Source organism: Bifidobacterium felsineum (genome assembly GCF_002802915.1).
In the GTDB taxonomy this organism is placed as follows: domain Bacteria; phylum Actinomycetota; class Actinomycetes; order Actinomycetales; family Bifidobacteriaceae; genus Bifidobacterium; species Bifidobacterium felsineum.
In genome coordinates this window covers 57,672-115,342 of sequence record NZ_PEBJ01000003.1, presented here as the reverse complement: position 1 = coordinate 115,342, position 57,671 = coordinate 57,672, and the positions used below count along the sequence as shown (strand labels likewise).

At 56.6% G+C, this 57,671-nt stretch carries 53 protein-coding genes (2 of these 53 cut by a window edge); 37 read left to right on the top strand and 16 right to left on the bottom strand.

The window, feature by feature from the left end:
- The 4 genes from CSQ86_RS06875 to CSQ86_RS06860 form a co-directional block, all read left to right on the top strand.
- Positions 1-916, top strand: partial view of a 6-phospho-beta-glucosidase gene (locus CSQ86_RS06875; protein ID WP_100494380.1) — the 3' portion only. Its footprint begins 521 nt before the window's first position; the window shows 916 of its 1,437 coding nt (coding positions 522-1,437); its start codon lies off the left edge, out of view; its stop codon occupies positions 914-916.
- Positions 917-977: 61 nt separating this feature from the next.
- A complete protein-coding gene (locus CSQ86_RS06870) occupies positions 978-1,238 on the top strand; it encodes an HPr family phosphocarrier protein (RefSeq protein WP_100494379.1) in 261 nt (86 codons plus the stop codon).
- On the top strand, positions 1,238-2,866 hold the full coding sequence (gene ptsP, locus CSQ86_RS06865) for a phosphoenolpyruvate--protein phosphotransferase (protein WP_100494378.1): 1,629 nt from the start codon (positions 1,238-1,240) through the stop codon (positions 2,864-2,866). The genes CSQ86_RS06870 and ptsP overlap by 1 nt, the downstream gene beginning before the upstream one ends.
- A gap of 516 nt (positions 2,867-3,382) precedes the next feature.
- A complete protein-coding gene (locus CSQ86_RS06860; protein WP_423734810.1) occupies positions 3,383-4,735 on the top strand; it encodes an MFS transporter in 1,353 nt (450 codons plus the stop codon).
- 284 nt (positions 4,736-5,019) lie between these two features.
- On the opposite strand, the gene CSQ86_RS06855 is transcribed toward CSQ86_RS06860, so the two are convergent.
- Positions 5,020-6,423, bottom strand: a complete 1,404-nt coding sequence (locus CSQ86_RS06855) for a DHA2 family efflux MFS transporter permease subunit (RefSeq protein ID WP_100494376.1) — start codon at positions 6,421-6,423, stop codon at positions 5,020-5,022.
- A 42-nt stretch (positions 6,424-6,465) separates the two neighbouring features.
- A complete protein-coding gene (locus tag CSQ86_RS06850) occupies positions 6,466-6,984 on the bottom strand; it encodes a GNAT family N-acetyltransferase (RefSeq protein ID WP_100494544.1) in 519 nt (172 codons plus the stop codon).
- Positions 6,985-7,276: 292 nt separating this feature from the next.
- Between CSQ86_RS06850 and CSQ86_RS06845 the strand changes: the two genes are divergently transcribed.
- Both CSQ86_RS06845 and CSQ86_RS06840 read left to right on the top strand, forming a co-directional pair.
- Positions 7,277-8,110, top strand: a complete 834-nt coding sequence (locus CSQ86_RS06845; protein WP_100494375.1) for a class I SAM-dependent methyltransferase — start codon at positions 7,277-7,279, stop codon at positions 8,108-8,110.
- Positions 8,111-8,225: 115 nt separating this feature from the next.
- Complete coding sequence (locus CSQ86_RS06840; RefSeq protein ID WP_479855847.1) at positions 8,226-8,576, top strand: cupin domain-containing protein; 351 nt, start codon at positions 8,226-8,228, stop codon at positions 8,574-8,576.
- Positions 8,577-8,647: 71 nt separating this feature from the next.
- Here CSQ86_RS06840 and CSQ86_RS06835 read toward each other — a convergent pair whose 3' ends face one another.
- The 3 genes from CSQ86_RS06835 to CSQ86_RS06825 all read right to left on the bottom strand — a co-directional run bounded on the left by CSQ86_RS06835 (position 8,648) and on the right by CSQ86_RS06825 (position 11,079).
- The gene (locus CSQ86_RS06835; protein ID WP_100494374.1) at positions 8,648-9,217 is read right to left on the bottom strand and encodes a sugar O-acetyltransferase; all 570 of its coding nucleotides are present in this window, start codon (positions 9,215-9,217) and stop codon (positions 8,648-8,650) included.
- Between the two features lie 246 nt (positions 9,218-9,463).
- Positions 9,464-10,327 carry a LysR family transcriptional regulator gene (locus tag CSQ86_RS06830; protein WP_100494373.1) on the bottom strand — a complete coding sequence of 288 codons (864 nt, stop codon included), beginning with the start codon at positions 10,325-10,327 and terminating at the stop codon, positions 9,464-9,466.
- Between the two features lie 122 nt (positions 10,328-10,449).
- The gene (locus CSQ86_RS06825) at positions 10,450-11,079 is read right to left on the bottom strand and encodes a TetR/AcrR family transcriptional regulator (RefSeq protein WP_100494372.1); all 630 of its coding nucleotides are present in this window, start codon (positions 11,077-11,079) and stop codon (positions 10,450-10,452) included.
- A gap of 188 nt (positions 11,080-11,267) precedes the next feature.
- On the opposite strand from CSQ86_RS06825, the gene CSQ86_RS06820 reads away from it, so the two are divergent.
- The 9 genes from CSQ86_RS06820 (at position 11,268) to CSQ86_RS06780 (ending at position 22,785) form a co-directional block, all read left to right on the top strand.
- On the top strand, positions 11,268-11,969 hold the full coding sequence (locus CSQ86_RS06820; protein WP_100494371.1) for an ABC transporter ATP-binding protein: 702 nt from the start codon (positions 11,268-11,270) through the stop codon (positions 11,967-11,969).
- 19 nt (positions 11,970-11,988) lie between these two features.
- Positions 11,989-14,652, top strand: a complete 2,664-nt coding sequence (locus CSQ86_RS06815; RefSeq protein ID WP_100494370.1) for an FtsX-like permease family protein — start codon at positions 11,989-11,991, stop codon at positions 14,650-14,652.
- A gap of 130 nt (positions 14,653-14,782) precedes the next feature.
- Positions 14,783-15,346, top strand: coding sequence for an elongation factor P (gene efp / locus CSQ86_RS06810; protein WP_033889801.1), 564 nt, complete (start codon positions 14,783-14,785; stop codon positions 15,344-15,346).
- A gap of 33 nt (positions 15,347-15,379) precedes the next feature.
- Entirely contained in the window at positions 15,380-15,883 is a 504-nt protein-coding gene (nusB, locus tag CSQ86_RS06805) for a transcription antitermination factor NusB (protein ID WP_100494369.1), read from the top strand.
- Between the two features lie 237 nt (positions 15,884-16,120).
- Positions 16,121-17,335 carry a glutamine-hydrolyzing carbamoyl-phosphate synthase small subunit gene (gene carA, locus CSQ86_RS06800; RefSeq protein WP_165773797.1) on the top strand — a complete coding sequence of 405 codons (1,215 nt, stop codon included), beginning with the start codon at positions 16,121-16,123 and terminating at the stop codon, positions 17,333-17,335.
- Position 17,336: 1 nt separating this feature from the next.
- Positions 17,337-20,720 (top strand): carbamoyl-phosphate synthase large subunit, encoded by a 3,384-nt coding sequence (gene carB / locus CSQ86_RS06795; protein WP_100494367.1) that lies wholly within the window; start codon positions 17,337-17,339, stop codon positions 20,718-20,720.
- Positions 20,720-21,640, top strand: a complete 921-nt coding sequence (gene pyrF, locus CSQ86_RS06790; protein ID WP_100494366.1) for an orotidine-5'-phosphate decarboxylase — start codon at positions 20,720-20,722, stop codon at positions 21,638-21,640. The genes carB and pyrF overlap by 1 nt, the downstream gene beginning before the upstream one ends.
- A 145-nt stretch (positions 21,641-21,785) precedes the next feature.
- Positions 21,786-22,376, top strand: coding sequence for a guanylate kinase (gene gmk, locus CSQ86_RS06785; protein ID WP_100494365.1), 591 nt, complete (start codon positions 21,786-21,788; stop codon positions 22,374-22,376).
- A gap of 85 nt (positions 22,377-22,461) precedes the next feature.
- Positions 22,462-22,785, top strand: coding sequence for a hypothetical protein (locus CSQ86_RS06780; RefSeq protein WP_100494364.1), 324 nt, complete (start codon positions 22,462-22,464; stop codon positions 22,783-22,785).
- Between the two features lie 91 nt (positions 22,786-22,876).
- Here CSQ86_RS06780 and CSQ86_RS06775 read toward each other — a convergent pair whose 3' ends face one another.
- Positions 22,877-23,581, bottom strand: coding sequence for a 3'-5' exonuclease (locus CSQ86_RS06775; protein WP_100494363.1), 705 nt, complete (start codon positions 23,579-23,581; stop codon positions 22,877-22,879).
- A 170-nt stretch (positions 23,582-23,751) separates the two neighbouring features.
- Positions 23,752-25,056, bottom strand: coding sequence for a hypothetical protein (locus CSQ86_RS09730; protein WP_133119272.1), 1,305 nt, complete (start codon positions 25,054-25,056; stop codon positions 23,752-23,754).
- 241 nt (positions 25,057-25,297) lie between these two features.
- Between CSQ86_RS09730 and CSQ86_RS06760 the strand changes: the two genes are divergently transcribed.
- The 4 genes from CSQ86_RS06760 to CSQ86_RS06745 all read left to right on the top strand — a co-directional run bounded on the left by CSQ86_RS06760 (position 25,298) and on the right by CSQ86_RS06745 (position 29,951).
- Positions 25,298-27,523: a GTP-binding protein gene (locus CSQ86_RS06760; RefSeq protein WP_100494360.1), complete on the top strand. Its 2,226-nt coding sequence runs from the start codon at positions 25,298-25,300 to the stop codon at positions 27,521-27,523.
- A 555-nt stretch (positions 27,524-28,078) separates the two neighbouring features.
- A complete protein-coding gene (locus CSQ86_RS06755; RefSeq protein WP_100494359.1) occupies positions 28,079-28,525 on the top strand; it encodes a DUF6978 family protein in 447 nt (148 codons plus the stop codon).
- Positions 28,522-29,292 carry a DUF1829 domain-containing protein gene (locus tag CSQ86_RS06750; RefSeq protein ID WP_100494358.1) on the top strand — a complete coding sequence of 257 codons (771 nt, stop codon included), beginning with the start codon at positions 28,522-28,524 and terminating at the stop codon, positions 29,290-29,292. Before CSQ86_RS06755 ends, CSQ86_RS06750 begins: the two co-directional genes overlap by 4 nt.
- Before the next feature lie 140 nt (positions 29,293-29,432).
- Positions 29,433-29,951, top strand: a complete 519-nt coding sequence (locus tag CSQ86_RS06745) for a hypothetical protein (protein WP_100494357.1) — start codon at positions 29,433-29,435, stop codon at positions 29,949-29,951.
- 491 nt (positions 29,952-30,442) lie between these two features.
- Here the strand turns inward: CSQ86_RS06745 and CSQ86_RS06740 are convergent, their stop codons facing one another.
- Entirely contained in the window at positions 30,443-31,093 is a 651-nt protein-coding gene (locus tag CSQ86_RS06740) for an alpha/beta hydrolase (protein WP_100494356.1), read from the bottom strand.
- A 208-nt stretch (positions 31,094-31,301) separates the two neighbouring features.
- On the opposite strand from CSQ86_RS06740, the gene CSQ86_RS06735 reads away from it, so the two are divergent.
- The 5 genes from CSQ86_RS06735 (at position 31,302) to CSQ86_RS06715 (ending at position 37,366) form a co-directional block, all read left to right on the top strand.
- The gene (locus CSQ86_RS06735; protein WP_100494355.1) at positions 31,302-32,534 is read left to right on the top strand and encodes a trans-sulfuration enzyme family protein; all 1,233 of its coding nucleotides are present in this window, start codon (positions 31,302-31,304) and stop codon (positions 32,532-32,534) included.
- Positions 32,535-32,590: 56 nt separating this feature from the next.
- On the top strand, positions 32,591-33,817 hold the full coding sequence (locus CSQ86_RS06730) for a trans-sulfuration enzyme family protein (RefSeq protein ID WP_100494354.1): 1,227 nt from the start codon (positions 32,591-32,593) through the stop codon (positions 33,815-33,817).
- Between the two features lie 370 nt (positions 33,818-34,187).
- Positions 34,188-35,222: an ABC transporter substrate-binding protein gene (locus tag CSQ86_RS06725; protein WP_240542321.1), complete on the top strand. Its 1,035-nt coding sequence runs from the start codon at positions 34,188-34,190 to the stop codon at positions 35,220-35,222.
- Positions 35,223-35,402: 180 nt separating this feature from the next.
- Positions 35,403-36,548, top strand: coding sequence for an ABC transporter permease (locus tag CSQ86_RS06720; RefSeq protein WP_100494352.1), 1,146 nt, complete (start codon positions 35,403-35,405; stop codon positions 36,546-36,548).
- Entirely contained in the window at positions 36,545-37,366 is an 822-nt protein-coding gene (locus tag CSQ86_RS06715) for an ABC transporter ATP-binding protein (RefSeq protein WP_100494351.1), read from the top strand. Before CSQ86_RS06720 ends, CSQ86_RS06715 begins: the two co-directional genes overlap by 4 nt.
- A 167-nt stretch (positions 37,367-37,533) precedes the next feature.
- On the opposite strand, the gene CSQ86_RS06710 is transcribed toward CSQ86_RS06715, so the two are convergent.
- Positions 37,534-38,856 (bottom strand): O-acetylhomoserine aminocarboxypropyltransferase/cysteine synthase family protein, encoded by a 1,323-nt coding sequence (locus CSQ86_RS06710; RefSeq protein ID WP_100494350.1) that lies wholly within the window; start codon positions 38,854-38,856, stop codon positions 37,534-37,536.
- A 436-nt stretch (positions 38,857-39,292) separates the two neighbouring features.
- Between CSQ86_RS06710 and CSQ86_RS06705 the strand changes: the two genes are divergently transcribed.
- From CSQ86_RS06705 to CSQ86_RS06685, 5 genes are all read left to right on the top strand, one after another.
- The gene (locus tag CSQ86_RS06705) at positions 39,293-40,678 is read left to right on the top strand and encodes a M20/M25/M40 family metallo-hydrolase (protein ID WP_165773784.1); all 1,386 of its coding nucleotides are present in this window, start codon (positions 39,293-39,295) and stop codon (positions 40,676-40,678) included.
- A 94-nt stretch (positions 40,679-40,772) separates the two neighbouring features.
- Positions 40,773-41,966 (top strand): methionine adenosyltransferase, encoded by a 1,194-nt coding sequence (metK, locus tag CSQ86_RS06700; protein ID WP_100494348.1) that lies wholly within the window; start codon positions 40,773-40,775, stop codon positions 41,964-41,966.
- A complete protein-coding gene (locus tag CSQ86_RS06695; protein ID WP_100494347.1) occupies positions 41,963-42,670 on the top strand; it encodes a class I SAM-dependent methyltransferase in 708 nt (235 codons plus the stop codon). The genes metK and CSQ86_RS06695 overlap by 4 nt, the downstream gene beginning before the upstream one ends.
- 46 nt (positions 42,671-42,716) lie before the next feature.
- Positions 42,717-43,040, top strand: a complete 324-nt coding sequence (locus CSQ86_RS06690; RefSeq protein ID WP_100494346.1) for a hypothetical protein — start codon at positions 42,717-42,719, stop codon at positions 43,038-43,040.
- 16 nt (positions 43,041-43,056) lie between these two features.
- Positions 43,057-43,785, top strand: coding sequence for a class I SAM-dependent methyltransferase (locus CSQ86_RS06685; RefSeq protein ID WP_165773783.1), 729 nt, complete (start codon positions 43,057-43,059; stop codon positions 43,783-43,785).
- 163 nt (positions 43,786-43,948) lie between these two features.
- On the opposite strand, the gene CSQ86_RS06680 is transcribed toward CSQ86_RS06685, so the two are convergent.
- From CSQ86_RS06680 to CSQ86_RS06665, 4 genes are all read right to left on the bottom strand, one after another.
- Positions 43,949-44,392, bottom strand: a complete 444-nt coding sequence (locus CSQ86_RS06680) for a GNAT family N-acetyltransferase (protein WP_100494344.1) — start codon at positions 44,390-44,392, stop codon at positions 43,949-43,951.
- Positions 44,393-44,483: 91 nt separating this feature from the next.
- Positions 44,484-45,509: an NAD(P)-dependent oxidoreductase gene (locus CSQ86_RS06675; RefSeq protein ID WP_100494343.1), complete on the bottom strand. Its 1,026-nt coding sequence runs from the start codon at positions 45,507-45,509 to the stop codon at positions 44,484-44,486.
- A complete protein-coding gene (locus CSQ86_RS06670) occupies positions 45,506-46,771 on the bottom strand; it encodes a pyridoxal phosphate-dependent aminotransferase (protein ID WP_165773782.1) in 1,266 nt (421 codons plus the stop codon). The genes CSQ86_RS06675 and CSQ86_RS06670 overlap by 4 nt, the downstream gene beginning before the upstream one ends.
- A gap of 17 nt (positions 46,772-46,788) precedes the next feature.
- Positions 46,789-47,868 carry an Ldh family oxidoreductase gene (locus CSQ86_RS06665; RefSeq protein WP_165773781.1) on the bottom strand — a complete coding sequence of 360 codons (1,080 nt, stop codon included), beginning with the start codon at positions 47,866-47,868 and terminating at the stop codon, positions 46,789-46,791.
- 335 nt (positions 47,869-48,203) lie between these two features.
- On the opposite strand from CSQ86_RS06665, the gene CSQ86_RS06660 reads away from it, so the two are divergent.
- The 6 genes from CSQ86_RS06660 to CSQ86_RS06635 all read left to right on the top strand — a co-directional run bounded on the left by CSQ86_RS06660 (position 48,204) and on the right by CSQ86_RS06635 (position 53,259).
- Positions 48,204-48,965: an amino acid ABC transporter ATP-binding protein gene (locus tag CSQ86_RS06660; protein WP_100494340.1), complete on the top strand. Its 762-nt coding sequence runs from the start codon at positions 48,204-48,206 to the stop codon at positions 48,963-48,965.
- A 73-nt stretch (positions 48,966-49,038) separates the two neighbouring features.
- Positions 49,039-49,857: a transporter substrate-binding domain-containing protein gene (locus CSQ86_RS06655; RefSeq protein ID WP_100494339.1), complete on the top strand. Its 819-nt coding sequence runs from the start codon at positions 49,039-49,041 to the stop codon at positions 49,855-49,857.
- Positions 49,858-49,949: 92 nt separating this feature from the next.
- A complete protein-coding gene (locus CSQ86_RS06650; RefSeq protein WP_100494338.1) occupies positions 49,950-50,612 on the top strand; it encodes an amino acid ABC transporter permease in 663 nt (220 codons plus the stop codon).
- Between the two features lie 28 nt (positions 50,613-50,640).
- A complete protein-coding gene (locus CSQ86_RS06645) occupies positions 50,641-50,889 on the top strand; it encodes a mycoredoxin (RefSeq protein WP_100494337.1) in 249 nt (82 codons plus the stop codon).
- A 141-nt stretch (positions 50,890-51,030) separates the two neighbouring features.
- Positions 51,031-52,233, top strand: a complete 1,203-nt coding sequence (locus CSQ86_RS06640; RefSeq protein WP_165773780.1) for an amidohydrolase — start codon at positions 51,031-51,033, stop codon at positions 52,231-52,233.
- A 138-nt stretch (positions 52,234-52,371) separates the two neighbouring features.
- A complete protein-coding gene (locus CSQ86_RS06635; RefSeq protein ID WP_100494542.1) occupies positions 52,372-53,259 on the top strand; it encodes an SPFH domain-containing protein in 888 nt (295 codons plus the stop codon).
- Between the two features lie 165 nt (positions 53,260-53,424).
- Here CSQ86_RS06635 and CSQ86_RS06630 read toward each other — a convergent pair whose 3' ends face one another.
- Complete coding sequence (locus tag CSQ86_RS06630; protein WP_165773778.1) at positions 53,425-54,273, bottom strand: patatin-like phospholipase family protein; 849 nt, start codon at positions 54,271-54,273, stop codon at positions 53,425-53,427.
- Positions 54,274-54,298: 25 nt separating this feature from the next.
- On the bottom strand, positions 54,299-55,093 hold the full coding sequence (murI, locus tag CSQ86_RS06625) for a glutamate racemase (RefSeq protein ID WP_100494335.1): 795 nt from the start codon (positions 55,091-55,093) through the stop codon (positions 54,299-54,301).
- A 51-nt stretch (positions 55,094-55,144) separates the two neighbouring features.
- On the opposite strand from murI, the gene dapF reads away from it, so the two are divergent.
- Positions 55,145-56,038 (top strand): diaminopimelate epimerase, encoded by an 894-nt coding sequence (gene dapF / locus CSQ86_RS06620; protein WP_100494334.1) that lies wholly within the window; start codon positions 55,145-55,147, stop codon positions 56,036-56,038.
- Positions 56,039-56,137: 99 nt separating this feature from the next.
- Here the strand turns inward: dapF and CSQ86_RS06615 are convergent, their stop codons facing one another.
- Positions 56,138-56,833, bottom strand: coding sequence for a vitamin K epoxide reductase family protein (locus tag CSQ86_RS06615; RefSeq protein ID WP_100494333.1), 696 nt, complete (start codon positions 56,831-56,833; stop codon positions 56,138-56,140).
- A gap of 136 nt (positions 56,834-56,969) precedes the next feature.
- Between CSQ86_RS06615 and CSQ86_RS06610 the strand changes: the two genes are divergently transcribed.
- Positions 56,970-57,671, top strand: the 5' portion of a protein-coding gene (locus CSQ86_RS06610; protein ID WP_100494332.1) for a PHP domain-containing protein. The gene runs 192 nt beyond the window's last position; 702 of the gene's 894 nt are visible here — the first part of the coding sequence; the start codon lies at positions 56,970-56,972; its stop codon lies beyond the right edge, outside the window.

Genomic DNA, 57,671 nt, shown 5'->3' with positions numbered 1-57,671 from the left:
CGAGGTCAACAACCAGATGAACCTCGACAACCCGATCTTCGCCTACACCGACTCCGGTATCCGGTTCTCCGAGACGGACACGATCCACGAGCGCAAGCGCAAGGTCTGGCAGGCCGTGCACAACGAGTTCGTCGCCAGCGCCCTGGTCGTCAAGCGCGGCCACGAGATCAACCCCGACTTCCAGATCGGATGCATGCTGGCCATCGTGCCGATCTACCCGGCCACCTGCAACCCCGACGACGTGATGCGCGCCGAAGTCGCCATGCGCGACCGGCTCGTGTTCGGCGACGTGTACGTCAACGGCGAATACCCGAACTACGCGAGGAACATGTGGTCCCGCGAGGACATCACCCCTCACATGGAGCCGGGAGACGAGACGGCCATCGCCGAAGGCACGGTCGACTTCATCTCCATCAGCTATTACATGTCGATGGCCCTGTCCGCCGACGACTCCACCCCCGGCGACTTCGACTCCGGCATCGCCGGCGTGGTGCGCAACACGTACATCCCCGCCACCAAATGGGGCTGGCAGATCGACCCCGTCGGCCTGCGCTACGCGCTGAGCGTCCTGTATGAACGCTACCGCAAGCCGATTTTCATCGTGGAGAACGGCTACGGCGCATACGACACCGTCAACCCGGACGGCACCATCGACGACGACGACCGCATCGACTACCTGCGCGCCCACATCGAACAGGTTGGCAAGGCCATCGACCTCGACGGCGTGGAAGTCATGGGCTACACCGTGTGGGGCTGCATCGACGTGGTCAGTTTCGGCACCGGCGAATTCAAGAAACGCTACGGATTGATCTACGTCGACGCCGACGACGAAGGCCATGGCACCTTCGAACGCCGCCGCAAGAAATCCTTCGGCTGGTACCAGAAAGTCATCGCCACCAACGGCGAACAGCTGTAAACCACATTACGTATACAAGGCGCTTCAAGCGCAACGCATCAAACGTATAAGGAGCATCATCATGTCTCAGGAATTCACGTTCACCGTATCCGACCCCGAGGGCATGCACGCCCGCCCCGCCGGACTGCTGGTCGCTAAGGCACAGGAATACCAGTCGAGCATCATCGTCACCCGCAACGGCAAGTCCGTGGACGCCAAGCGCATTTTCGGTGTCATGGGACTCGGCGTCAAGCAGGGCGACGAGGTCACCGTCAAGGTGCAGGGCAACGACGAGGTCAAGGCCGCCGCCGAGTTCAAGCAGTTCCTCAAGGAGAACCTGTGATGAGAACGATACAAGGCGTTGGAGTCTCCGCCGGCATCGCCATTGGCGCGATCCGCGTGCTCGACACCGCCGACCACGCCGTGGAACGCCGCGTGGTCGACGACCCGAAGGCCGAAGTGGAACGCTTCCGCGCGGCCCGTGATACGGCCGTCAACCAGCTGAAGCAACTGCGTGACAAGACCGCGGCGGAGTTCGGTGAAGGTAAGGCGGAGCTGTTCGATACCCATCAGCTTATGCTGCAGGATCCGGATTATGTGGAAAGTATCGAAGATCTGATTGCGCAGAGCAAAGTGAACGCAGAGTTTGCGGTCAACAGCACCGCCGAACAGTTCGCCGCCATGTTTGCCGCGATGGACAACTCGTACATGCAGGCGCGCGCCGCCGATGTCAAGGATGTCTCCCGCCGCGTGATCAACGTGCTCGAAGGCAAGCGTGGAGGAGCCGCTGAAGATGAGGATGGTGGCGAGAGTCGGATCATTCTTGCCGAGGATTTGGCTCCTAGCGAGACCGTGCAGCTCGACCGCGCCAAGGTTTTGGGCTTCGTGACCGCCAAGGGCTCCGCGAACTCGCACACCGCAATCCTGGCCCGCACGATGGGTCTGCCCGCCATCATCGGCATCGGCGATGCTTTCGATCCGGACGACGACGGTCATACCGCAGTGATTGACGGCACCAGCGGCCTGGTGTTCGTTGATCCGGATGAGGAGACCCTCGCTGAATATCAGGGCAAGAAGGCCAAGTACGAGGAGCATCTGCGTCTGCTGCAGGAGCTCAAGGGCAAGCCTACCGAAACCAAGAGTGGCCAGAAGGTTCGCCTGTATGCCAACATCGGGCGCCCGTCCGATGTGGCCGCAGTATTGGCCAACGACGCCGAAGGCATCGGCCTGTTCCGCAGTGAGTTCCTGTACTTGGAGAGTGAGGACTATCCGACCGAGGAGTTCCAGTTCCAGGCATACAAGGAAGTCGCGCAGAAGATGGGTGACCGACTCGTCGTCATCCGCACGCTCGACATCGGTGCTGACAAGCAGGTCGGCTACTTCAATCTGGAGCATGAGGACAACCCCGCCCTCGGTTACCGCGCCATCCGTATCTGCCTGACCCGGCCGGAGATTTTCAAGGTGCAGTTGCGCGCCCTGCTGCGCGCCTCCGTGTACGGCAATATCGCCATCATGCTGCCCATGATCACCTCGGTTGAGGAAGTGCGCGACGCCAAGAAGATTCTCGAAGAGGTCAAGGAGGAGCTGCGCGGCGAGCACATCGACTTCAACGAGCACATCCAGGTCGGCATCATGATCGAAACGCCCGCCTCGGTCATCATGGCCGATGAACTGGCCGCCGAGGTCGACTTCTTCTCCATCGGCACCAACGATCTGACCCAGTACACGCTGGCCTGCGACCGGCAGAACCCGAACCTCGGACGCTTTGCTGACACACATTCGCCAGCCGTGCTGCGCATGATCAAGATGGCCACCGATGCCGCGCATCGCCACGGCATCTGGTGCGGCATCTGCGGTGAATTGGGCGCTGATCTGAGTCTGACCGACAAGTTCCTCGAGATCGGTCTCGACGAACTGTCCGTCTCGCCCACCAGCGTCCTGCCCCTGCGCAACGCCATCCGCAATCACTGAGCGATACTAAAAGACATTAATGGCCCGCCCTGCAACATATGTTGTGGGTGCGGGCCATTGGCGTATCTGTGGTTATGTGGTTTGCTGCATTGCCGCTCTGCCTGTGTCCCACAGAATGGACATGGTGCGCCGGATCTAAGCAGCATGTCAACGTCGATGATTATGGTCAGCAACTATGTGTTCTATGCGTTGCATGATGACGATGGCGCGATTCGCGCTGAAGCCTGCGATCTAACGGGTAAGTAGGCCCATGCGTGGGCCTTGGCATACTTAATTCAGCGGGTATGCCGGTTTTTGTCATATGCAAATCAACACTGCGCGATATCGATATGTAGCAATAAACAATCCATATCGTTCGTCTGTCGCGCGAGAGAGAAAGTTCAGAACACGTATATGTCTCATCAATGCTCCGAGGAATCGACGCTGCCCGAAAACGGGACGGTGCCCGGTTCGGCTTCAGAATCGACGTCTGCGCCGTCTGGCGGGCTTGCACTTGATCCATCTGAAACCGGATGGATGCAACGTGCCGCACTGCTGCTTACCGGTCAGGCGTTTTCGCTACTTGGCTCCAGCGTGGTGCAATTCGCCATCTGGTGGTGGATTGTCCTGCAAACCCGAACCGGTTCGGCCATGCTGCTGGCCACCCTGTTTGGTGTATTGCCGCAGTCATTGGTCTCAATTTTCGGCGGGCCAATGGCCGACCGATACAATCGTAAAGCGCTGATTATCCTGCCGGATTTGATTATTGCCGGTGTGACTGTGCTGCTGTCCGTCAGTTTTGCGCTGAACTGGGCAAGCCTGTCGCTGATTTTCGTCGTGCTGCTGATTCGCTCGGCTGGTGGCGGCATCCAGCAGCCGGCCGTGCAATCGTTTATTCCGGATGTGGTTCCGGAAAGTAAATTGCTGCGTGTCAATGCGATATTCGGCGTGATTGACTCGGCGAATCGCATCGCTGCGCCCGCGCTTGCTGCAGTACTGGTCAACTTGGTGCCATTGTGGGCGATCCTGCTGGTGGATGTGACCACTGCGGTGATTGGCGTGAGTTTTGTTGCGCTGATTCGCGTACCTCGTGCGGTTGTGCGGAATACTGCTGCGCAGGATAGTGTTGTGCAGAGCAATACTGTGCAGAATGATGCCGTGGAAGCACGGGGGAGCGGTGCAACTGCCGGTGGCACTGACTCTGCTGCCGCCCGTCCCATCGCAATTCTGCGTCGTACCTTTGCCGATTTGAAGACCGGACTGGCGTATGCGATGCACCATCCGCATCTTAAAGGTGTGATTCTTGGCGATGCGCTGACCTGCTTGATGTCGGTCGCGCCGATGAATTTGACCTTGCTGCTCATGACCCGCGAATACGAGGGTATCAATCTGAACCTCGGATTCATAAACCTGACTACCGCCTCTGACAAGCTCGCGGCCAACGAACTGGGTTTAAGCGTCGGCATGCTGCTCGGCGGTGCACTGATGTCTGCCATCGGTCCCAAGTTGCTCAACAGAAGTGTTGCGCAAATGTATGCCGTTGCACTTGGCATCGCTATGGTCGGTATCACGGTCATTGGCCTGGGCGTCTCCCGGAACCTGCTGGTGTATCTCATCATCGATGTGTTGAACGGTGTTGCTTCAGCGGTTTGCGTCGGCCCGATGCGTACGGTGATGCAGTCCGAATCCGATGAATCAATGGTCGGTCGCGTATTCGGCCTCGATACCATGCTGTCCACGCTCGGCATGCCGTTGGGCATGCTCATCTTCGCGCCACTTGCCGATGTGATTCCTATCGCGTGGGTGTTTGTGGCCGGTGGCCTGCTGACGCTGCCGGTTGCCTGGTATGTGCTGATGCTGTCGCGCAGAGATGTGCCGCAACGCGCGTAATTGAATATTCTTTTCTGGTTAGTGGTCGATGCAATGCAGCCAGTTCATGCCCGGCTGGCTGCATTCAGCGCCCTCAGCGCAGTCAGACGGGCAGATGACGGGTAGACGGCTTCGTTGAATTCAGCTCAATGAAGCCATCTGCCATTTGGTGCCCAGTAGACTTCGATTACCTTGTTTCCGTGAGGCCAGATGGGCAAGTGTTGGTTAGTTGGCTTCATGAGGGCGTCTCAATGAAGTTGCCCGGGCAGGTTATGGCAATATGCCATCTCCTATCGCACGTCCCATCAATCGCGGTCGCGTACGAGGAGCGAGAGTGCGAATGCTGCCACTGCCACGATGGTGGCGATGAGGAACACTGCATCCACGCCATGTGCAAGGCCGGCGGCCGCCGAGCCTGCTACGGATGCCGGCTGCGTGTTCATCGTCATGATGGTGAAGTTGATGGCGATGCCAATGGCGGCGCATGTCTGACGCAACGTATTGTTCATCGCCGTGCCATGAGGCAGCATCGGCCCGGTCAGCTGGTTGAGCGCCGTGGTGGTGAGCGGCATCAGGCAAAATGCCACACCGGTCATCATGATGGTAAAGAACAATGCCGGATACCATGCCGGTGTGCTGGCGGTCATGCGAGACAAGGCGAATGTGGCCACGGCGATCACGGCAATGGAGGGTGGGGCGATGCGACGAATGCCGATGCGATCGAACAGCCGGCCGGCAGCCGGATTGAATATGCCTTCAGCCACGCCTCCGCCCATCAACAGCAAACCGGACTGTAGGGCAGTCATACCCAGCGAATTCTGTATGTACATCGGCAGGATGTTCATCGTGGCGATGAAGGTGACGAATACCAGTACGATCACCAGCATCGATAAGGCGAACATCGGCCGAGCGAATACGCGGAAGTCGAGCATCGGACGCTCGAGATGCAGCTGACGATGAATGAATGCGCATAGCGCGACCGCGCCGATGATAAGCGAGCCCAACGTATCCGGAGAAGCCCAGCCTGACTGGCCGGCAAGACTGAAGCCAAGCAGTAATCCGCCGAAACCAAGTGTGGAGAGCACAATCGAAAGCATATCGATTGTCGGATTGGTCTGCGTGGTCACGTTCTTCACCGTCGGGATGGCGAGGACCAATACGGTGACGGCGATGACGATCAGCGGCACAAAGAGGAATCGCCACGGCAGAAAATCAATAATCAGACCAGACAAAGTTGGGCCCAGTGCCGGAGCGAATGCGATGACCAGGCCGAACCAACCCATTGCCGTACCGCGTTTGTCTGGTGGGAATGTAAGGAACAGTACCGTTTGCAGCAGCGGCATCACAATGCCCGCGCCGGTTGCCTGCAGAATACGGCCCAACAGCAGCACCCAGAATCCGGGTGCGAATGTGCAGACGAGCGTGCCAAACAGGAACATGCCGATGGCATAGAAGAACAACTGGCGTGTGGTGAACCGCTGAATCAGAAATGCAGTGATTGGAATCATGATGCCGTTGGTAAGCATGAATCCGGTGCTCAACCATTGCACGGTGTTGCTGGGCAGACCGAAATCGCGCATCAGATGCGGCAGTGCCGCAGTCATCAGCGTTTGGTTCAAGATTGCAGTGAAGCTGCCGACCATCATCACAATGATCGGTACTAAAGACTGCGCGTTATTCGTTGTGTTCACGGGCGCGACGGAATTCATGGAATACCTCGGTTGGTTGGAGACGAATCCAGCTGATTTCGGTCAACGCCGCATGATTGCAGCGCCGTAGCCCCTGCCGGCGATGTCAGCGACCAGTGTAGCGTCTGGGCTGACATGGGTAGATTCCGCCCGCCAGATCATACCGATGTGGGGGATGCCGTCTTCCAGAAATTCGTCGGAGACCTGCGTGAAACCGAGGTGCTCGTATAGCTTGCGCGCGTAGGTTTGGGCCTCGATGTGCACGGTGTCGGCATGCATACGCTCCTGTGCCACTTTCAGGCCTTCGCGCGCAATGCGGGTGCCGAGGCCTTGCCATCGGTGAGTAGCTAATACGCGGCCGATGGATGCTTCGGGGAAGGTGATACCTGGGTCGATTACGCGGCAGTATGCGGCGATGCCGTTCTCGTCATGCAGGAACACGTGCCAGCAGTGTCGGTCCGCCTCATCCACTTCCTGATAGGCGCAGTGCTGTTCCACCACGAACACCGCCACGCGTACACGGTAAATCTCGTACAATTCTGCCGCGCTGAGTTCTTCAAACCGCTTTACTGTCAACTGCATGCGGCCAGTGTATAAGCTGCATGCGAATTTCAGGTTTGACATGCATCGCCTCCTAAGAGGCTAAAACGTTCGTATGTCCGCGCAATCCGCGTACCCTGCGCAAACAAACGAACGTTTTCTATATCAAAATCCTTTGTATGTTCGCGCAGCACTCGCCAGTTGCGCGAACATGCGGGCGATTTGAGGTAACGTTTGGCCTGCAATCGGCTCGCAATCCTGCGAGCGTATATCACATTTGATACTGAAAAACCAGTCTGTTGCGTTCGCGATTGATTCCGTATGCTTGAGGCCTATGAACGAACGTAACAGTACTTTGGCGGCAACGCCTATTGAATCATCGCAGTTGCCTCAAGCCGATCGTGGCGCGGAACATATGCAAGGCCATTGGGTGCTCGCCCAACTTGGCAAACGCGTGCTCAGGCCAGGTGGCGAGAAACTGACCAAGCGCATGCTGGCATACCTGCCGATCGCCGGTAAGCGCGTGGTGGAGTTCGCGCCAGGGTTGGGACGCACTACTCGGCTGATTCTGAGCGCTGGCCCTGCTGGTTACACTGGTGTCGACCGGGACGAGCAAGTGGTGAAGATCATCGGCCCGCTGGCTGCATCAGTCGGAGGCTCATGCATCCAGGCCGATGCTGCGCAAACTGGCTTGCCGGATGAATCGGCGGACGTGGTGATTGGTGAGGCGATGCTGACCATGCAGTCCGAACGCGGCAAGCATGCAATTATCAGTGAAGCCCATCGCATCCTGAAACCGGGCGGATTGTATGCGATTCATGAAATGGGCCTTGCTCCAGACAATATCGACGAATCCGTTAAGGATTCGATTCGTAAAGACTTGGCCCGTGCCATCAAAGTCAACGCGCGTCCGCTGACTGCTGCTGAATGGCAGACCGTACTGGAATCGGAAGGATTTGAAGTGCTGTGGAGCGGCGTGGAACCTATGGCATTGCTGAAGATGCGTCGCAATCTTGCGGACGAGGGCATCGGTGGTGTGCTGCGCATCATGCGTAATGTGCTAACGCATCCGGATTTGCGTGCGCGCGTATTGGAAATGCGCCATGTGTTCAACACCTATGGTGATACGCTTACCGGCATCGCATTCGTGGCGCGGCGCAAGGCTTAATGCCGGCAATGCCACTGTTGAGAGATTAAACTGATGCTTTACGCGTTAATTGAAAACGCATAGAGCGGGCATCGAGGCCTACGACTCATATGCCATATATATAAGGAGTCTTGATATGACTGACGAAAATGCAACTAAGAACGCTGATCCAATGGTGATGGAATTCATCGATGACCTGAACCCGCTGGTCGAAGTACAGCCTGAGGCCACTGTTTCCCGCACGGTGATGCAGGTGGAAGGTGCCAACGTAGTGCTGTTCTCCTTCGACAAAGGTCAGGAACTGAGCGAACACACCGCTGCCATGCCGGTGCTGGTGCAATGCCTCGAGGGCCATCTCAAGGTGACCGGTGGTGGCAAAACCGTGGACCTCGTGCCTGGCGGCATCCTGCACTTCCCGACCCGTCTGCCGCATGCGGTTTACGCCGAGGAAGCGTCCAAGATGATGCTGATTATGATGCGTCACTGATGCGAAATGTTGGCGCGAAGCTGATGCGAGCTTTGCGTCTTCGTAACGTACACCAGCTTCGCTGCCGAGCATCAGATGTGACCAATGACCTTGGCGGGATTGCCGGCCACGATGCTGCCGGCTGGCACGTCGTGAGTGACAATTGCGCCCGCGCCCACAATGGCACCGTCGCCGATAGTCACGTTTTGCAGCACAATGGCGCCCGCGCCAATCCACACATGTTTGCCGATAGTGATGGGCAGGCTTGTGGTGGTGGCGCGGTCCATTGGGTCTTTGCTGTGGTTGATGGTGATGAGCTGCACGTTCGGGCCGATGAATGTGCCATCGCCAATGGTGATGCCGCCGCGGTCCATCAGCGTGCAACCCCAATTGATGAATACGCCTCGGCCAACCTCGATATTGTGCCCGAAATCCGTGTAAAACGGCGGATTGAAACGGAATGACGGGTCAACCGGGTGACCGACGATGCGCTCGAATAGGGTATGCGCTTCCTGTTGTTCATGGTATCCGGTGTTGAGCTCCGCGCAAAGCCGCTTGGCTTCGTTGATGATGGTGGCGATGGCGCAATAGCCGGGGTCGCACGGGTTGACTGGTTTTCCGGTACGGTCGCGCTCGAGAATATCGGCTGCTTTGGTGGTCATGATGGCTCCTTGGTCGTGTGCTGCCATCATTGAACCGCGGGGGTTTGGCGCTGTCTAATACCTATGGTTTATGCGCTTGCATGCCGGCGGGGCATGAACATGCCGACGTTGACTCGTGCTGCTCTCCCTCAGTCAGCTTCGCTGACAGCTCCCTCACCAGAGGGAGCCGAGTACGTGGGACTTACTCATGTGGATACGGGCGGCTTTTTCACCAGAGGGAGCCAAACTAATGGAGCCGGAAGATAATCACATAGTCTGTAGGAACTTGGCGAATGCGGCGGCCGCTGGGGATGCGGTCCCTTGCTTTTTCCACACCAGTACCGAACTGCTTTCCAATGGTGGTGCAAGACGGATTCCACGCACGCCCGGATAGGTGGTGCCGTGGTCAAGGCACAGGTACAGTCCGAGGCCGCTGGCTGCCATTGCCGCGCCATTGGCTGGCAGATTGCAGGTGCCGGCGATGTTGAGATGCGGGGCATAAGGCCCGAACCAGTTCAGTACCACGCGGCGCACAGGCTCACGCGAGGGCAAGAGCAGCGACTCGTTGGCCAGATCAGCTGGGGAGAGGGATTCGTGGGCTTCAAGTGGATGACCGTTCGGTATCATCGCACACCAATGTTCGGTGATATTGGTGCGTAAAAACTCGTATCGACTGGTGTCCACAGGGTCGGCGAGCAGACCGAAATCCAACAATCCTTGCTCAAGCTGGTCTTGAATCACATCCGCAGTGGTGCTGACCACATGGAAGCGCACGCCGGGATGCAAGGTGCGGAACGCGGCCATACGGTCGGCGAGGAATGTCATGGCGCGTACTTCGCCACAGCCGGCCATAATGTCGCCGCTTAATTCGTAGCTGGACTGCTTGAGCTCAAATTCCGCCTTGTCCGCCAAGGAGACGATGGTTTGCGCGCGGTCGCGCAATAGTCGACCTTCTTCGGTCAGTGTGATGGTATGACTGCCGCGCTCGAACAGGGTGACGCCGAGCTCCTCCTCCAGTTGCTTCAACTGCCGGGAAAGCGTCGGCTGGGAAATGCGCAGCAACTGCGCCGCCCATGTGATATTGCCTTCCTCGGCCACCGCCAGAAAATACCTGAGCACGCGCAATTCCATGATGATTGGTCCCCGTTCGCAGCTGATGTGATGCCACCATTGTAGATGGATAGGGGTGTTGCGGCAGTAACTGCGCGCTCGAACGGTGGGTGTGCGCAGTTACTGCCGGTTTTCGGGTTTATTCAGGCAGTAACTGCGCGTGACGACTGCGCAGATGTACTGCCGTTGTCCTTCAGCGAATTGATGAGCTGGGCGACGATGGTTGGTAATACCGAACTACTTAGCCATTCGATATTCTCCGGTGTGAATGCCTCCGGTGCTTTGGCCAAGACGCCGAGTATGCCGCTGGATGCAAATTCCAACATAATGCGTTGGCCGGGATTGAGTGTCGCCATATTGCGACCGAGCGTCGCCAACCAGATTTCGATGACATGAGCTTTCAGCTGATTGGCCAGTCCCGTCGAACCGTGTGGGCCGGCGATAAGCGCTAGCTTCCGAATACTGGCAATGCGTTGCGGCGAGGTTATATTGGCGATGGCATAATTGCGAATCGCGTCAATGCCCTCGTCTTGCCGGATGATATGCGCAATAAACGCGTTGATATCCGGGTCGTCATAGATTGCGGCGATGGCGTCGTCCGCCAGTTCCGGAATGTTGCTGTAATGGTAGTAAAACGCACTGCGGTTCAAGCCGCTCAGGCGCGTGACATCACTGATGGTGATCTGCGCATATGGCTTTTGCTCCAACAGCATCCAGAATGCCTCCTGCATCTTTTCCGGTGCGCCTTGCTCGCCCGTCTTCGGTCGTGCCATACGTGTCTTCTTCCTGTCTTCTCGCCTGCAATCAATAACTCAACATCGTATCGTGTTTTTCGCATGATGATGCGGCTTCCGGGTGAAAACCCAACATAATGATGAATTGCGTGGATTTTATTACCCAACAGAGTGATGTATTTCTTGGAATTGCAACACAGCCATCGCAAGAGAGGACTTAACGTACTATGGCTTTCCTTGAATTCCATGATGTAGTGCGACAGTACGGAAGCGGCGAATCCGCGGTACTGGCGTTGAACCATGCCAGTTTCGACATCGAACAGGGGGAGCTCGCCGTTATTCTTGGCGCATCCGGCGCCGGCAAATCCACCACGTTGAACATTCTGGGCGGTATGGATCGCGCCACCTCAGGCTCCGTGGTGGTCGACAGCAAAGACATTACTCAAGCTAACGAAGCCGAACTGACCGACTACCGTCGATTCGACGTGGGCTTCGTCTTCCAGTTCTACAACCTCGTGCCCAACCTGACGGCACTCGAAAACGTGGAACTCGCCTCGCAAATCTGTCCGAATGCACTTGATGCGCGCGAAACCCTTGCCAAAGTCGGGCTCGGCAATCGTCTCGCCAACTTCCCGGCACAGCTATCTGGTGGCGAACAACAGCGTGTTTCCATCGCCCGTGCCCTTGCCAAGAATCCGAAGCTACTACTGTGCGACGAGCCGACCGGCGCGCTTGACTACAACACCGGCAAGGAAGTACTCCAGCTGTTGCAGGATTCCTGCCGACAGCATGGCATCACCGTGGCGCTAGTAACGCATAATTCAGCGCTCGCGCCGATGGGCGACCGGCTGATTCGCTTCCGCTCCGGTAAAGTCACCGAGATCACGCGCAATCTGAACCCCACGCCCATCGCGGACATCGAATGGTAGGGGAGCGGCAGGAACAGTCATGAAGAAAACAGCACTCCGGAAAGACGCGTGGCGCGCCATCGCCGGCAACGGCAAGCGTTTCGTGGCCATGCTCGTCATCGTAGCGGTCGGTGTGATGATGCTCGGCGGCCTCAATACTATTGCTCGGGATATTCGCGGTGGCCTAGACGAATTCTTCGACGCCACGTCGATGCATGACATCTCCATCATCTCCACCCTTGGCTTCGATGATGACGATATTGACGCATTGCAGCAGGTCGATGGCGTTGCCAAAGTCGCTGGTGAACACTCGGCCAGTGTGACCACGGCCATCGATGGTAAACAATCCTCGGCAACCATCACCACCCTGAACAATGAAGGCGTCGAACAGCCATATCTCAAGGATGGCAGGCTGCCGAAATCGACCCATGAAATCGCAGTCACCGAGCAGTATCTGAACGATAGCGGCAAATCATTGGGCGACACATTGATTTTCCAGCCAGATGATTCGCTCACGTCCGCGGCATCGACCTCCGCGAATGACGCAACTGGCATGTTTTCAGACGGCAACTACACCATCGTCGGCACGGTGATCGATCCAAACGATATCGTCAACCCGACCGGCCCGTTGGCTTTGGTGTCCGGCGCGAAAACCGTCTACCCGATGTTCGTTGCCGAAGATGCGCTCAACGATGCTGACGCTCCGTATGCGTCGGTGGTCATTACAGTAGCCGGAGCGAAGGCGCTGAACACCTATGATGACGATTATCTCAACGCCGTTGATGATGCAGTTGCCAATATTGAGGCCATCCAAGCGGCCCGCGAACAGGCGCGTACTGATACCGTGCATCAAGCCGCCTTGGATAAAGCTATGGCATCCATCGATGCGCAGAAAGCCAAAGTCGATGCTCTGCCGGACGGATTGCCAGCCAAGGCAGCCGCCGAGCAGAAAATCGCTGAAGCGGAGGCACAAGCCAAAAGTACGGTGGATGCCATGCCGAAAGCCACATGGATTATCCGCGACCGCAGCGCCGTAACCAGTTATGAGGATGTCAAAACCCAAACCGAAATGATCGCGCGTCTGGGCACAATGTTCCCGGTACTGTTCCTCATCATCGCACTGCTGGTCAGCCTTACCGCGATCACGCGCATGGTCGAGGAGGATCGCGGACTCATCGGCACATACAAAGCGCTCGGCTATACGCGCCACGAAATCATGCTCAAATACTTGGTGTATTCGGGCGCCGCATGCCTGTTCGGCGGACTGCTCGGCGATGTGCTGGGTATGGTCGGCCTGCCTTTTATGTTCACACGCAAAATCATTACCAATATGTATGTGTTGCCGAACTATCCGCTGCTGGTTGACTGGCGGCTTGCCCTCGGTGGTGTGCTGCTGTTCGTGGTCATTATTACCGGTGCCGCGATGGTAGCTTGTGCTGGATCGCTGCGATTGGAACCGGCCGAACTCATGCGCCCCAAGGCGCCCAAGGCCGGCAAAACCATTGTCCTGCAGCGTATCGGATTCATCTGGAATCACCTGAGCTTCCTTGGCAAGGTGACCGCGCGCAACTTGTTCCGGTACAAGTCCCGCGCGCTGATGGTGATCATCGGCGTACTCGGCTGCACGGCATTGATGACGGCCGGATTCGGCATGGGCAGCTCCGCGCTGACCCTGATGCCGCGCCAACACAGCGAGATTGCGCCATACGATGTGCTGGCCGTGACTTCTGCCGCTGATCATGACAAGGCTCAGAGTGCTCTGGATGATGATTCCGAAGTGAAATCCACCTTGCCGCTGCAACTTGGCAGCGTCACGCTTGCGCCGGCGCAACATTCCGGTAAGGACTCTGATGCTGCGGATGATGCGAAACTCACCGCACAGTTGATGGTCATTCCGGACGGCAAATCAACGGACGGCTACATCAATCTGCAAACGTCGGACGGCTCACCCATCGAACTGGAGTATGCGGATGATGGCATTATCGTGACCGCCAATGCCGCGCGCAAGCTGGCGCTCGCCTCCGGCTCCAGCGTGAATCTCACCGATCAAATGGCCAACACCGCCGATGCCACTGTGCATGAAGTCGCTCAGTACTACACCGGCAATCTAGTGGTCATGTCCCAATCCACGTACAAGCAGATATTCGATGAGGATTATGCGCCGAACGCCTATCTCATCAACGTGCGCGGAGATGCGAATGCGCAGATAGCCTTCGCAAACGATTTGGCCGAGCAGAGCGAATACCTGTCGGTGACGAGCTCCGCCAAACAGGAGCGCGACTTCTCCAAGAGCTTTCAACTGTTCTTCGTGATGATCGGCTTCATCGTAATCATGGCCGCGATCTTGGCCGTGGTGGTGCTCTACACACTTGCCAGCACGAATATTTCCGAGCGCGAACGTGAGCTGGCCACCATCAAGGTGCTCGGCTTCCGCAAGCGTGAGGTACATGGCTATGTGAATAAGGAAATGCTGCTGCTCAGCGCCATCGGTATTGCGATTGGCATGCCGTGCGGGCGTGCGCTGCTCGGTTTCCTGGTGAGCAAGCTGGATCTGCCAGGCATGAACATCGTGCCGAATGTGCTCTGGTTCTGCTATGCGGGAGCTGCAGCATTGGCGCTCGCCTTCACGTTGCTGGTGAGCCTCGCCACCAACCGCTCCCTCGATCGCATCGACATGGTCGGTGCCTTGAAGAGCCCCGAGTGATGGCTGTTTTTCATGCGGGGCGGCATGGTATAACACCACTCCGCTTCCGCTGTATACCCGTTGTGGCATAATTGCCGAGGCAATTTTTGGGCATTGCCCTAGAAGTTTGATTTGAAAACAGGTGAATAACGTGGCACAGACTACCAACGACATCAAGAACGGTTCCGTCCTGAACCTGGACGGCCAGCTGTGGACCGTCATGAAGTTCCAGCACGTCAAGCCGGGCAAGGGCCCCGCTTTCGTGCGCACCACCATCAAGAACGTGCTCTCCGGCAAGATTGTTGACAAGACCTTCAACGCTGGCATGAAGATGGAATTCGAGACCGTGGACAACCGCACCCTCCAGTACTCCTACGAGGATGGCGACAACTTCGTGTTCATGGACATGACCACCTACGATCAGATCATGGTTCCGAAGACCCTCGTGGGCGACAAGGCCAAGTTCTTGCTCGAAGGCACCGACTGCCTCGTCTCCTTCCACGACGGCACCCCGCTGAACGTTGATCTGCCGGGCTCCGTGGTCCTGACCATCACCCACACCGAGCCGGGCCTGCAGGGCAACCGCTCCAACGCTGGCACCAAGCCGGCCACCGTTGAGACCGGCGCCGAGATCCAGGTGCCGCTGTTCATCAACGAGGGCGACCGCGTCAAGATCAACACCGAAGACGGCTCCTACACCGGCCGCGAGAACTGATTCTTTCCGCAGCACTGGAGGATTAGCAGCAGTATGGCACGTTCTACCGCGCGTAAGAGGGCTCTGAACACCCTGTATGAGGCAGATGAAAAGAGCCAGGATATCCTGTCTCTGCTCGATGAGCGCATCGCTCACCCGGGCGCTCAGACCCCGCTTCCTGACTACGCCATCGAAATCGTTCGTGGTGTGGCAGAACATCGTCGCCAGATCGATCGCACGCTGGACGATTACTCCACGGGCTGGAAGGTCAGGCGCATGGGCGTGGTCGATCGCAATATTCTGCGTATCGCCACGTGGGAGATTCTGTTCAATGAAGAAGTGCCGGATAAGGTAGCCATCGATGAGGCTTTGGCATTGGCCAAGACCTTGTGTGATGACGATGCCCCGGCATTCATTCACGGCCTGCTCTCCGCGATTTGCAATGCAAAGGATGCTGAGCCGGCTGATACCACAGCACAGAATCCTGGCGATGGCGATTCCGCCGATGCCGCTGATTCCGCAGTTCCGTCCGCTGACGATCAGCCGACGGAAGAATAGTCATTGATTGAAGCCTCCCCATTGTGGGGAGGCTTTTTCATGGGTAGACGGGCAATTGACCGTTGTTATCCAAGCCGGTGTGGTACCGGCTGCCCCTGCCAGCGGGGTGATTCTCAAGTCGCATTCGCATCAGGCGGCGTGTGAGTCTTAGCTGGCCGTTAACCTTGGTACGAATACCCGAAACAGCATAAGGGGGTTTTGGTGAGCCAGAACGAGTCCGGAACCATCGCTATTCCGATGTATGACAAGGACGATGCAGTCCTCGTTTTGGAAGACGGACAGGTGTATGTGGGAGAGCCATATGGCGCCCTGGGCAAGACGACCGGTGAGATCGTCTTCGCCACCGGTATGACCGGATACCAGGAGACGCTCACCGATCCGAGCTACGATCGCCAGATCGTAGTGCAGACCTTCCCGCACATCGGCGATACCGGTGTGAACAGCGAAGACCCTGAATCCTCCCGCATCTGGGTCGCCGGCTATGTGGTGCGCGACCCTTCTCCGAACGTGAGCAACTGGCGCGCCGAAGGCAGCCTGGACGATGACTTGAAGAAGAACGGCATCGTCTCCCTGAGCCACATCGACACCCGTAAGCTCGTGCGTCATCTGCGCTCCGCAGGCGTGATGCGTGCCGGCATCTTCTCCGGCGACGCTCTGCTCAACCCGGAAAACGGCAAGCTGCGTGACATCGACAGCATGCTGGAAGATGTGAAGAACACCCCACAGATGCAGGGACTGAGCCTGTACGACGAAGTCTCCACCAAGGAGATGTACACCATCGAACCGTGCGGCGAATACGAAGGCAAGGAGCCGCTGTACACCGTGGCCGCCGTGGACCTCGGCATCAAGGGTATGACCCCGCATCGTATGGCCGAGCGTGGCTGCCGCGTGCATGTGGTGCCATCCACCACCACGTTCGAGCAGATCGAAGCCCTGAACCCGGATGGCGTCTTCTTCTCCAACGGCCCGGGCGACCCGGAGCAGGCCGGTCCGGAAATCGAACTGCTGCGTAAGGTCTTGGACGCTGGCTACCCATTCTTCGGCATCTGCTTCGGCAACCAGCTGCTGGGCCGTTCCCTCGGCTTCGGCACCTACAAGCTGAAGTTCGGCCATCGCGGCATCAACCAGCCGGTCAAGGATCTGACCACCGGCAAGGTGGAGGTCACCGCCCACAACCACGGCTTCGCAGTTGACGCCCCGATTGGCGAGACTGTGGACGCTCCGTTTGAAAACGGTAAGTACGGCAAGGTGTTTGTCTCCCACATCGATCTGAACGATGACGTGGTCGAAGGCTTGCAGTGCGTGGATATCCCTGCATTCTCCGTGCAGTACCACCCGGAGGCCGCAGCAGGCCCGCACGATGCGGCCTACCTGTTCGACCGTTTCTGCGAACTGATGAAGAACAATCCGCGCGACGCTCGCGCCAACAGCAACATCAAGGAAGGTAAGTGATATGCCGAAGCGCACCGACATCAAATCCGTGATGGTCATCGGCTCCGGCCCGATCGTAATCGGTCAGGCTGCGGAGTTCGATTACTCGGGCACCCAGGCATGCCGCGTCCTTCGTGAGGAAGGCATCCGCGTCATCCTCGTCAACTCGAACCCGGCCACCATCATGACCGACCCCGAGATGGCCGACGCCACCTACATCGAGCCAATCGCCACCCCGATTCTCGAGCAGATCATCGCCAAGGAGCGTCCGGACGCACTGCTGCCGACCCTCGGTGGCCAGACCGCACTGAACGCCGCCATGGCGCTGGGCGAGGCCGGCGTGCTGAAGAAGTACAACGTCGAGCTCATCGGCGCATCCCTGGAAGCCATTGACCGCGGCGAGGATCGTGAGCTGTTCAAGAAGGTCGTGGATGAGGCAGGTGCTGAATCCGCACGCTCCCGCATCGCCCACAGCCTTGAGGAATGCGATCGCATCGCCGAGGAACTCGGCTACCCGCTGGTCGTGCGCCCGAGCTTCACGATGGGTGGTCTGGGTTCCGGTATCGCCCACGATGAAGAGGATCTGCACCGCATCGCCGGCGCAGGCATCCACTACTCTCCGACCGACGAAGTCCTGATTGAAGAGGGCATCGAGGGTTGGAAGGAATTCGAGCTCGAGCTCATGCGCGACCGCAACGACAATGTCGTGGTCGTCTGCCCGATCGAAAACGTTGACCCGGTGGGCGTGCACACCGGTGACTCCATCACCGTGGCACCATGCTTCACTCTGACCGACCGCGAATACCAGAAGCTGCGCGACATCGGCATCGCCATCATCCGCGGCGTGGGCGTGGACACCGGTGGCTGCAACATCCAGTTCGCCATCCACCCGGACACCGGCCGTATCATCGTCATTGAGATGAACCCGCGCGTCTCCCGTTCCTCTGCATTGGCTTCCAAGGCCACCGGCTTCCCGATCGCCAAGATCGCCACCAAGCTGGCCCTCGGCTACACGTTGGACGAGATTCGCAACGACATCACCCAGTCCACTCCGGCATCCTTCGAGCCGACCATCGACTACGTGGTCACCAAGGTGCCACGTTTCGCCTTCGAGAAGTTCCCGGGCGCCGACCCGACTCTGACCACCTCCATGAAGTCCGTGGGCGAGGCCATGGCTCTGGCAGGCAACTTCCAGGAGTCCCTCGGCAAGGCCATGCGTTCCATCGACAAGCGTCACATGGGCTTCAACTGGGATGGCGCCAAGCCGTCCGCCGAGGAAGTCGCAGAACTGCTCGAACAAGTGCACGTGCCGACCGAGCACCGCTATTTGCAGCTGATGCGCGCCATCTGGGGTGGTGCCACCGTCGAGCAGCTGTATGCTGCCACCAAGATCGATCCGTGGTTCCTCAAGCAGATCTCGTTGATCAACGACATGGCTATGACCGTTCGCGCGGCCGAAACCCTGACGCCGAAGCTGCTGAAGAAGGCCAAGCTCGCCGGTCTTTCCGACGTGCAGATCGCTCATCTGCGTGGCCTGGGCGACGAAGGCGAGAACACTATTCGTGAGCTTCGCTGGAACTACGGCATCCGCCCGGTCTACAAGACCGTGGATACCTGCGCGGCCGAGTTCGATGCGGCAACGCCGTATTACTACTCCTGCTACGCCGATGAGACCGAACTTCGCCCGCGTAAGCGCGAAGCCGTGATTATCCTCGGCTCCGGCCCGAACCGTATCGGTCAGGGCATCGAGTTCGACTACACTTGCGTGCACGCCGTGCAGGAGCTCGGTAAGGACTATGACACCATCATGGTCAACTGCAACCCGGAGACCGTGTCCACCGATTACGACATGTCCGACCGCCTCTACTTCGAGCCGCTCACCTTCGAAGACGTGCTCGAAATCTACGAGGCCGAGAAGAAGATGGGCCCGGTCAAGGGCGTTATCGTGCAGCTCGGTGGCCAGACCCCGCTGTCTCTGGCAGCCCGTCTGAAGGCCGCCGGAGTGCCGATTCTCGGTACCACGCCGGAATCCATCGATTTGGCAGAAAACCGTGAGCTCTTCGGCCAGGTGCTGAAGAAGGCGGAGATGAACGCTCCGCGTTACGGCACCGCGCTGAGCCTCGAAGAGGCCATGGATGCCGCCCACCGCATCGGCTACCCGGTGCTGGTGCGCCCGAGCTACGTGCTCGGCGGCCGCGGCATGGAAATCGTCTACGACGACAAGCAGCTGACCAAGTATGTGGATCGCGCACTGGCCCAGGCCCAGGCCGATACCGTGGTCTCCGGCCGACTGCCTTCCCCGCTGCTCATCGACAAGTTCCTGCAGGACGCCATCGAAATCGACGTCGACGCCCTGTTCGATGGCAAAGAGCTGTACATCGGCGGCATTATGGAACACGTCGAGGAAGCAGGCGTGCACTCCGGCGACGCCGCCTGCACCCTGCCGCCGTCCACCTTGTCCGACGATCAGATTCGTCGTCTCCGTGAAGGCACCTACGCCATTGCCAAGGGCTGCCATGTGCAGGGCCTGATCAATGTGCAGTACGCCTTTATGGCCAACACGCTGTACGTGATCGAAGCCAACCCGCGCGCCTCCCGTACCGTGCCGTTCGCCTCCAAGGCCACCGGCGTGGCCCTGGCCAAGGCCGCGGCCCGCATCATGGCTGGTGAGACCATCGAAGACCAGCGCAAGAACGGTCTGCTGCTGCCCAAGGGCGACGGTGGTGTGATGCACCGCGGCCAGCAGGTGGCGGTCAAGGAATCCGTGATGCCGTTCAAGCGATTCCGCACTCCGGTGGGCAAGACCGTGGACATTCTCCTCGGACCTGAAATGCGCTCCACTGGTGAGGTCATGGGCTTCGACCGTGACTTCCCGCACGCCTTCGCCAAGAGCCAGCTCGCCGCCTACGAAGGCGGTCTGCCGACCTCCGGCAACGTGTTCATCTCCGTGAACGACACCGACAAGCGACAGCTGCCGCTGCTTGCCGTGCGTCTGGTGGAGCTCGGCTTCAAGATCTGGGCAACCGAAGGCACTGCTTCCGTGCTGCGCCGCTACGGCATCGACTCCAACATCGTCGACAAGATCAGCACGCGCATGGATTCCGATCCGGAAGCACCGGTGGTTGTACACCATGCGGAAGGCTCCGTGGGCAAGAACGTGGTTCAGCTCATCGAGGACGGCAAGATCGATATGATCCTCAACACGCCGAACTCGCGCGGCTCCCGTTCCGATGGCTATTCCATCCGTGCGGCCGCTATTGCCGCCGATTTGCCGCAGTTCACCACCGTAACGGAATTCCAGGCGGCGCTGCTCGCCATCGAGGCCGTGAAGCATAATGATTACCAGATCATGAGCATCCAGGATCATTCGAAGCAGCTGTTCGAATTGGAGAGACAGGAGTTCTGATGGTTACCACTAGCGGCGAGGAGCAGCAAGCTCAGCGTTCCGATTTCGGTTTACGATTGAGCAATTCGATGGCCAAGTATGGACCATTATGTGTAGGCATTGATCCACATCGAAAGCTCCTCACCGATTGGGGGTATAACGTCGACGCCGAAGGTGCCGAACTCTTCTCCATGCGTATGCTGCAGGCCGCCAATGGCAGGGCTGCAGCGGTGAAATTCCAGTCGTCCATGTTCGAGCGTTACGGATCCAAGGGATTCGAAGCGCTCGAGCGTGTGCTCTACGCGGCACGCCAGATGGGTGTTATCACCATCGTGGACTGCCTGCATGGTGGTCTTTCCACTACTATTTCCGCCATCGCCGATGCCTATTTCAAGCCGGGCGCACCAATGCTGGCCGATGCCATTACGTTGCTGCCATACTATGGCGCTCGTTCATTGAACGGTCTGATTTCCGAAGCATTGGAAAATGGTCGCGGTGTCTTCATCGCATCGTTGACCTCGAATCCTGAGGGCATGAGCTTGCAGACGTCGATTCGTCAGAGCGGTGAATACAAGGGCCGCACGGTGGCCTATGGCATCGCCTCCACCGCGCAGAAGCACAATGCCGGCATCGACGGCATGGGCTCTGTGGGTCTGATCATCGGCGCAACGATCGGCCAGTGGATGCAGGATTCCGGCGTGGATCCCTCCAAGTTCACTGGTCCGATCTTGTCTCCCGGCTACGGCTGGCAGGGCGCCGAGGCCAAGGACCTGAAGACGGTGTTCAAGGGAACCCGCGGCAACGTGCTGGTCACTGTCTCCCGCTTCATTGCCTCGCACGGTCCGGATATCGCGGCCCTGAGCCAGGCCACCGAATCCATCGCCCTCGATGTGCGTCAGGCGCTGATGGAAGCCACTGCTGAAGGCGAGCAGACCAAGTAAGGCCTTTACGCAGCCTTCGCCATAAGGATTCCGGGAGTAGCCTGACTTGCTCCGCTGAGCATAGAAAAAGCGTATATGATATCGGCATTTCGCAATACGAATGCCGATATTTTCATTGGTTAAAGATTGTTATTGAGGAGGAACTATGAGCGAACATACACCTGCGGGCCGTTTGATTGTACTGACCGGCCCGACCGCTGTAGGCAAGGGAACCGTGGAGGCAAAGCTTCGCGCTGATCACCCGGAAGTATGGGTTTCCGTATCTGCTACCACCCGTCAGCCGCGCCCAGGCGAGGTCAATGGCGTCAATTACTGGTTCCTCACTGAAGATGAATTCCTGGCCAAAGAGAAAGCCGGCGAATTCCTGGAGACCGCCGTGGTGCACGGCATGGCCCATTACGGCACTCTGTTGAAGCCAGTGGAGGAGCATCTGGCCCAAGGTGTGCCGACGATTCTCGAAATCGATCTGCAGGGTGCCCGTCGTGTCAAGCAACGTGCCTCCGAACTAGGACTCGAAGTGGTGTATGTGTTCATCGCACCGCCGAGCTTCGAGGAATTGAAGCGTCGCCTTATCGGGCGCGGTACCGAAACTCCGGAGCAGCAGGCTCGCCGCTTGGAAACCGCCAAAATCGAACTGGCCGCGGAAAACGAATTCGATGTGACCATCGTCAACAATACTGTCGATCAGGCTGCTGAAGATCTGTGGCATATCATCGCCAAGGAATACGGTCTGTAGACGTTCGCATAAAGCCAGGAACAACTACGCAAATGCCGGCGGTTCTCGCTTAACAAATCGGTGGAATGCTCCTACCGTATGAGGTATGAGCATTCCAACCAAATATCCAATGAAGCAATATCTGGCTGGCATCGTTGAAGCTCTGAAGTCCGCTCCAGGCAATGGTGCCAACCCCAATGATGTGGAAACCATTCGTTTCTACTCCGAACTCGGCAACGATGCGCCCGACTCACAGTGGCCGAACGTGCTGGTAGCCATCGCGCATGTCACCAAAGCCGCCTCCTATGATCCGCAGGTCAAGAAGGCCTTCGCGAATGCCGGCGGTTTTGATTATGTCAAAGATGCACAGCACGCCATCATGGAGTCGCTGACCGCTGATGCCGAAAAGTTGGTCGCCAAACGCGGCTGACCGCAACGGTTGTTTTCCTTCTAGCTCTTCTTTAGCAAATCCTCTTGCATGAAGCCCCTCATCATCGAGGGGCTTCATCGATATTGCCGGATTATCGCAGCCAGAGTTGCTGATGGATGATTTCGGCACTGGTTTTCGCCGGTACCGGACGCCAGCCGATGGTTGTGGCGTCGCAATGCTCCGCCATATACTGGTGCATCCATTCAAGACATTCCTGCGTCTGAATCGCATCGCTTAATGCGCGGTGCTCTTCATTGTTCGCAATACCGAAACGCACAATGAGATCGGCCAGACGATGATGTTTGAACTCTGGGAACAATACTCGACTGATTTGCATGGTGTCATAATCCATGCAGGAAAATGGCATACCGGTGATATGACGGGTGTTGTAGTCGAGGAAGCGCAGATCGAAACTGACGTTATGGCCGACAATAGGTTCGGCAATGGATTCTGATTGCGAATCAGCGAGCCAAGCAATGAAGCGGGGGAGCACATCATCAATGGGGTCCAAATCCGCCACCATAGCATCACTGATTCCAGTCAATGCGGTGATTTGCCGTGGAATCGGACGCAGCGGATTGACTAATTCCTGAAACTGGTCGACGATCCGCCCATCGCGTACGCGAACGGCGCCGATTTCCGTGATCGCACAGCGATTCGGGTAGAAGCCTGTGGTCTCCAAATCCAGCGTCACATAGTCTCGAGGAAAGCCCAACGCATCCGGTTCGGATAGCGCCCCATACGCTGTTTGCGCTTCAGTGGGTCTTCCGAAGACGGTGATACCGGAATTAGTCACGATTGCTCCTCATAGTGCTTTAACAATCAGCATTGTTCTGCATACTCGCATGGATATTGTAACGGAATCGACATAGTAAGACCCCGCTGGTGTGGCTATGCCGTGCTGATGAGTCAGCTGAGCACACTCCAACGGGGTCAGGGGAAGAACATGACTGGGATTGCTGGAGATTACTTCACCTGCTCGGTGATGATATCCTGCAGCTTATCAGTCAGATCATTCAGTTCCTTGGATGGGTCCGCATTGTCTTCGGCATCCCTGAACTCATCGCTGAGCTTGGTCGAAGCATCATATGGGAACTGCACCTCATAGAACTTGTTGATGAGATCGGACATCTGATCGTATGCACCAGTACCGTATTCGATGGTGTCCGGATTGCCCAATGCCTGCATTTGCTTGAGAATGTCGCTGACCGAAGTCAGGTAATCCTTGAGCGACTTGGCATATTCCGGAATGCCGTTCACCTTGGAATCCGTGAGCTTATCCAAAGCGGCGGTGCAGTCGGAGATGAACGTATCGTATGTGCTGTAGAAATCGCTGTCATACAGGGATGAGGAAGGCGCCTGATTGCAAGCTCTGGTGGCTTCGCTCATTGGCACGGCGGTATCGGCAAGATTGTTCGCCCAAGTGGAGAACTTCTTCGCCTTGGTCTGATACTTGTCGAACGCCTGCTTGATGTCTTCATCCTTCTGATAGGCCTTCATTTGAACGAACTGAGCGTTGGCATCATCGAACGCTTTTACCTTAGTTTTGATTTTATCGGCGTCATCCTTGGTGAACTTGGAGGTCGAGCTGTACGTCGTCGACATGGCGTTCACCAGACTGGTGGAAACCTTGCCGTACTTTGTGTACATCTCAGTGGTCTGCTTATGCGCATCAATGTAGTCGTTCTGAGTCAGCGAACCCGGTTTTACTACAAACACCACGATAAGAATAACGGCAACAATGGCGGCAATGGCTCCGACGATGATGCCGATGATTGCCTTTTGCGACAGTTTCTTTTTGGGTGTCGGCATGCCAGACTGCTGAGGATAACCAGGCGTCGGCTGACCTGGAGGTACCGGTGCACCGGGAGCGCCGGGACGAGCAGGCATGGGTTGCTGCCATGCTGGGATATTTTGTCCGGGGACTGGCTGCTGCCAGGGAGCGGGCTGCCCGGGCTGTCCTTGGACAGGCGGCTGCGGGTAATAATGAGGCTGGCTGGGCTGACCCGTCTGGCTCGGCATGGGCTGCTGCCAGGGTGCCGGTGCCTGTTGCCAAGGTTGTGGCTGCCCCTGAACAGGTTGTTGCCAAGGCTGCAACTGGTGTTGCTGGGGTTGATTCGGCAGTAGTTGTGTGGTGAACTGCTGATTTGGAGCAAACGATTGCGCCGGTTCACTGGCTGGCTGAGTATCAGGTGCCGGGGTGGATGGCTGATCGAATGGTATTTGCCCGTTACCTTGAACCTCGTTGCCGTTGGTGTGTTCGTCGCTCATGCTGTGAGTCCTTTCTCTCGCCATTCGCCTTAGCCCAACGTTGGACTCCCCAAAGGTGAACGTGTACACAAAGCCTATCACCGTCAACAAATTCCAGTGGATAATGGCAAGCGATTTGACGCGATAATCTCGCGGATTCATGGAAAAGTGTTCGGGGTCGGCTTGCGCTCACAAGCGATGCAATCGTATATATTGGTGAGATTGGAGCGGCGAAAACTCGTGTGGCGGAAAGCAGGGGAGTATGAAGCGGATCGTAGCGGGCATTGTGGCGCATGTGGATGCCGGGAAAACCATGCTATCCGAGGCGTTGCTGTATCGATCCGGCGAAATCCGCAAACTCGGTCGTGTGGATCATGGCGATGCGTTCCTGGATACGAATGCGTTGGAAAAGGCGCGTGGCATCACCATTTTCGCGCATCAGGCATTAGTGGAGCATGGCGACTTGAAACTCACGTTGCTGGATACGCCGGGCCATGTGGATTTCGCCGCGGAAACCGAACGCGTATTGAACGTGCTGGATTACGCGATTCTGGTCGTATCCGGTATTGACGGTGTGCAAGGCCATACGGAAACGCTATGGCGTTTGCTGGCACGTTACCATGTGCCGACGTTCATCTTCGTCAACAAATGCGACGCCGCAGGATTCAATAGGGACGCGGTGCTCGCCCAGTTGCGCAAACGCCTGAGTGATGCGGTGTACCCCTTGCCGCAAATGGGTGATGTTACCGGCGTTGATACTGCAAACAGTATGGATTTTGGCAGTGATGCCGAGGATATCGCCACTCTTGATGAGCAGGCGATGAACGAGTATTTGGATTGCGGCGAACTGACGGTTGGGCGGGTGACTCAGATGATTGCCGACCGTCATCTGTTCCCCGTCTATTTCGGTTCGGCATTAAAGCTTGAAGGCGTGGATGAATTCCTTGATGGTATGGAATTGTTCGCCTGTGAGCATGACTGGCCCGAGGAATTCGGTGCGAAGGTTTTCAAGATCGCGCATGACAATCAGCACAATCGCATGACCTGGCTACGTGTGACCGGTGGCGTGCTCAAGCCCAAGGAAATGGTGGAAGGCAATGCCGCCGGTGCTGTGGCAGAGCCGGATGCCGATCGTGACGCCGGGCGTTGGCAGGAGAAAATCGATCAGGTGCGTATCTATAACGGCGCCAAATTCGAAACCGTCACTGAGATTCCAGCCGGAGACGTGTGCGCGGTGACCGGACTGACCCATACGTTCCCGGGTACCGGATTGGGTGCCGAGCCGGATGCCGAGGCGCCGGCGTTGCAGCCGGTGCTTACCTACACGGTGCTGCCGGCGGAAGCCGCGGACCTGTCTGAGCAATCCGGCACAACAGCGGCAGGGGAGCGTGATGGTAATACAGCTTCCGACGACAAGGATGCCCAACAATCCGCTGACACGCAGGCGCCGGCGAATGAGGAATCCGCTGCGCGCCCGAAATTCGATGATGTGACACTGCACAAAGTGCTCGCCGCATTGCGCGAGCTTGAAGACGAAGACCCGCTGCTGCATGTGGTCTGGGTGGAGCGACTGCAGGAAATCCATGTGCAGCTCATGGGAGCTGTGCAGCTGGAAATCATCCAGCAGACGTTGGCCGAGCGATTTGGACTGGATGTGGCATTTGGTGCAGGCTCAATCCTGTATCGTGAAACGATTACCGCGCCAATTGAAGGCGTCGGTCATTTCGAACCGCTCCGCCATTATGCCGAAGCGCATATTCTGCTGGAACCTGGAGAACCGGGCAGTGGTGTGAGCGTGGCCTCCGCCGTGTCCGAAAACGATTTGGACCGTAATTGGCAGCGGCTGATTCTCACCCACCTGACCGAACGTGAACATCTGGGCGTACTGATTGGAGCGCCGCTGACCGATATCAAGATGACATTGGTGGCCGGTAAAGCACATTTGAAGCATACGGAGGGTGGTGATTTCCGTCAAGCCACGTATCGTGCGATTCGTCAAGGATTGATGGAAGCGCACGTCGGAGTCATTGGCCATCCGCAAACGCCTGTCGATGAACGTCCGGATACCAGCGAAGCGGGCAATTGCCGGCTTCTGGAGCCTTGGTATCGGTTCAGGCTCGAGGTGCCAAGCGAGATGATCGGTCGAGCGATGAGCGATATTCAGCGCATGGCCGGTACATTCGATACCCCGAACGATGACGGCGAATACGCGGTGATTACCGGTTCCGCTCCGGTCTCCGAGATGCGCGATTACGCGATGGACGTCAGCCAATACACGCATGGCCGTGGCCGATTCTCCGCCGCCTTCGGCGGATACCGGCCATGCCATAACGAGGAACAGGTGATTCACGCGGCAGGTTATGACCCGGAATCGGATCTGGACAACACTCCGGATTCGGTCTTCTGCGCCCATGGAGCCGGCTACCCGGTCAAATGGTACAAGGTGCCCGAATTCAAACACCTCGACTACGCGAGTATTGGAAAATAGTCTCAAAGCTTTTTAGATTCAAGTCTAAATTGCTGTTCTATTCCACTTTCAACAATGTGTATACCTCCGAGAATGTGATACATGCTGTGAATAATGAGAAATCGCATTTATCCATCTGACGAAGATGAAGGGAGAGTCGCAGCTCTTGTTGATGGACGGGTTTCTGATGTAATTATCAAGATGAAAATTATTCTATTAGAAAACTTATGAGTGAAATAACGTTTAGTTTTGTTTGGAATTTTAGGCCTGAGTGTCTTGATAATTTGTAATACCAGTGGCATTATCCGGTTCAAACGCTGTGTCATCTTACCGTTAAAGATTTATTTATCGAAGGAAGTCGAAGTGTAAACAATTACTTCGACGTTTGTGATTGTTCTATTGATACGGGTGACTTGGCTTATCTTGTTGTGGCATTTCCTAGTCGGTTCTATTTGATTGCAAACGATGATATAAACAAGGAATGGGGGATGTCAGCTTCATGCGGATTAACCTGCTCGTATACATTAAAGTGTAGTTATACGATTTATATGCTCTTATTGTTGAAGGGGATTGACGATGGCGCAGCAGTGGACACTCAGCCAAGCGGACGCGGAACGACTCATAGACGAAATCAAGAAAACCTTCGAACGTGAATTCACCATGCCCGCGCCTGGCGAGCATAACAGGGAATTCCGCGTCAAAGGTGTCGGCGGCACCGAATATACAATCGCCCCGTATCAGGGCAAACGCGACCCGTCCAAGCATTCCGTCTCAGCCAGGACCAGCAGAAACAACATCCAGCTCATGCGACTATGCGTCAACGGAGCGCCCCACACGAATCCCGACGGCACAGTCACATCCGGCACACATTTGCATGTCTACCGTGAGGGATACGACGCACGGACCGCCGACCCTGTTGACATCGAATCCCCTGACTTCGTGGAGGATACAATCCTATTATTGAAGAAGTTTAACGTTATCGAAATTCCGTCCTTTCAGGACGGAATCAAGGTGGGAATATGAGCCAGACTATACAAGCGGTAACATTCATCGAGGAATATAGTGAGTGGTTGAAACATGAATCCACCATCCGTGAGATGGGTGAATGGCGCGAGGTCACGTTCCCGTTCCTTGACCAGTCGAATGATCGACTCTGCTTCTACATGCGCGCCAAGGATGGTATGACAAGTTTCACCGACGACGGGTACACGATGGCCATGCTTAATGACAGCGGCATCACACCGACCGGCAGACGATTGGAAACCATGACCGGCATCGTGAGGCGGTTCGGCGCAACCTTGGAGCCGAATGGTGAGATTACGCTCGAAACAGATGGCAGTCGCCCTGACGCGCTGAACCGTTTCGTCCAGGCATTGACCGATGTTCAGGCCATGAACCAGATTGGACAGCACAAGGTCGCCGCCTATTTTATGGACGATGTCGCAGCAGTGCTCGACAGGCATGACGTGTACTACACGACCGACATCAGCGTGCACGGTGCATCCGGATATGAGCACAGCTTCGATTTCCTGTTCCAGAGAAGCGCCAACCATCCCACCCGGTTCTGCCAGGCACCGAACCGATTGGACAGGAACATGGCGGAACGCATCATCTTCGCGTGGAATGACACCGAAAAGGATGCAAAGCGCGCCGGCTCCAAACTTTATGTGATAGGAGACGACCGCGAACGTGGACTGAATGAATCTTCAGTGCAGGCATTGGAGAACTATGGAATTGCGACAATCCCATTCAGTATGCTGCCTTCGCGTGCTATGGAACTTGCCTCATGAACGGAAATTATGAATAGTGATGCTGAGAAGCTACTTGATATGACCTTATTTTTTGTTCTGTACCTCATATCAAGTGAGAAGAAGTACGGAGCAAAAATATAGCCATACTATAGCTTCAAAATATGAGGAAAGGAATAAAAATGGGAGACTACAAATCTATTGTTGGCGCGATATCAACGGTTTCATCCATTGTCAAATACTCTGTTGAAGACCAATCATGGCAAATTTATACGCGCTGGAAGAATGGTGCGCCAAAGTTTAGCTTGAGAAGGAAATTGGATACGATACCATTTAATGAAGTCAGTGAATACACCACTTTCATTGAATCCGATGTAGAGCATAGAAGTGGTTTGGGGCGAGCAATTGGGTTTGGAATTCTTTTTGGCGGTGTCGGAGCTGTGGTTGGTGCGATTACAGGGCATGGAGAGCGAGTCAAGATTAAACAAATTGGTTTTGCTCTAAAGACCAATGGTGGTGACGAGTACGTAGTTCCTTTATTCTTTTCTAATTCTGGCGAGAGGCCATCTAATGGTCAGGTAAAGGTGGCATTAAATCAGTTGGACACTATCGACAGTATTTTGAGACAAACAGGAGTGACTCTCAACGCAAACTGGCATACCGATATAAATGGTTGGTTTAATTCGCCTGTAATTCAATAAAGACGTAAAAGTTTTCTGATTACAGTGGTTCAGCAACGGGTTGAGTCGCTGCTGTTGCTTTGAGATGAAGCGAAGTATGACTTGTCTTGAAACAGTTGGAGTACTACCCGTATATTCTCGCTGCCTCGCGTGATTCTCACGAATATGATTATCGACGTTGACCAAGAATAGACTCGTGATTGTTCCATCGAAACGATGGATGCTCTTTAACAAGTGTTGAAACAACATATATGGTGTCAAATTGAAACAATATACGACCAGCCAAAGAATATATTGGATTTTTCAGTGAAACGGTATTTGAACCACACCCTCGAAAATTGAACGTGATTTATTAAGGATGCCTGATAGATATAGGCGAATTGGTTCCTTTTGTAAGACCTTGTTTGCGGATAGTTCAATAAAACTTTTCGCAAACAAGGTGCGAGATAATCGTCAGGCTACTGTTTTTGACTGCAAATGGGCTGCAGGAAAAGCAATGAAGCTAAGCTGACCTACCAAATCTGCGGGCGAACGAAGTTATTCGACTCCAGGAAGCGCTGAATATCGCGCATTTCCGGCATATTGATGGAATGCGCCATACCGGGGTAGATCTGCTCGGTCAGCTTGCTATGTGCGGCCCAGAAATCGCTCATGGCTTGCACGTCAGCGGTGGGGAAAATGTCATCGATGGCACCATGGCCATAGAACACCGGGCGCTGCAAGGTTTTGAGCTTCTCATCGCTAGGCATTGCACCGGGCGCCAGCCAGCCAGAGCAGGAAACGGCGGCAGCATAACGTTCAGGATTGAAGCGCAGCATATGACAGGCCAGCAAACCTCCCTGCGAGAATCCCATCGTCACTACAGGGCGAGAGGCTGGTATTTGCTCACTGACCCATGCATCGATGGCTTGCGCTGCATCGAGCGCCTGAGCATCCAGCGACGCGCCTTCCGGCACACCCTCATGAGCCCAGTCGCCGAACCATGTATATCCCATGCCATAGGCGATAGGAGCTTGCAGACTGGCGTAATCGGCAGAGCCTGCGCCGCAGTAGTTCAGCAAATCGGGCAGATCATATTCATTGGAACCCCAGCCATGCAGCAACACGAATACCGGCGAGGTTTCAGGACCCTTCAAACGGGTCAGTGCTTTGGATATCCTCATGCCTCACAGTGTAGTCATCCGGCACGTTGACGGCTTCAATCCCGCGCACGGCGCAGGCTCCGGCGGAGTGCACATAACCATCTATAAACAACCCATATAGCCACGCCGGTGACATAACGGGTCTGCCGCGTTATCGTCGTAATCGTGCCGCGTGGGGAACGGCCCCACGCAACGGCTCGCGCTGCAAAACACTTAAAGGGGGTGCGCAATGACCAGGTTCAACACTCAGCTCGTCCACGGACTGCCGGTTGATGACAACAACACCGGAGCCGTGAACCCGCCGATCTACAACTCAACGACATATGCCTTCAAGAGGGTCGACGCGATGCCCCGCTACGATTACGCGCGCAGCGGCAACCCGACCCGTGATTTCCTGGAGCGCCAGATCGCCCAGCTTGAGGAAGGCACGCGTGGTTTCGCGTTCGCTTCCGGTCTGGCTGCGATTCATGCCGTGCTCTCCATCTTCAAGCCGGGCGACCGCATTGTAGTGGGAGACAACATCTACGGTGGCTCCTTCTCACAATTCCATGAATTCTTTACCCGCTGGGGTCTCGAAGTCGTCACCATCGACACTCAGGACCTGACCGCTCTCACGGCAGCCGTGCAGGGCGATCCCGCGCACGGCGTCGCGCCAGCACAAGCCGTCTACTTCGAAACCATCACCAACCCGCTGCTCAAGGTCAATGATGTGCGCGGCATCGCCGCAGTGGCCCATCGATTCGGCGCACTCGCCATCGTGGACAACACGTTCGTGACCCCATACCTGCAAAAACCGCTGAAGCTCGGTGCGGACGTGGTGATTCACTCCGCCACCAAGTATTTAGCCGGTCATTCCGATGTGAACGCTGGTTTGGTAGTGGTTTCCGGCGAGGAACTGGCCGATCGCATCTACTTCGCGCAAAACCGTCTGGGCGGCGTTCTTGCGCCGGCCGAATGCGATGCGGTGCGTCGCGGCATCCAGACTCTCGCCCTGCGCATGGACCGTCAGCAGGAGAACGCGCTCGCCGTGGGACGATATCTGCTGGCTCATCCGCTCGTCAAAACCGTGCATTACCCGGGTCTTCCCGGTGCAGGCGACCAGCGCCTTGCTGCCAAAGGTCTGAAGGGCGCCGGTGGCGTGCTGAGCTTTGAAGTGGTTCCCGGTGTCGACCCCGCGGACGTGCTCAACAATCTCAAGGTCTTCCGTCTTGCGGTGTCGTTGGGTGCGGTCGAAAGCCTTGCCGAACTACCGTGTCGCATGACGCATTTCGAGCTGCCGCGTGAAGAGCGTCTGAAGATTGGCATCACCGATGAACTGGTTCGTCTGTCCGTCGGCATCGAAGATGCCGTTGACCTCATAGAGGACCTTGGCCAGGCCTTCGACATCGCGTTCGAACGCTACATCGAACGCCACGCCGAGTCCGACGTCTTCAATCAGCTGGCTTCAGGGGTGTTCGCCTGAAAACCGTTTCCATCAGTCATCTACAGTCATTCAACATATTGGGGGAGAAATAAGCAATGGCACGATTCAACACGCAACTCGTTCATGGTTTGCCGGTACATGACAATGACACGGGGGCCGTGAATCCGCCCATATATAATTCCTCCACCTACACATTCCCATTCGTGGGAGCCTCACCGCGCTACGATTACGCGCGCAGCGGCAACCCGACCCGTGATTTCCTTGAACAGCAGATCGCCCAGCTGGAGCATGGCACGCGTGGTTTCGCGTTCGCTTCCGGTCTGGCTGCGATTCATGCCGTGCTCTCCATCTTCAAGCCGGGCGACCGCATCGTAGCCGGTGACAATGTGTATGGCGGTAGCTACTCGCAGCTGAACGACCACTTCACCCGCTGGGGTCTGCAATTGACCACAGTGAATACGTCCGATGATTTCGAGCGACTGGAGCGCGCCATCAGCGGCAACGGCGACACCGCGCCTGCCAAGGCCGTCTACTTCGAAACCATCACCAATCCGTTGCTCCAAGTCAACGATGTGAACCGCATCGCGGCCATCGCTCACCGTTATGGCGCATTGGTGATTGTGGACAACACGTTCGTGACCCCATACAACCAGCAGCCGTTGGATTTGGGCGCCGATGTGGTGCTGCATTCCGCCACCAAATACCTGGCCGGCCATTCCGATGTGATTGCCGGTCTGGTGGTCACCTCCAGCGAGGATCTGGCGGAACGCATCTATTTCGCACAGAACCGTTTGGGTGGCATTCTGCCACCTCAGGAATGCGATGCGGTGCGCCGTGGCATTCAGACCCTTGCTCTGCGCATGGATCGTCAGCAGAAGAACGCCTCAGCCGTCGCGCATTATCTGCTGAAGCATCCGCTGGTCAGCAAGGTCCATTACCCGGGTCTGGGCGAGGGCGGCGACCGCGAACTTGCGGCAAAGGGTCTGAAGGGTGCAGGCGGCGTACTGAGTTTCGAAGTCAAGGAAGGTGTGGACCCGGCCGTAGTGCTCAACAACCTCAAGGTCTTCCGTCTTGCGGTGTCGTTGGGTGCGGTGGAAAGCCTCGCCGAGCTGCCGGCTCGCATGACGCATTTTGAAATGCCGCGTGAGGAGCGTCTGAAAGTCGGCATCACCGATGAACTGATTCGCCTGTCCATTGGCATCGAAGATGTCGATGATTTGATTGAGGATTTGGGCCAGGCTTTGGAAAAAGCCTATGAGGCACTCAATGATCACCAGACCATCGACGGCTTCGATCAGCAGATCGACAAGCTGCTGTCATGAAAATCACCTATCCGACGAACGGATAAATCATCGCTCATAAGCGGTGATTAACAGTGTTATGCGCGATACGTTGCACGACGTATCGCGCATATTTATATCCGGCATATAAGCGAATCATATACCCTGCTATCGGATATCCAGAACCCGAAAACGTTGAAATCTCGCGGTTTTGCTGACTTCGCGAAGTAGTATGAAAGTACTTCGAGCGAAGCGTGGACCAGTTGGGTTGGAGCCGCGGATTCGTCGGGGACGAGAGTGATCCACTCTCGCGCATTACCACAATGAGAACCATTCCATGGGAAAACTGTTGTCACAATCGGAATGGCTCAGAGAGGGGTTGGGAGAAATGCTAAACAAGCATCGTCTTATTATGCAGGGCACCGCTATTTTCGGTGTGCTGCTGAGCGTATTGACTTTTGGTGGTTGTGGTGTGAGCACATCCGCGCCGAGCAGTAGCGCAAGCAGTTCCAGCAGTTCGAATTCCGCCACTGCCGATTACAAGTACGGCACTGTGGAGTTCCCGAAGTCCAGCTCACTGTGCAGCTCGCCGATCGGCATTGCACTGGCCAAGGGCTTCTTCAAGGAGGAGGGCATCAACGCCAAGCTGGTGACCGCCGATACCGAAACCCGTAAGGTCGGTCTCGACACCGGTCGTTTCGCCGTGACCAACGGTGACTTCCAGTTCTTCCCGTCCATTGAAAACGGTGTGAAGACCAAGGTCGTGGGCGCTCTGAACAAGGGCTGCATCAAGATCGCAGTCAAGAAGGGCTCCTCGATCAAGACCGCCCAGGATCTGAAGGGCAAGACGATCGGCGTTGATGAGATCGGTGGTACTCCGTATGAGGCTGCCAACCTGTGGCTCGGCGATGCGGGCCTCAACGTGGATCAGAAGAACGGCGATGTGAAGTACCTGCCGTTCGATGATGCCAACCTTGAGTTCGAGGCTCTGCAGAACGGTCAGATCGACGCCGCCGCCCTGTGGGATCCGCTGCCTACCATCCAGGAACAGAAGGGCACTGTCGACATCATCTTCGACCTCGGCACCGATCCGAAGTTCGCCAAGCGCTTCTGCTGCTTCCTCTACGGCTCCGAGAAGATCATCAAGGAGAAGCCTGACGAGATGGCCGCCATCATCCGCGCCCTCAACAAGGCCCGTGACTACATCGCCCAGCACCCGGAGGAATCCGCCGACATCGTGATGCAGAACAAGTACTCCACCATCAACGACAAGGCGCTGATCGTCAAGCTGTTCAAGGACTATGACTACGGCGTTCAGGATAACGAAGACGCACAGATTCAAGATGACGTGCAGTTCTTCTCCGAGGGCTTGAAGAAGATCGGCTTCCTGAAGACCAACGATCCTGACGCCTTCGCCAAGGACGCTTACCAGAAGATCGATCTGTGATCTGAAGCGGACATCTGAACAACTGGCAATGACATGACGGTTGGCCCTGATGCTTCGTGCCAGGAGGAGGGTTCCTTTTACGCGAGGCTTTCATCAGGGCCTTCCGCCCTGGAATTGCGGGACTGGCGTTCGTGGGAGCGCAGAAACAACAATCAATCGTTATCGGAAGGAAACCCGAAAATGAGCAGTATCACAGCCGACGCAGTCAAGTCGCCGGCCTCAGCCGTCAAGCTGGATGCGCGGGATGCGCAGCAGGCGGCATCCGCATTGAAGTCAGTTGCGGTTGCGGCTGAAGAAGTGGCTTCGGGTGTTGAAGCAAAGCGCAAGGAACAGCGCATAGTGCGTGCTGTGCCGTATCCGTTTGTCGTGGCGTTCTCCGCCGCTGGATTCGTTATCGCAGCCATCATCAATCTGGTGTTCCCGCAAGTGGCGCCAGTGGAATTCAAACAAGGCCAGATTTGGATTTTCCTGCTCAACGGGCAGGAGGCCTATCTGTTCCTGCTGGCGGTGCTCACTGTGCTGTACGTGGTGATCGGCGTGGTCGATGGCCGTAATCCTAAAGATGCCGCCCGGTTCAGGTACCGTGCACAGTTCCGCTTCGTCGCGGGCCTTGCCCTGGCGCTGTGGGATGTGACCGGCACCAAGCTGCAGGTGCTGCCGCAGCCGTTCTTCCCCGGACCTTCCCAGGTGATGGAACCATTCGTCACTGATGGTGCATACGTGGCATTGAACACGTTCTATTCCGTGCGCCTGTTCGCCGCCGGCTTTGCCTCCGGCGTGATACTGGGTGTGCTGACCGGTGTGCTTATCGGATGGTTCGCTCGCGCCTACTACTGGGTGTTCCCGGTGCTGAAAATCACCGGTGTGATTCCGGCGGTGGCTTGGATGCCGTTCGCCCTGACGCTGATGCCTACCCCGTTCATCGCCGCGGTGTTCCTGCTTTTGATCTGCTCTTGGTTCCCGGTGGCATTCCTGACCGCCCAAGGCATTCAGAGCACGCCGAAGATGCTGGTGGAGGCCTCCCGCACGTTGGGCGCAAAAACGCCGTACATCCTCTTCCACGTGGCCATTCCTCACGCGATGCCAAGCATTTTCACCGGCATCGGTATGGCCAACAGCCTGTCCTTCCTGACCTTGGTCATCTCCGAGATGATGGGCCAGCCCGGAGGCCTCGGCTACTACATCGATCAGGCCAAGGCTTGGTCCGCATACAACGAGATTCTCGCGGCAATCGTGGTGATGGCCGTGCTGTTCTCCCTTATTATGAAGCTTCTTGAAGTTGTTCGCGGCCGTGTGCTGCGTTGGCAGAAGGGACTGGTGAAATGAGCGCTGCAACGGCAACCGAAACTCAGGTTTCCTCCGCTTCCGCTGAATGGAATGCAAGTGAACCGATTATCTCCATCAAGCACATCGAACGTGATTTCGTCGCTGATGATGGCAGCGTCACCCAGGCGCTGTCTGACGTGAACCTCGATATTCGCAAAGGCGAGCTGATTTCCATCATCGGTCCTTCCGGCTGCGGCAAGACCACGTTGCTTCGTCTGATTTCCGGATTGGACAAGCCGCAGCGCGGCGAGGTGACCTTTAAGGGTCATGAGATCGAAGGGCCGAACCCCGAGCGCGGCTATGTGTTCCAGCAGGGCAGCCTGTTCCCTTGGCTGACTGTGGAAGAGAACATTGCTTTTGGCCTCAAGGCGCAAGGCAAATACAAGGAGCACAAGGACGAGGTGGGCGAATACCTGAACAAGGTGGGGCTCGCTGGATTCGAGAAATCCTATCCGCACCAGATTTCCGGTGGCATGGCGCAGCGCGTGGCCATCGCCCGCGCACTGATCGATCATCCGGAAGTGCTGCTGCTCGATGAGCCGATGGGCGCTTTGGATTCCTTCACCCGCGCCGATTTGCAGGATCGTCTGTTGGATTTGTGGGAGAAATACCATATGACGATGATTCTGGTGACCCACGATGTGGATGAGGCGATTTATCTGGGCAATCGTGTGGTCATCATGACGCCGCGCCCGGGCCGAATCAAGGAGATCGTGCCGATCGATCTTGCGCAGCGCGATCGTGTGTCCGATGATTTCACCGCCTACCGCAAGCAATTGCTGACCAAGCTGCACTTCAATGTGCACAATCACGACTGATTCATCCAATACTCCTATCCATTCCAAGGCTTCCCTCATGCGAGGGAAGCCTTTTTGCTTGTGTGTGCTTGGCGTGCTTGTGGAGAATAGCGCAAAAAAGAAAGAGGACGATTCCTGCGAATCGTCCTCGTATCGAGATTTACATCTCTCCGATGGGAGGGCAATAGTCAGCCGTACACCTTTTCGAATGCCTGTTGAAGATCGGCGATGATATCATCCGGATTCTCCAAGCCGATGGACAGGCGGATGGTGGTGGCATCCACGCCGTTGATGCGTCGGGCCTCCTCGGTGAACTCGCGATGCGTGGTGTTCACCGGATCCACGATCAGAGAACGGGCGTCGCCGATATTGGCCAAATAGCTGAACAGTTTCACGCTGTTGATAAACGCGGCGGTCTGCTCCGCACCGCCTTCCAATTCGAAGGACAGCACCGAACCAATGCCCAACGGGTAATGCTTGGCCACCAGATCGGCCTGCTTGCTTCCGGGAAGACCGGAATAGTTGACGGCGGTGACATGCGGTTGCCCAGCCAGATATGCGGCCACCTTCCCGGCCGATGCGGTCTCCTTGGACACACGTTCGCTCAACGTCTCCAAGCCAATCAGCTGCAGATACGCCTCGAACGGGCCGAGCACGGCACCGGTCAGACGCAGATACTTCAACCGCAGACGGCGGATGAACGCCAAGGGGCCTGCGGCTTCCACAAAGCTGCGCGGCTTACGGCCGGCCGCCTCGCCCAGAATGAATTCGGGATTGGTGAACTGCGGGTAGCGGCCGTTGCTCCAATCGAAGGAGTCGCCGGAGGTCACCACGCCGCCGATGGCATTGCCGTGGCCGCTCAAGGCTTTGGTAGTGGAGTAGACGACGATATCCGCACCATGTTCCAATGGGCGGTATAGGTACGGGGTCGGCAACGTGTTGTCGATGATCAGCGGAATGCCATGACGATGCGCAAGTTCTGCCAAAGCCTCGACATCGGTGATGACGGTGGTCGGATTGGAGACCGACTCGGCGAAGATCGCCTTCACATCGGTATCGCCCTTGTCTTCCGGATCGCCGATCAATGATTCAATATGCTCAAAGTCATTGATGTCTTCCACGAAATCCGTGTGCACGCCAAACTGAGGCAGCAATGTGCGAAGCGAATCAAACGTGCCGCCATACACGTCATAAGGCGCGATGATACGGCCGCCACCCTCCGCGGCATTGAGCAGCGCATAAGTGATCGCCGCCATGCCGGATGCCACGGCCACGGCCTCCTTGGCACCATCCAATTCCGCGACGCGCTTCTCCAGGAAGGAGACAGTGGGGTTGGACACTCGTGAATACAGGAATCCAGGCGTATCGCCATTGGCCACATCATGGCCGCGCTGGGAATTCTCCAGCCAGAATGCCGCATTCGAATAAATGACTGGCGTCACCGAATCGGCGTTGGCTCCTGGGTCGAATCCGGCGTGCACCTGTGAGGTGTCGAATTGATGATCGGACATGCAATAAACCCCTTCTTGATAATGATTCATTGTCATAGAACCATGGAAATCGGTATGTCCCGGCATCCCCAGCCGGGCCTATGGCACACAATCTATCAGTTTCGGCGATAGACCATTCCGGAGCGCCCATCGGTAAAATTTATGGTGCAGTCAATGTATTGATTATGGTTGCGGCCGGTCGGCGAATTCCTCTATATCCGTTGCTTATACCCGCCTCAGTGCTCCCGTTATAGCGGCGCTCGAGCATGGCTTGTTGAGACGCGCAAAACCGCCAAATACGAACAGGCTCAATATTCGACTTATATCGAAAACGGCTTAAACACGGCTTTTCTCACGGTTGACGTGGCATGTCGACACCCATACGATTGCCAGCAATTCAACAATGAACGTCTCAGAGAATCGGGGGATTCGAGGCGTTGCCATCGAAGGGGTTCCAATGACATCCGAGCGCGAAGCAGCCATCGCCAAAGCAGATTCAGATTCCGCTGGGAACGAGGCCGTGGCCTTCACCCAGAGCCTGATTCGCTTCGACACCCGCAATGATGGCAGCGGCACCGCAAATGAGAGGCCGGCGGCCGATTGGGTGGCGGACCGGCTACGCGAAGTGGGTATCGAATCCACCGTCGTGGAAAGCGCTCCGGGCAGAGCGATTCTGATTGCCGATATTGCCGGCAGCGACCCGTCATTGCCGACGCTTCTGGTACACGGGCATCTTGACACCGTACCTGCCAATCCTTCGGACTGGTCCGTCGATCCTCTAGGAGGAGAGATCAAAGCCGATCGGGACGGCATCGAATGCGTTTGGGGTCGAGGCGCCGTTGACATGAAAAACATGGTGGCCATGGCCTTGGCCGCGATTCGCGCACTGACACGGCAGGGCATCCAGCCTCGTCGTAACGTACGATTCGTATTGTTGCCGGACGAAGAGGCCGGCGGCCACATCGGCGCCGATTGGGTGGTCGAACATCGGCCGGACATCTTCGCCAACATCGGATTCGTGATTAGCGAAACCGGCGGATTCTCTGATTATGTGGACGGCAAGCGCGTCTATTACGTACAAGTGGGGGAGAAGGGTACCCAATGGTTCAGACTCGAGGCTCAGGGCACCCAGTCGCATGGCTCGCAGATCAATCATGACAATGCGGTGGTTCGCATAGCCGAAGCTGCAATTCGCGTGGCCCACTATGCATGGCCGGTGGATCTGAACCCGGTGACCCGTGCCTTGCTGAACGGCCTGCAGACCTTGGACGCCAATGGTACGGAGAACGAGGCCGACGACGAGTCCGACACATCGCCGGAAACCATCCAACGACTGATTGCAAGCGCGGGAACTACCGAACCATGGGTCGCTTCCTCGTTGCGTAACACCTTCAACGTCAGCTCGATTGATGCCGGCAGCACGGTGAACATAGTCCCCGCAAAGGCAAGCGCTCTGGTGGACGGGCGCGCGCTGCCCGGACAGGAGGACCATCTGTTCCAAACCCTGCAATCCTTGGCCGGCCCAGATATCACAGTATCGCCGATTCATCGCAGCAACGGATACCTCATCGATCCGGACTCCGAGTTGTTCGCCGGCATCACTTCGGTACTGCAGTCGCTCGATCCGGAAGCAACGGTATTGCCGTTCCTCTCATCGGGAGGCACGGACAGCAAGGAAGTCAAACGAGTGAGCCCCGAGGCCCAGGCATGTGGCTTCATTCCGCTGAAAGTGCCCGAAGGATTCAGATACATCGCACAATTCCACGGCATCGACGAGCGCGTACCCATCGATGCGCTGCGATTCGGCGAACAGGCGCTGGAACGGTTCATCGCCACGTTCTAGCACCCGCCATTCGGATCAGACATCCAGCACACTTGAACTATTCAAACTCACCATCAACCACTAACAACCAATAAACACAGAAGGGGAACCGCCAATGACCAGATTACTCACCTCGGAATCCGTGACCGAAGGACACCCGGACAAGGTCTGCGACATCATTTCCGACTCGATACTCGACGCCTACCTTGCCCTCGACCCGGATTCACGCGTGGCCGTGGAAACCTCTGCCAAAGATGGCCTCGTGGTCGTGGAAGGCGAAGTCTCGGCGCCACGCACGTTGGACCATGTGGCCATTGTGCGCAAGGCCATCGCCGACATCGGTTATACGGATGCCGCCAGTGGCCTGGACCCTGAAGGCGCCGGTGTGATCAACAACATCCGCCCGCGTGAATTCGACAGCAACGACGGCGGCGCATGGGGCAACTACGGCGATGATAAGAAGGTCAGCAAGGAGGAGGCCTACAACACGTTCGGCGGCGATCAAGGCCTTATGGTGGGGTATGCCGCGGACGATACCAAGGCGTTGCTGCCATTGCCGATTTACGCCGCCAGCCGTCTCGCGGAACGCCTCGCCTACGTGCGCAAAAACGGCATCATCCCGCTTTTGCGACCGGACGGCAAAACCCTGGTCTCCGTGGAATACGCGAACGACAACATCACCTCTCCCAAAGCCATTCGCCACATTCTGATCTCCACCCAGCATTCCGACAAGATCGCCGTGGAAGACGTGCGCGAACAGGTACGCAAGGAAGTGCTCGAGCCGGTGCTCGCCACGCTGGATGTGGACGCGAGCGAAGCCGAAGTGGTGATTAACCGTTCGGCGTTCATCAACGGTGGTCCGAAGGCCGATGCCGGCCTGACCGGACGCAAAATCATCGTCGACACCTACGGCGGCATCGCGGGCCACGGCGGCGGCGCATTCTCCGGCAAGGATCCGCGCAAGCCCGACCGTTCCGCCGCCTACGCCGCACGCTGGGCAGCCAAGAATATCGTCGCAGCAGGCCTCGCCCGCCGTGCACAGGTGCAACTTGGCTACTTCAACCGCGTGGCCAAGCCCATCACCATAGATGTGGAGACCTTCGGCACGGAAACCGTGGACCGCGAGAAAATCCAACGCGCAGTGGCTGCCACGTTCGACTTCCGCCAGCTGGCCATCATCGATGAGCTTGACCTGCGCCGCCCGATTTACCGTAAGACCGCGGCCTACGGTCACTTCGGCCGTGATGACGCCGACTTCACGTGGGAGCGCACCGATAAGGTTGACGAGCTGTTGAGGAACGTGAAATGACCGATGCGTTCCGGCACGAATACTTCGATGACTTCGAACGCGACCATCCCAACATTTTCGCTTCGAAGCTGAAACTGCTGGAAACCGCCATCACGCTTGACGGTGCGCGCGAAACCGGGTACACGGTGTCCGTGGGAGCGGGCACCGGCTCCTATGAAGCGGCTTTGCGCGCCGATGGTTTCGAGGTCGATCGCATCATCGAGCCATCGGCGAATCTCGCCGCCGAAGCAAGGGCGCGTGGTTTTGATGTCACCGAGGCGTTCGCCCAGGATGTACCGTTCGAGGATTCCTCAATCGACACGATGTTCTACAACGGCAGCGCCTTCGGATTCATCGATGAAGCCACATTGTGTGACCTGTTCAGCGCGCATTACCGGCAGCTCAAACCGGGTGGCGTACTGGCGTTGCTCGACGTGCCGCCGGCCAGTGCATTGGGATTGGCGGTTCAGGCGTCATTCCTGATCACGCAGGAATCATACATATCCGAAGTATTGCGTTCCAGCTGGTACAGTGCCGACACCCCCCATAAGGAATATTGGCGTACCACGGACGAATACCGTGCGTTGTTGGAAAGCGGCGGTTTCACGCGATTGCTCACCTGGCAGACATTGCGCAGGCATCTGATCTACCAGAACGAAAGCGTCGAACCTGTGGTGCAAGGCTATCAGGAAGGCAGCTATGTGGCGCTCGTCGCGGTGAAATAAGGCGCTGCATTAATCATCGAGGGACAGAGAAGGCAAAAGAAGAACTATGACCATCAATCATTGGAACAAGGCGGCGGCAGGCGTGGCATGCGCGGTGCTGTTGACCCTTGGATTGGCAGCGTGCGGCAATGCGGGTGGCGCTGACGCCTCGCAACAGCCGTCCACTACCTCCAGCACAGTCAGCGACCATGCCGATCACGCTGACCATACTGGCCACAGCGACCATCAGGCTGATTCGACTACCGAGCCGACCACGGATTCGGCCACCGATCAGATGACGGACAAGCTCACCGACCAGACAAATGAGGATGCTGCCGAAACCTCCGGTGCCACGGCTTCCGGCAGCTCGGGCTGCTGCAACGAAGAATAATACGGAAAGGCCAATTATGGCGGAACCATACATCGATCGATATCAGGACAACGGCGCGATTCTTGACGAAACATGGAAAGCGCGCCCCAACATCTACGAGTCCCGCCTGAGGCTCCTGCACCGGGCACTGACCACGAAGGACCCGGGCAAAATCCTGTCCATCGGTATCGGATCAGGCATCTTCGAGACCTTACTGCGCGAGCGTTACGGCATCGAAGTGGCGGAGGCCGTGGAACCCTCGGCTTCATTGGGCGCCGAGGCGCGCAAGAAAGGATTGCACGTTACGCAAAGCACCGCACAGGATTACGATTATGCGGGCGCGCCTTACGACACCATCGTCTATAACGGGTCCAGTTTCGGCTTCATCCCGGACGATGAAATCGAAGCGACGTTCGCGCACAACCGCGAAGTGCTTGCCGATGGGGGACGCCTGGTACTGACGGACGTGCCCGAGGAGAGCGCGCTGGGCATCATCCTGCAGCTCGCACAGAAATACGACATCAAGCGTGAGGATATCGATGATCTTCTAGCAGGCACGACGTTTTTCAACCTCAACACGCATGCATACAAGCCGAACTGGCATCCCATCAGCTGGTATGCGACGCTGCTTGAGCGTATCGGATACCGTGATCTCAAGTTCTTCCAGACGGTGCTCGCCAATCCTCCATACCAGAAGGATGCCGTCGAAGATCCGATCGAGGGATATACCAAGGGCAATTACGTGGCCATCGTGGCCAGTAAATAGCCAAACGGGGCTTTCGAAGAGAGTGAAAGCCCCGTAACCATAACGAATCGTCCGTATGCTCGCGCAACTGATGACATATGCGCGGACATACGGACGATTTTGTACGTAATAACCTTTGTGAGTTCGCGCGCATTGCACAATGACTGCGCGAACATACAGACGATCAGAGATCGCGATCGAAGTAAATCACATCTGGGCGGGTCTTCCATCCCTGCTTTTTCCAGAATTCCTGCCCTTCAATATTGTCCGCCACGACCATGATGCCGATTTTGATGATGCCGATGGCTTTGAACACGTCGTAGATGCGGTTGATGAGCGTAGTGCCGATGCCATGCCCACGCCACTGTTCATCCACAGCAACATGGTAGAGATAGCCCTTGCGGCCATCCGTGGCTCCCAGCGCGGTGGCGATGACCTTGCCGCTCTCATCCACGGCAACGAAGCAGGAATCCGGGTTCTTCGCCAGCAGCAGTGCGATGCCGCCATATGTATTGTTCAGCGAATGCAGATGCATGCCGGGCGTATGCTCCCAGAGGGTATAGGCTTCTTCATAATCCTCAGGTACCATGCGGCGGATTCGTATGCCTTCATCTTGCCAAGCGGTCATATGATGTTCCTTTCTGATTGTTGCCGTTATGCGCTGCACAATGGCGTAATAGGCTCACGTCATGAGCCGGAGTTCGAGATGATTCGAAAAGTCAGTGGCTATGCGATTGATTATCGTACGGCGCGATTTCATGGGGGCTTGTGCCTCCGGTGATCAAGGTAAGCGTGTCATCCAGGGATTGCCACACCATGTTCTTGACCGCGATATCGGTGAAGAATGCGATATGCGGTGTGATCACCACGTTATCCATTGCATGAAGCGCGTTGTAATACGGGTTGTCGATGGGTTTGCCGGCATCGAGCTTGTTGCCGAACAGCGTCGCCTCGCCTTCGAGCACATCGATGGCGGCGCCGGCGATCTCATGACGATTGAGTGCGTCGATCAGCGCCGGTGTATCCACCACGCCGCCGCGGGAATTGTTGACGAAATAGGCGGTCGGCTTCATCTGCGCGAAGCGGCGGGCATCCATCAAATGCCGCGTCGTGGCGTCAAGATAGGTGTGCATCGTCACCACATCCGCCCGTGCGAGCAGCTCGTCCTTACCCACCCAGGTGAGTATGCCGTCGAGATCATGATTAGGAGCGATGTCATTGCCCAGCACCGTGGCACCAAGTGCGTGGAAGATGCGGGCTACCGTCGAGCCGATACGGCCCACGCCGATGATGCCGATCGTCAGTTCGCTGATTTCGCGCGAAATCAAGCCATATACCGAAAAATCGTGTCGTGTGGCGCGGTCATCGAACTGCGGCACATGGCGGATCAGCCGCATGATATGCGATAACGTCAGCTCGGCCACCGCGGAAGGGGAATAGGAAGGCACGTTGGTGACGCGGATGTTATTGCGCGCCGCCTCCATCAAATCGATGGTGTCGTAACCTGCCGAACGCAGAGCGATTTGCCTGATGCCATAAGCGCTCAAACGCTGATAGAAATCAGGGCGATCGCTTGGCGCGCTGCGCTGCTTGTAGGAGAGGCCGTCGAATCCCTCAATGGTGTGGAGCGTGTCCTCATGCAGCTCGAACGGGAAGCATTCCACATGAATGCCGTGATCTGCCGCCCATTGTTCGGCAAACGGTTGCTCCTCCTCGATGCAGTGGTATAAGGCGATGGAAGTCATGATGCTTGGGTCTTTCTTGATGTGCAATGAGCTGGAATATGGTTGGGATTGGATTCCACGAATTCACGAATGCGGTCCACGGCCTCATGCAATGTGTCGAGACTGGCCGCGTAGCTGAACCGCACATGGCGTGAAGGTCCGGGCGCAAACGCCTCGCCTGGTATGCCGGCAACTCGCGCCCGCTGTGCCAGTAGTCTCGCATAGTCGTACCCCGTGCCGGTGAACTCGGCGGGCACCTCAACATAGACATAGAATGCCCCGGATGGGCTGGCCATGGCAAAGCCAAGCTCGCGCAGGGCTCCCACCAGATAGTCGCGGCGCTCGCGGTACTGCTCCACCATGAGGCTGATGGACTCGTCGCCATGCTCGTAGGCGACCTGCGCGGCATCCATCGTGAAGGTCGCCGCCGTGGAGACATGAATCTGATGGACTTTGCCCAGTTGCTGAGCCAATGCATGTGGGGCGGCGAGAAAACCGAGCCGCCAGCCGGTCATCGCATAGCTTTTCGACGTGCTATCCACCACAATCGTGCGTTCAGGCGCGAACTGCGCGATGGAAGGAGCCGGGCGTGCCTCATAGCTGATCTCCGCATACACTTCGTCGCTCAATACCGTCACATCATAGCGTTGCACAACTTGAGCCAACGCCCGCAGCTGATCGGCGGTGAACGTGACGCCGGTCGGATTATTCGGAGAATTGAGCACCAACACCGTATTGCGGCTTTGCACCGAACGCAATGCCTGCTCCAACGCTTCAGGCGTCAGAATGAAATCGGTGTCGGTGGTGTCGATCGGTATGCTTGCGGCACCCGTAAGCTGCGCCATACTGGCGTACAGACCGAACGCGGGAGTCGGATACACCAAGGTCGCATCCGAATTGAGCAGTGCCGTCAATGCACTGCTGATTGCTTCGCTTGCTCCTTCGGTGACGATGATGTCATCCGCCGGGAAGTTGAGATGGCGCCGACGCTGCAGATAATCGGCGATGGCCTGCCGCAACCCGGGTGTGCCTGCATTCGGCGAGTAATGCGTGCGGTGCCGGGCAAGACTTTCCACAGCCGCATCGGTGATGAATTGCGGAGTCGCGAAATCCGGCTCACCGAGCGTGAGCTTGAGAATTCCGGGAATGGTGGAGACCTCCCGGTCGAACGCGCGTATCACCGAAGCCGTGAGATTGCCAAGTTGCGGAATCACGGCTTGCTCTGGACGGAAAAGGTGCTCATTTGAGATGGAACCGTTGATAATCACTGACTGTTGATTCATGAAATGCTGCCGGTCTTTCATTTGAGATATTCAGCGTGGGGAGCTGCGATACCCACGCGTCGGGCGATGACCCCCAATTGTTCGAATGTGACCGGATCGATTGCGATTGAATCCGAATTCGCCTGTGCCGCGGCCTTTTCCTTATCGCCAGCCACCAGCACAGGATGCCCATCGACCGAGGGTAGTGTGCGCAGACGGGAGGATAGTGATGCAACGCGCTCGCTGATCAGTTCAGCCCCGCCGAATGCTTCCAGATCGATGGCCGCGAAACAGTGGCAAATATGCTGCCCCTTCATATCCCAGGAAAGGATGCCGCCCGAAAGTATGCCGGTCAGAATTTCCACAATCAGATTGAGCCCATAGCCCTTGTATCCGGCGTTCAATTCTCCGGAACCGCCCAATGGCGTCAGACCGCCGATGCGATGCGACGCGGTAATCTTTGCCATGACGCTTGCCGAATCATGGTTGATCGCACCATATTCGTCTACCGCCCAGTCGCCTTCAATGGGTTCGCCGAGCTTGGCCAATACTTCGATTTTGCCCAAAGATACGGTGCTGGTTGCCGCATCATAGACGAATTGGTCATCGCCTCGCCCAACGGCAAAAGCGATGGGATTGCTGCCCAAGGCCGGCAGGCCGGCATGTGTGGGCACGGCCAGCGGATTGCTGTTGGTGGTGGCCACGCCGATGAATCCCTGATCGGCGGCCATACGAGCCCAAAAACCTGCGGTGCCGAAATGATTGGAATCGCGCACCGAAACAATGCCGATGCCATGCTCATGGGCCTTGTCGATGGCCAGCCGCATCGCATCTCGGGAAATCAATTGCCCCATGCCGCTATGCCCATCCAGCACAGCGCATGCTTTGGCATCGCTCACCACGCTGGTGTGCGCGTTCGGATCGATCATGCCGTGGCGAAGCTTGTGGTCGTACATGGCCATGCGTTGCACGCCGTGCGAGGCGATGCCGTGACGGTCGGCGTCAATCAGTGTCTCGGCGATGAAATCGGCGTCCGACGCAGTGAAGCCGCGACGCTCGAAGACAGCCGAAAGGAAGTCTTGCAATCCCTCGATGCCGACGCGCACATATTGCGACATGGCGTATCTCCCCCTATCCTTCGTTCCCGAACATGACACTCTGTTCTTGAACCTAGCACGGCAATTCTTCAATCCGTGTGGCGTGGCAATCGGGAAATCCAATAACAAGCTACAAATCAGACCTGTACCATGTGCATATAAGCAGACCCATAAATTTGCAGACAGCAGAATTCGGAATGCATGGGATAGCATAAGTGTCGCTGTGGGTGGCGATAGCTGCTTATAGGTAATGCATATAACCACGCCGGAGCATGGAATTGCTGGCAAGGTTATAGTGAACCAGATTCGTGAGGCAGATTGGCTGTCCCATGAGCAGGAATCAGGAGAGGACACCAATGATTCAAATCAGGGGAGTGAGCAAAAGCTTTGGAGGCACCACAGTGCTTGACGGGCTTGACCTTGACATCCCTCGGCGCAGTGTGGTCACGATTATCGGTCCCTCGGGTTCCGGCAAGTCCACGCTGCTTCGCATTCTGGATTATCTGGAGCATGCTGACTCGGGCACGGTTGATTTTGGCGATGGTCCAATAGATTTGACCACCACAAAAACTGCCGAGATTCGCAAGGTTCGTTCAAAGATTGGATTTGTATTCCAGAATTACAATCTGTTCCTGAACAAAACCGCATTGCAGAATGTAGCTGAACCGCTGGTGTATTCCAAGGGCATTAAGCCCGACGAAGCCCGCAAGATCGCAGCCGAGCAGCTTGATCGTGTGGGACTTGCTGATTTTCGGGATCGATACCCGAGCACACTTTCCGGCGGCCAGCAGCAGCGTGTGGGTATCGCTCGCGCCGTGGCATTGAGCCCGGAACTGCTGGTGCTTGACGAGCCTACTTCCGCGTTGGACCCGGAAATGGTCAATGGTGTGCTGGAGGTCATCAAGCAGCTCGGCAAGGAAGGCATGACCATGCTGATGGTCACCCACGAGATGCGATTCGCCTATGAGGCATCGAATCAGGTGGTGTTCATCGAAGGCGGCCATGTGATTGAACAAGGTGATCCGAAGCAGATTTTTGAACATCCGCATGAGCAGCGTACTGCGGAATTCCTGTCTTCCACCAATAACGTATTGCTGATTCCTGCGGCTCAAGCCTGAGCCCGGATGGGTTCGTGCATATTCGCATCGAACATAGGTTTTGACACCTACGAATAAGAGAGAGGTATTTGTTATGTCTAAGAATCATGGAATTCGCAAGGCTGTCGCCTTGTTGTCCGGTGTTGCCGTATTGTTCTCTTTGGCCGCCTGCGGCTCTTCTTCCGCTGGATCTTCCAACGCCAGCGCTCTGGAACAGGTCAAGCAGGCCGGCAAGATCGTCTTTGCTACGGAAGGCACCTACGCCCCGTTCAGCTATCATGACTCCAAAACCAACGAACTGACCGGCTACGATGTCGAGGTGGCCCGCGCCATCGCCAAGGAAGTCGGCGTCAAGGCCGAGTTCGCGGAGGGCAGCTTCGATTCCCTGCTCGCCGGAGTGGACGCCAAGAAGTACGATACCGTCGCCGACCAGATCTCTGTCACCGACGAGCGCAAGGCGAAATATGACTTCTCCGACGCTTACACCTACTCCTACGGTGTTGTGGTAACCACCAAGGAGAACCCCAAGGGCATTAAGTCCTTCGACGACATCAAGGGCCTCCAGGCCGCGGAAACCGGTACGTCCAACTGGAACAAGACCGCTCAGGAAAAGGGTGCCACCATCGTTCAGGTCAACGACTTCGGTCAGGCTGTCGACGCACTGACCACTGGCCGTGCGGATGTCACCTTGAATGACGGCCTTGCCGTGCTTGACTACCTGAAGCAGAAGCCGAACGCGGATATCAAGATCGTCGCCAAGAGCGATTCCGCCCGTTCCGCCGCGCTGCCGTTCCGCAAGGGCAGTGAGGATCTGATCAAGGAAGTCAACAAGGCCATCGCCAAGCTGCAGAAAGATGGCACGTTGACCAAGATTTCCGAAAAGTACTTCGGAGAAGACGTCTCACAAGAGTGATTTCACCATTTGATTCTTCCTGGTCGGTTATCAGCGTGAACCGGCCAGGAAGAATCATCCAGTGAACCGACTAACCGACAAAGGATAACCTCATGGACGCACGAGTATGGGGAATAGTTGTAGATTCCTTCACCAAGCTGCTGATTCCCGGTCTTACCGTAACCATTCCACTGACGCTGATTTCCTTCGCCATCGGTCTTGTCCTGGCGATTGTGGTGGCTCTGGTCCGTGTGGCAAAGGTGCCGGTCGCATCGCAGATTGCATGGTTCTACGTATGGGTCATTCGTGGCACTCCGTTGCTGGTGCAGTTGTTCGTGATCTTCTTTGGCCTGCCGTCCATCGGCATTACGATCCCGGCTCTGCCCTCCGCTGTGATTGCCTTCTCGCTGAATGTAGGGGCATACGCGGGGGAAACCCTACGTGGCGCCATACAGGCCGTACCAAAAGGTCAGCTGGAAGCCGGCCTTGCTGCCAATATGCCGTATATCACGATTATGCGGCGCATTGTACTGCCCCAGGCTTTCCGTTCGGCGTTCCCCGCACTGTTCAACTCGTTTATTGCCTTGGTGAAGGACACCTCCTTGGCTGCGAATATCACCGTGGTGGAGATGTTCATGTCCGCCCAGCGCGTAGTGGCTATTTATTACGAGCCGCTGGCCCTGTACATTGAGGTGGGTCTCATTTACCTGTTCTTCTGCACGATACTGACTTGGCTGCAGAACTATTGCGAAAAGAAACTCAACGAACACTTCTGAATTTAAGGAAGCATAAGGAGATACCGATATGGCTATTGACATTTATGGCGCAAGTTGGTGCGGCGACTGCCATCGTGCCAAGGCTGCACTGAATGATTTCGGTGCGCCGTTCACCTGGCATGACATTGAAACCGAGGACGGGGCTGCGGATAAGGCTGTGGCCATCAGCGGCCAGAAGCATATTCCGGTTGTCGTCTACTCCGATGGGGCGTTCCAGGTGGAGCCTTCCGCTCTCGACATCAAGCACAAGCTCGAGGAACTCGGCGAACTCAAGTAGTTTTGCGCGTGCGATTCGCGTGTGATCATCAGCATATTGCATATTGCATATTGCATATTGCGATTGGCTCCCCAAAAGGGAGCCTTTTGCGTAATTGAATCGTAATTCCATACTGTAATGGCCAATGAAGAGGGGTGCATTATGACCAATACCGCATTGCAGCAGGAGCTGGAAACCTATTACACCTGGTTCCATCAGCATCCGGAACCGAGCTATCAGGAGCATGAAACCACGGCACGCATTGCCGAGATCCTTGCGAATCACGGCATTGAAATCCTGGATACTGGACTTGCGACCGGCCTGATTGCACGGATCACAGGCGAATCGGAAGCTCATGAAGGGGGCGGACACGTAGTGGCAATACGTGGGGATATCGATGCATTGCCAATTACCGAGGACACTGGTCTGCCCTACGCATCACAGAATCCAGGGTATTTGCATGGCTGCGGCCATGATTACAACCTTACGGTGGCGTTGGGTGCAGCGATCTTGCTGCATGAGCGCCGCCGTGATTTCGCCGGCGAAGTCAAGGTCATCTTCCAGCCGGCTGAGGAAGTGGCTGCGACCAAAGAGACGCCGACCGGTGCCGTGACGATTCTCAACACAGGTGCATTGGATGATGTCGAAGCCTTTTTCGGCACCCATGACACGAATGCCGGTGAGCCTGGCACCGCGCTGATTTCAGCCGGGCCGGACAGTGGCGCCGTGGATAAATTCCGCATCACCGTGCACGGTCGTGGTACGCATGCCGCTCGTCCGAACGGTGGCGCGAATCCCATTCGTGTGGCAGCCGCCCTGGTAGACGGTATTCAGTCAATCAGTGGGCAGGATGTGGATCCGGTTCATCCGCGCGTGGTGACTGTCACCAATATCGAAGCGGGCAATACCTGGAATGTGGTGCCGGACACCGCTTTTCTGCAGGGCACAGCACGTACCGCATATCCCGAGGATCGCACCATCATCCATGATCGGATCGCGTCGCTGGTTGCGGGCATCAGTGCGGCTTACGGTGTAATCGGCGATTTCGAATGGGAGTATGGCTCGCCCTCGGTGATTAACGATGCGGATTGGGTGCAATTGGCATCGGATACCGCTGCGGACCTCGGCTTCGACGTCAAGCCATCCGCGCCTTCACTTGGTGGAGAGGATTTCTCATACTATCTCGCCCAAGCGCCTGGCGCTTTCGTCCATCTCGGCGTCGGTAATGGTGATCGGCCGATGCATGGGCCCACATTCTTTGCGAAAACCGATGCCATCGCCGATGGCGCTGATTTGCTGGCCACATTGGCTCAGCGTGCGCTGGAACGGCTGCGGAACGCACATGAAGCACATGCAACGCGGTGAGACTTATATTCCAGGTCCTTCGATTCCGATCCTCACACTGGTAGCATGGAAGTTGTTGGGTCACGGCACAACGATATGCCGTGCTTAGCCCTTGGAAAGGGGGCTTCAATGACCATTGCAGCCATGTTGGGAGGAACCATGCTGTTGCTGCTGATTTTGCTGATCATTATTATTCTGCTGCTGTTCGCCGCGATTTTCGTCGTGCCACAACAGCAGGCATACATCATCGAACGATTCGGCAAGTTTCTGAAGGTGCAGTTCGCCGGTATCCATATGCGTATCCCATTCGTGGACCGTATCGCCATGAAAACGAACATGCGTGTGAACCAGTTGAACGTGCAATTGGAAACCAAGACGTTGGATAACGTGTTCGTCACCGTCGTGGCCTCCACCCAGTTCCGTGTGAATCCGAATGATGTGGCCACCGCATATTACGAGCTGCGTGATCCGGCCGGCCAGCTGAGGAGCTACATGGAGGACGCCCTGCGTTCCGCCATTCCGGCCCTGAGTCTGGACGATGCCTTCGCCCGCAAGGATGATGTGGCCTCCGACGTGCAGAAAACCGTGGGCAATGAGATGAGCCGCTTCGGCTTCACCGTGGTCAAGACCCTGATCACCGCCATCGATCCTAGCCCGCAGGTCAAGAACGCGATGGACTCCATCAACGCGGCCCAGCGTGAAAAGGAAGCCACCCGTCAGCGTGCCGAAGCACAGCGTATTCAGATCGAAACCCAGGCTGCTGCAGAAGCCGAGAAGACACGTCTTCAGGGTGAAGGTCAGGCCAACTACCGTCGCGAAATCGCCAACGGTATCGTCGATCAGATTAAGAGCCTGCAGGCCGTGGGCATGAACATCAACGATGTGAACAATGTGGTGCTGTTCAACCAGTATCTTGATGTGATGCGCTCACTGTCCGAATCCAGCAATGCCAAGACTGTGGTGCTGCCGGCCTCTACGCCGGGAGGTTATCAGGATCTCTATGAGCAGGTCACCAAGGCCATGCTCACCGCTTCCGAGACCAAGTGACCTCAGACGGTTTCCCACCCCACCCATGTGCTTATCCCCGCTGACTGTAGGTTTTTAAACTTTAACTGTAGGGTATTGAACACTGACTGTAGGATATCGAACGTAATTCGTTTAAAAACCTACAGTCAAAGTTCAAAAACCTACAGTCAGGATGGAAAGTTTCTTCTATTTGTTGAGGAATTTCGGGATAGCCTCGGCGGCGGCGTATCCCTTGCGATACATCATCTCCAGGCCCTCGAAGTTCTTTTTCAGGGTATTAAGGCCATAGAGATCTTCGGGAGCAAGAATCAAAACCTTGCCCTCTTCTTCATACCGCTTGGCAAGTTCGATCTCATCGTTATAGGTCTTATAACGTTCACGTAAGCGCTCGGCTGCAGCCGGGTACGAACGTTCAAGAATGCGGGCCGGTGGCAAATCCTTGCGCTGTTGACGAACCTCATCGCGCAAGCGGGAAAGGATCAGGATCACGCGCTCGTAGCCGTCGTCCAATGCCTTCTGCACCGGTACCGGGTCGGCGATGCCGCCATCAAAGTACGGCACGCCATCCACCATATATGGTTCGCATGCAACCGGAACGGCAGACGAGGCCTTGACGATATCGAAATCGTCAAAACGGATGCGGGACTTATCGAAGTACTTCGCCGAGCCGTCCTCGGCATTGCAGGCTATTACGGTGAATCCGGTGGGATTGGCCTCGAATGCTTCGAAATCCACCGGATACTCGCCGTCATGATTGCTCAACGTGCCGTAGATGTAATCCAAATTGGCGAAGTTGTGGTTCTTGAAGAAGCTTTCCGCGCTGGCGTATTCCTTGCGGAACGCATACTTCGTGTAGAACGTATGATTGCGGCCATGCTGGCGGGCGATGAATGAGGTCATGTTGGCTGCACCGGCGGAAACGCCATAGCACATATCCACGTCTATGCCGTCCTCAAGCATGCGATCCATCACACCGCAGCCAAAAATCGCTCGGAATCCGCCACCCACATCAATCATTGCAGTTTTGTATACCATAAGAATCCTTCTGTAGTAACTTCTCTTAACGATTCAGCAATTCGTGGGAAAGCGTGGCAATGCGCTCGGAGGGGTCGGAATTGGAAAGCTCCACGCTGCCGGTTGCGCCTTCCGGTGCCAATTTGCCCAAAGATTCCAGCACCACACGCAAATGCCGTACCGTGCCCTCATTGCCGTCGATGATGGCCGCACGTTCGGGCAATAGCTCGCGGAAGTAATCACGATAGAACACGAAATGCGTGCAGCCCAGCACCACAGAGTCAATGCGGTTCAAATCATATTGATCAAAATAGCGATGCAGCGTATCCATCACCAACTGATGATTGCCAAGCTGACCGGATTCCACGATTTCCACCAAATCAGGGCATGGCTCCTTGTAAATCTCATTATCCGAGTCGAAGCGCTCCATCAATTTCGCGAATTTCCGTTCACGCAGGGTCAGGGGAGTGGCTGCCACAATCACCCGTTGCGGAATATGATGCGGATCGGATGGCACATCGCCGCGATCGCATGCCACTTTCAGGGCTGGCTCCATACCGATGATCGGAATGTCATAGTGTTCGCGCAAGTCGTTCACAGCCGCGGAAGTGGCGGTATTACAAGCGATTACCACTGCTTTGGCACCTTGATCGACAAAGCGTTCGACAATCGCAAAGCTTAGCGACTTGACCTGCTCAGGCGTCTTGATGCCATACGGGGCATTGGCGGAATCGCCGAAGTACAACACGTGCTCGGCTGGCAGATCCCTGGCGATTTGCCGGGCCACGGAGATGCCGCCAAGACCAGAATCGAACACGCCGATCGGCGCAGTTGAACTCATGCCTGATTCCTCCCTGTTGTTGTGTCGATTACTAGAGTACTCTTACAAGGCATGAGCCTTCCGAAACAAGTAACCAAAGCACACGGTACCGGCAACGATTTCGTCGTCTATTTAGACCGTTCCGGCCAATATGAGCCCACCGCGGATGAGGTGAGGTTCCTGTGCGATCGGCATTTCGGCATCGGCGCTGACGGCCTGATTCGCCTGACCCGCCCTGATTTCGTTTCTGATTTAAGTGATGACCAGATCGCGCAGATGCTGGCCGGCGGCGCACGCTGGTTCATGGACTACCGCAATGCCGATGGATCGTTGGCGGAGATGTGCGGCAATGGTACGCGCGCCATCACCCTGTTCGCTCAGCGTGAAGGTGTGGCGGATTCCACCGAGCCGTTCCGTTTGGGTACGCGTGCCGGTGTGAAGATCCTCACCCCGCGCGGCAATATGAAGCCGTATGGCGCTGACGTGTTCCAGGTGGAGATGGGCGCATGGAAGATTGGTGAACTGGATGCCTATGAAGTGACCATTCCCGGCACTGCCGGCTCCGCTCGCGGTACGTTCATCGACATGGGCAACCCTCATGTGGTGGCGGTAATCGAAGACGCATTCGCTTCCCTGCCGGTGGTGGAAGACCTCGATTTGGTGACCAAGCCGGTGGTGAGCCCGGAAATCGAATCCGATCAAAACGTGGAATTCGTGCGCGTCGACGATATCGACGAGGCCGCTGGCACCGGCGAAGCTACCATGCGCGTCAATGAGCGCGGCTGTGGCGAAACGCTGTCTTGCGGCACCGGCCTATGCGCCACGGGCATCGTGCTGCGGGCCAAGACCGGCATCAGCCATTGGGACATCACCGTGCGCGGTGGCACGCTGCGTGTGGATGTGACCGATGAGGATGTGAAACTCACTGGTGCCGCCACGCTCGTGGCTGATATCACGCTGTTGTAGCCGGCGAGAAACAGCGCACAGATGAAGGGCTCCCTTCCAACGAAGGGAGCCCTTGGCATATGTCGATATGGTTATCGATTCAATATTGGTTTGCTGCGATCATGCGGCGAACAGCGCGGCACCTTCGGTGACGAAAATCAGTGCCACAATGGCCACAATCCACAGCACATCAATCATCAAATCGAAATTGAGACGATAGTACTTGTTAAGTCCCGCCGGAATCTCACCGGTTGCCTTGCTACTGGGCAGCGCCTGCACCGCCACGGTGGCATGGCTCAGCGCCATGAACTGGATGGTGGTGGAGAACATCAGCGTCAGGCACCATGGGCACAATGCATGAATCACGAACAAGGACTGCGTGCTCAGCCAGTATGAATAGGCGAGTGCCGCCAGACCGCCGAACCAGGTGCAGGCGGCGAACCAACGTGGTACCCGTACGCGGGTCAGGCCAATCACTGCAATGGTCACGAACACTGATTCCGCGGCGATGCCGAAGAATGCGTTCGGGTAGCTCAACCCACCGAATTTTATGATCTCAGCCTGCCAGGATTGTGCCACAGTGGTGCAGGAAATCACGGAATTCACATCGCAGCCGAGCTGCGCATCGGGATGGCGGGCCAACTGCAAGGTTTCCGCCGACAGGATGAACGACGTGCCGAGCGCCACCACAGAGGCAAGCAGCATGATCAGATACGTCCACGTGGCACTATGACGCCAGCCGGTAAGTGGCGCGGACGTGGTGCCGCTGTTCGCTGCAGCTGCTTGGTCTTGGTCGTTTGTGGCATTACGAGTCATGATTCCCCCTAACGTTCAATTGTGTTCCACCATAGCCGTGCCCCCGGCCGGAGAATTGGCCGAGCATGGTGCCTCAAGCCGTTAGCGCAATATTCGAATGTGGTTATGGCGTAGGCATGCTGGGCATGAGGTTACGATGGAACGTATGACTGGATATGAGATGCCTGTGGCCCCGCCGAAAACCGGGTGGGACATCCATTGCCACACCGTGTTCTCCGATGGTACGGAGACTCCTGCCGCTTTGGCTCAGCAATGCAAGGCGCAGGGGCTGAAAGGCGTTGCCATTTCCGATCATGACACCACGGCCGGTTGGTCGGACGCCGAGGCCGGGGCTCGCGCGGTGGGATTGCCGTTGCTGCGCGGCACGGAGATCACTGCCACGGACCAGGGTGTTTCGGTGCATATGCTTGGATTCCAGTACGATCCTGAAAGCCCTCACATCGTCGACTTGTTCGCTTCGACCAGAGCCGCCCGATTGCGCCGCACGCAGCGGATGGTTGAACTGATGTCTCATGATTATCCGATTTCCTGGGAGTCGGTGTTGGCCCAGGTCAAGGAGGGCGGGAAAACCACGATCGGGCGGCCGCATATCGCCGATGCCCTGGTGAGCGCCGGCGTATACCGGAATCGGTCCGAGGCATTCGCCGATGCGGTCAATGCCTCATCTAAGTACTATATTCCGACTCCTTCTCCCACCACGCATGAAGTGGTGGCTGCCATCAAAGAGGCCGGAGGCGTGATTCTGGTGGCGCACGCCGCGGATTTGAGTCGCAATCGCCGGTTGCTGTCCGATGAGCAGATCGCCGCGCTGGCGGATGAAGGCTTGGATGGCTTGGAA

Excerpts from the sequence above, each read along its gene's own strand:
- CSQ86_RS06870 (WP_100494379.1), top strand. The coding sequence starts at position 978 with ATGTCTCAGGAATTCACGTTCACCGTATCCGACCCCGAGGGCATGCAC.
- ptsP (WP_100494378.1), top strand. The coding sequence starts at position 1,238 with ATGAGAACGATACAAGGCGTTGGAGTCTCCGCCGGCATCGCCATTGGC.
- CSQ86_RS06860 (WP_423734810.1), top strand. The coding sequence starts at position 3,383 with ATGCAACGTGCCGCACTGCTGCTTACCGGTCAGGCGTTTTCGCTACTT.
- CSQ86_RS06855 (WP_100494376.1), bottom strand. The coding sequence starts at position 6,423 with ATGAATTCCGTCGCGCCCGTGAACACAACGAATAACGCGCAGTCTTTA.
- CSQ86_RS06850 (WP_100494544.1), bottom strand. The coding sequence starts at position 6,984 with ATGCAGTTGACAGTAAAGCGGTTTGAAGAACTCAGCGCGGCAGAATTG.
- CSQ86_RS06845 (WP_100494375.1), top strand. The coding sequence starts at position 7,277 with ATGAACGAACGTAACAGTACTTTGGCGGCAACGCCTATTGAATCATCG.
- CSQ86_RS06840 (WP_479855847.1), top strand. The coding sequence starts at position 8,226 with ATGACTGACGAAAATGCAACTAAGAACGCTGATCCAATGGTGATGGAA.
- CSQ86_RS06835 (WP_100494374.1), bottom strand. The coding sequence starts at position 9,217 with ATGACCACCAAAGCAGCCGATATTCTCGAGCGCGACCGTACCGGAAAA.
- CSQ86_RS06830 (WP_100494373.1), bottom strand. The coding sequence starts at position 10,327 with ATGGAATTGCGCGTGCTCAGGTATTTTCTGGCGGTGGCCGAGGAAGGC.
- CSQ86_RS06825 (WP_100494372.1), bottom strand. The coding sequence starts at position 11,079 with ATGGCACGACCGAAGACGGGCGAGCAAGGCGCACCGGAAAAGATGCAG.
- CSQ86_RS06820 (WP_100494371.1), top strand. The coding sequence starts at position 11,268 with ATGGCTTTCCTTGAATTCCATGATGTAGTGCGACAGTACGGAAGCGGC.
- CSQ86_RS06815 (WP_100494370.1), top strand. The coding sequence starts at position 11,989 with ATGAAGAAAACAGCACTCCGGAAAGACGCGTGGCGCGCCATCGCCGGC.
- nusB (WP_100494369.1), top strand. The coding sequence starts at position 15,380 with ATGGCACGTTCTACCGCGCGTAAGAGGGCTCTGAACACCCTGTATGAG.
- carA (WP_165773797.1), top strand. The coding sequence starts at position 16,121 with ATGTATGACAAGGACGATGCAGTCCTCGTTTTGGAAGACGGACAGGTG.
- carB (WP_100494367.1), top strand. The coding sequence starts at position 17,337 with ATGCCGAAGCGCACCGACATCAAATCCGTGATGGTCATCGGCTCCGGC.
- pyrF (WP_100494366.1), top strand. The coding sequence starts at position 20,720 with ATGGTTACCACTAGCGGCGAGGAGCAGCAAGCTCAGCGTTCCGATTTC.
- gmk (WP_100494365.1), top strand. The coding sequence starts at position 21,786 with ATGAGCGAACATACACCTGCGGGCCGTTTGATTGTACTGACCGGCCCG.
- CSQ86_RS06780 (WP_100494364.1), top strand. The coding sequence starts at position 22,462 with ATGAGCATTCCAACCAAATATCCAATGAAGCAATATCTGGCTGGCATC.
- CSQ86_RS09730 (WP_133119272.1), bottom strand. The coding sequence starts at position 25,056 with ATGAGCGACGAACACACCAACGGCAACGAGGTTCAAGGTAACGGGCAA.
- CSQ86_RS06760 (WP_100494360.1), top strand. The coding sequence starts at position 25,298 with ATGAAGCGGATCGTAGCGGGCATTGTGGCGCATGTGGATGCCGGGAAA.
- CSQ86_RS06755 (WP_100494359.1), top strand. The coding sequence starts at position 28,079 with ATGGCGCAGCAGTGGACACTCAGCCAAGCGGACGCGGAACGACTCATA.
- CSQ86_RS06750 (WP_100494358.1), top strand. The coding sequence starts at position 28,522 with ATGAGCCAGACTATACAAGCGGTAACATTCATCGAGGAATATAGTGAG.
- CSQ86_RS06745 (WP_100494357.1), top strand. The coding sequence starts at position 29,433 with ATGGGAGACTACAAATCTATTGTTGGCGCGATATCAACGGTTTCATCC.
- CSQ86_RS06740 (WP_100494356.1), bottom strand. The coding sequence starts at position 31,093 with ATGAGGATATCCAAAGCACTGACCCGTTTGAAGGGTCCTGAAACCTCG.
- CSQ86_RS06735 (WP_100494355.1), top strand. The coding sequence starts at position 31,302 with ATGACCAGGTTCAACACTCAGCTCGTCCACGGACTGCCGGTTGATGAC.
- CSQ86_RS06730 (WP_100494354.1), top strand. The coding sequence starts at position 32,591 with ATGGCACGATTCAACACGCAACTCGTTCATGGTTTGCCGGTACATGAC.
- CSQ86_RS06725 (WP_240542321.1), top strand. The coding sequence starts at position 34,188 with ATGCAGGGCACCGCTATTTTCGGTGTGCTGCTGAGCGTATTGACTTTT.
- CSQ86_RS06720 (WP_100494352.1), top strand. The coding sequence starts at position 35,403 with ATGAGCAGTATCACAGCCGACGCAGTCAAGTCGCCGGCCTCAGCCGTC.
- CSQ86_RS06715 (WP_100494351.1), top strand. The coding sequence starts at position 36,545 with ATGAGCGCTGCAACGGCAACCGAAACTCAGGTTTCCTCCGCTTCCGCT.
- CSQ86_RS06710 (WP_100494350.1), bottom strand. The coding sequence starts at position 38,856 with ATGTCCGATCATCAATTCGACACCTCACAGGTGCACGCCGGATTCGAC.
- CSQ86_RS06705 (WP_165773784.1), top strand. The coding sequence starts at position 39,293 with ATGACATCCGAGCGCGAAGCAGCCATCGCCAAAGCAGATTCAGATTCC.
- metK (WP_100494348.1), top strand. The coding sequence starts at position 40,773 with ATGACCAGATTACTCACCTCGGAATCCGTGACCGAAGGACACCCGGAC.
- CSQ86_RS06695 (WP_100494347.1), top strand. The coding sequence starts at position 41,963 with ATGACCGATGCGTTCCGGCACGAATACTTCGATGACTTCGAACGCGAC.
- CSQ86_RS06690 (WP_100494346.1), top strand. The coding sequence starts at position 42,717 with ATGACCATCAATCATTGGAACAAGGCGGCGGCAGGCGTGGCATGCGCG.
- CSQ86_RS06685 (WP_165773783.1), top strand. The coding sequence starts at position 43,057 with ATGGCGGAACCATACATCGATCGATATCAGGACAACGGCGCGATTCTT.
- CSQ86_RS06680 (WP_100494344.1), bottom strand. The coding sequence starts at position 44,392 with ATGACCGCTTGGCAAGATGAAGGCATACGAATCCGCCGCATGGTACCT.
- CSQ86_RS06675 (WP_100494343.1), bottom strand. The coding sequence starts at position 45,509 with ATGACTTCCATCGCCTTATACCACTGCATCGAGGAGGAGCAACCGTTT.
- CSQ86_RS06670 (WP_165773782.1), bottom strand. The coding sequence starts at position 46,771 with ATGAATCAACAGTCAGTGATTATCAACGGTTCCATCTCAAATGAGCAC.
- CSQ86_RS06665 (WP_165773781.1), bottom strand. The coding sequence starts at position 47,868 with ATGTCGCAATATGTGCGCGTCGGCATCGAGGGATTGCAAGACTTCCTT.
- CSQ86_RS06660 (WP_100494340.1), top strand. The coding sequence starts at position 48,204 with ATGATTCAAATCAGGGGAGTGAGCAAAAGCTTTGGAGGCACCACAGTG.
- CSQ86_RS06655 (WP_100494339.1), top strand. The coding sequence starts at position 49,039 with ATGTCTAAGAATCATGGAATTCGCAAGGCTGTCGCCTTGTTGTCCGGT.
- CSQ86_RS06650 (WP_100494338.1), top strand. The coding sequence starts at position 49,950 with ATGGACGCACGAGTATGGGGAATAGTTGTAGATTCCTTCACCAAGCTG.
- CSQ86_RS06645 (WP_100494337.1), top strand. The coding sequence starts at position 50,641 with ATGGCTATTGACATTTATGGCGCAAGTTGGTGCGGCGACTGCCATCGT.
- CSQ86_RS06640 (WP_165773780.1), top strand. The coding sequence starts at position 51,031 with ATGACCAATACCGCATTGCAGCAGGAGCTGGAAACCTATTACACCTGG.
- CSQ86_RS06635 (WP_100494542.1), top strand. The coding sequence starts at position 52,372 with ATGCTGTTGCTGCTGATTTTGCTGATCATTATTATTCTGCTGCTGTTC.
- CSQ86_RS06630 (WP_165773778.1), bottom strand. The coding sequence starts at position 54,273 with ATGGTATACAAAACTGCAATGATTGATGTGGGTGGCGGATTCCGAGCG.
- murI (WP_100494335.1), bottom strand. The coding sequence starts at position 55,093 with ATGAGTTCAACTGCGCCGATCGGCGTGTTCGATTCTGGTCTTGGCGGC.
- dapF (WP_100494334.1), top strand. The coding sequence starts at position 55,145 with ATGAGCCTTCCGAAACAAGTAACCAAAGCACACGGTACCGGCAACGAT.
- CSQ86_RS06615 (WP_100494333.1), bottom strand. The coding sequence starts at position 56,833 with ATGACTCGTAATGCCACAAACGACCAAGACCAAGCAGCTGCAGCGAAC.